Origin of the sequence: Pantoea sp. EKM20T (assembly GCF_011800485.1) — a bacterium.
Lineage (GTDB): Bacteria > Pseudomonadota > Gammaproteobacteria > Enterobacterales > Enterobacteriaceae > Pantoea > Pantoea agglomerans.
The window spans coordinates 115,344-172,849 of record NZ_JAALFW010000009.1 but is presented as its reverse complement, the minus strand read 5'-3'; the positions used below and the strand labels follow the sequence as shown (position 1 = coordinate 172,849).

54 protein-coding genes (2 of these 54 cut by a window edge) are annotated in these 57,506 nt (G+C 56.4%); 21 read left to right on the top strand and 33 right to left on the bottom strand.

Going from position 1 to position 57,506, the window contains the following annotated elements; translation table 11 throughout:
• Positions 1-58, bottom strand: the 5' portion of a protein-coding gene (locus HFD94_RS16505) for a hypothetical protein (RefSeq protein ID WP_010259981.1). Its footprint begins 134 nt before the window's first position; only the first 58 of its 192 coding nucleotides appear in the window; it begins with the start codon at positions 56-58; its stop codon lies off the left edge, out of view.
• A 284-nt stretch (positions 59-342) separates the two neighbouring features.
• Between HFD94_RS16505 and HFD94_RS16500 the strand changes: the two genes are divergently transcribed.
• Genes HFD94_RS16500 through HFD94_RS16490 form a run of 3 tightly spaced genes read left to right on the top strand, consistent with a single transcriptional unit; the run spans position 343 to position 2,051 of the window.
• The gene (locus HFD94_RS16500) at positions 343-711 is read left to right on the top strand and encodes an ArsC family reductase (RefSeq protein ID WP_010671352.1); all 369 of its coding nucleotides are present in this window, start codon (positions 343-345) and stop codon (positions 709-711) included.
• A gap of 1 nt (position 712) precedes the next feature.
• Positions 713-1,840 carry a succinyl-diaminopimelate desuccinylase gene (gene dapE, locus HFD94_RS16495; RefSeq protein ID WP_010671351.1) on the top strand — a complete coding sequence of 376 codons (1,128 nt, stop codon included), beginning with the start codon at positions 713-715 and terminating at the stop codon, positions 1,838-1,840.
• Positions 1,841-1,862: 22 nt separating this feature from the next.
• Positions 1,863-2,051: a YpfN family protein gene (locus HFD94_RS16490; protein ID WP_003848800.1), complete on the top strand. Its 189-nt coding sequence runs from the start codon at positions 1,863-1,865 to the stop codon at positions 2,049-2,051.
• A 93-nt stretch (positions 2,052-2,144) separates the two neighbouring features.
• Here the strand turns inward: HFD94_RS16490 and ypfH are convergent, their stop codons facing one another.
• The 6 genes from ypfH to dapA form a co-directional block, all read right to left on the bottom strand.
• A complete protein-coding gene (gene ypfH / locus HFD94_RS16485; RefSeq protein ID WP_022624149.1) occupies positions 2,145-2,825 on the bottom strand; it encodes an esterase in 681 nt (226 codons plus the stop codon).
• A gap of 73 nt (positions 2,826-2,898) precedes the next feature.
• Complete coding sequence (locus HFD94_RS16480) at positions 2,899-4,899, bottom strand: tRNA(Met) cytidine acetyltransferase TmcA (protein ID WP_167433300.1); 2,001 nt, start codon at positions 4,897-4,899, stop codon at positions 2,899-2,901.
• The gene (locus HFD94_RS16475) at positions 4,899-5,765 is read right to left on the bottom strand and encodes a neutral zinc metallopeptidase (RefSeq protein ID WP_033778684.1); all 867 of its coding nucleotides are present in this window, start codon (positions 5,763-5,765) and stop codon (positions 4,899-4,901) included. The genes HFD94_RS16480 and HFD94_RS16475 overlap by 1 nt, the downstream gene beginning before the upstream one ends.
• A 130-nt stretch (positions 5,766-5,895) precedes the next feature.
• A complete protein-coding gene (gene purC, locus HFD94_RS16470; RefSeq protein WP_010260002.1) occupies positions 5,896-6,609 on the bottom strand; it encodes a phosphoribosylaminoimidazolesuccinocarboxamide synthase in 714 nt (237 codons plus the stop codon).
• Positions 6,610-6,754: 145 nt separating this feature from the next.
• Positions 6,755-7,786 carry an outer membrane protein assembly factor BamC gene (gene bamC, locus HFD94_RS16465; protein WP_010260005.1) on the bottom strand — a complete coding sequence of 344 codons (1,032 nt, stop codon included), beginning with the start codon at positions 7,784-7,786 and terminating at the stop codon, positions 6,755-6,757.
• A 14-nt stretch (positions 7,787-7,800) separates the two neighbouring features.
• Positions 7,801-8,679 (bottom strand): 4-hydroxy-tetrahydrodipicolinate synthase, encoded by an 879-nt coding sequence (gene dapA / locus HFD94_RS16460; protein ID WP_010260008.1) that lies wholly within the window; start codon positions 8,677-8,679, stop codon positions 7,801-7,803.
• Between the two features lie 143 nt (positions 8,680-8,822).
• Here dapA and HFD94_RS16455 point away from each other — a divergent pair, with 143 nt between their 5' ends.
• Both HFD94_RS16455 and bcp read left to right on the top strand, forming a co-directional pair.
• A complete protein-coding gene (locus tag HFD94_RS16455; protein WP_010260011.1) occupies positions 8,823-9,404 on the top strand; it encodes a glycine cleavage system transcriptional repressor in 582 nt (193 codons plus the stop codon).
• A gap of 157 nt (positions 9,405-9,561) precedes the next feature.
• On the top strand, positions 9,562-10,029 hold the full coding sequence (gene bcp / locus HFD94_RS16450) for a thioredoxin-dependent thiol peroxidase (RefSeq protein ID WP_010260016.1): 468 nt from the start codon (positions 9,562-9,564) through the stop codon (positions 10,027-10,029).
• Between the two features lie 99 nt (positions 10,030-10,128).
• On the opposite strand, the gene HFD94_RS16445 is transcribed toward bcp, so the two are convergent.
• The 9 genes from HFD94_RS16445 to HFD94_RS16405 all read right to left on the bottom strand — a co-directional run bounded on the left by HFD94_RS16445 (position 10,129) and on the right by HFD94_RS16405 (position 18,765).
• The gene (locus HFD94_RS16445) at positions 10,129-11,694 is read right to left on the bottom strand and encodes a sensor domain-containing diguanylate cyclase (RefSeq protein WP_010260020.1); all 1,566 of its coding nucleotides are present in this window, start codon (positions 11,692-11,694) and stop codon (positions 10,129-10,131) included.
• Between the two features lie 161 nt (positions 11,695-11,855).
• Positions 11,856-12,686 (bottom strand): phosphodiesterase, encoded by an 831-nt coding sequence (locus tag HFD94_RS16440; RefSeq protein WP_060680718.1) that lies wholly within the window; start codon positions 12,684-12,686, stop codon positions 11,856-11,858.
• Positions 12,687-12,696: 10 nt separating this feature from the next.
• Complete coding sequence (locus HFD94_RS16435; RefSeq protein WP_010260026.1) at positions 12,697-13,680, bottom strand: ABC transporter ATP-binding protein; 984 nt, start codon at positions 13,678-13,680, stop codon at positions 12,697-12,699.
• Complete coding sequence (locus HFD94_RS16430) at positions 13,677-14,492, bottom strand: ABC transporter permease (RefSeq protein ID WP_022624145.1); 816 nt, start codon at positions 14,490-14,492, stop codon at positions 13,677-13,679. The genes HFD94_RS16435 and HFD94_RS16430 overlap by 4 nt, the downstream gene beginning before the upstream one ends.
• Positions 14,489-15,364, bottom strand: coding sequence for an ABC transporter permease (locus HFD94_RS16425; protein WP_122889736.1), 876 nt, complete (start codon positions 15,362-15,364; stop codon positions 14,489-14,491). Before HFD94_RS16425 ends, HFD94_RS16430 begins: the two co-directional genes overlap by 4 nt.
• Entirely contained in the window at positions 15,364-16,386 is a 1,023-nt protein-coding gene (locus HFD94_RS16420) for an ABC transporter substrate-binding protein (RefSeq protein ID WP_045139762.1), read from the bottom strand. The genes HFD94_RS16425 and HFD94_RS16420 overlap by 1 nt, the downstream gene beginning before the upstream one ends.
• Positions 16,370-17,395 (bottom strand): LacI family DNA-binding transcriptional regulator, encoded by a 1,026-nt coding sequence (locus HFD94_RS16415; RefSeq protein ID WP_167433299.1) that lies wholly within the window; start codon positions 17,393-17,395, stop codon positions 16,370-16,372. The genes HFD94_RS16420 and HFD94_RS16415 overlap by 17 nt, the downstream gene beginning before the upstream one ends.
• A gap of 124 nt (positions 17,396-17,519) precedes the next feature.
• On the bottom strand, positions 17,520-18,128 hold the full coding sequence (locus tag HFD94_RS16410; RefSeq protein WP_010671341.1) for a DsrE family protein: 609 nt from the start codon (positions 18,126-18,128) through the stop codon (positions 17,520-17,522).
• A gap of 31 nt (positions 18,129-18,159) precedes the next feature.
• A complete protein-coding gene (locus HFD94_RS16405; RefSeq protein WP_010671340.1) occupies positions 18,160-18,765 on the bottom strand; it encodes a DsrE family protein in 606 nt (201 codons plus the stop codon).
• Positions 18,766-19,519: 754 nt separating this feature from the next.
• On the opposite strand from HFD94_RS16405, the gene HFD94_RS16400 reads away from it, so the two are divergent.
• Both HFD94_RS16400 and arsC read left to right on the top strand, forming a co-directional pair.
• Positions 19,520-20,983 carry a M48 family metallopeptidase gene (locus HFD94_RS16400; RefSeq protein WP_010260049.1) on the top strand — a complete coding sequence of 488 codons (1,464 nt, stop codon included), beginning with the start codon at positions 19,520-19,522 and terminating at the stop codon, positions 20,981-20,983.
• Positions 20,984-21,015: 32 nt separating this feature from the next.
• A complete protein-coding gene (gene arsC, locus HFD94_RS16395) occupies positions 21,016-21,357 on the top strand; it encodes an arsenate reductase (glutaredoxin) (RefSeq protein ID WP_086906249.1) in 342 nt (113 codons plus the stop codon).
• On the opposite strand, the gene hda is transcribed toward arsC, so the two are convergent.
• From hda to upp, 3 genes are all read right to left on the bottom strand, one after another.
• Entirely contained in the window at positions 21,354-22,055 is a 702-nt protein-coding gene (gene hda, locus HFD94_RS16390) for a DnaA inactivator Hda (RefSeq protein ID WP_195719715.1), read from the bottom strand. The genes arsC and hda overlap by 4 nt on opposite strands.
• A 107-nt stretch (positions 22,056-22,162) precedes the next feature.
• A complete protein-coding gene (gene uraA, locus HFD94_RS16385; protein WP_010260058.1) occupies positions 22,163-23,446 on the bottom strand; it encodes a uracil permease in 1,284 nt (427 codons plus the stop codon).
• A 147-nt stretch (positions 23,447-23,593) separates the two neighbouring features.
• A complete protein-coding gene (gene upp / locus HFD94_RS16380; protein WP_009088774.1) occupies positions 23,594-24,220 on the bottom strand; it encodes a uracil phosphoribosyltransferase in 627 nt (208 codons plus the stop codon).
• Between the two features lie 230 nt (positions 24,221-24,450).
• On the opposite strand from upp, the gene purM reads away from it, so the two are divergent.
• Together purM and purN are read left to right on the top strand one after the other, a co-directional pair.
• A complete protein-coding gene (purM, locus tag HFD94_RS16375; protein WP_010671337.1) occupies positions 24,451-25,491 on the top strand; it encodes a phosphoribosylformylglycinamidine cyclo-ligase in 1,041 nt (346 codons plus the stop codon).
• On the top strand, positions 25,488-26,126 hold the full coding sequence (gene purN, locus HFD94_RS16370; RefSeq protein WP_033788088.1) for a phosphoribosylglycinamide formyltransferase: 639 nt from the start codon (positions 25,488-25,490) through the stop codon (positions 26,124-26,126). Before purM ends, purN begins: the two co-directional genes overlap by 4 nt.
• A gap of 109 nt (positions 26,127-26,235) precedes the next feature.
• On the opposite strand, the gene pstB is transcribed toward purN, so the two are convergent.
• Genes pstB through HFD94_RS16355 form a run of 3 tightly spaced genes read right to left on the bottom strand, consistent with a single transcriptional unit; the run spans position 26,236 to position 30,734 of the window.
• Positions 26,236-27,003 (bottom strand): phosphate ABC transporter ATP-binding protein PstB, encoded by a 768-nt coding sequence (pstB, locus tag HFD94_RS16365; protein ID WP_010260068.1) that lies wholly within the window; start codon positions 27,001-27,003, stop codon positions 26,236-26,238.
• Between the two features lie 12 nt (positions 27,004-27,015).
• Complete coding sequence (gene pstA / locus HFD94_RS16360) at positions 27,016-28,650, bottom strand: phosphate ABC transporter permease PstA (RefSeq protein ID WP_167423504.1); 1,635 nt, start codon at positions 28,648-28,650, stop codon at positions 27,016-27,018.
• Complete coding sequence (locus HFD94_RS16355; RefSeq protein ID WP_167433298.1) at positions 28,647-30,734, bottom strand: ABC transporter permease subunit; 2,088 nt, start codon at positions 30,732-30,734, stop codon at positions 28,647-28,649. The genes pstA and HFD94_RS16355 overlap by 4 nt, the downstream gene beginning before the upstream one ends.
• A 150-nt stretch (positions 30,735-30,884) precedes the next feature.
• Here HFD94_RS16355 and ppk1 point away from each other — a divergent pair, with 150 nt between their 5' ends.
• The 5 genes from ppk1 (at position 30,885) to mgtE (ending at position 36,994) form a co-directional block, all read left to right on the top strand.
• Entirely contained in the window at positions 30,885-32,945 is a 2,061-nt protein-coding gene (gene ppk1, locus HFD94_RS16350) for a polyphosphate kinase 1 (protein WP_010260075.1), read from the top strand.
• Between the two features lie 5 nt (positions 32,946-32,950).
• A complete protein-coding gene (ppx, locus tag HFD94_RS16345) occupies positions 32,951-34,477 on the top strand; it encodes an exopolyphosphatase (protein WP_010260078.1) in 1,527 nt (508 codons plus the stop codon).
• Positions 34,478-34,518: 41 nt separating this feature from the next.
• Complete coding sequence (gene tehB / locus HFD94_RS16340) at positions 34,519-35,133, top strand: tellurite resistance methyltransferase TehB (RefSeq protein ID WP_010671332.1); 615 nt, start codon at positions 34,519-34,521, stop codon at positions 35,131-35,133.
• Positions 35,134-35,234: 101 nt separating this feature from the next.
• Complete coding sequence (locus HFD94_RS16335) at positions 35,235-35,420, top strand: YfgG family protein (protein WP_010671331.1); 186 nt, start codon at positions 35,235-35,237, stop codon at positions 35,418-35,420.
• Between the two features lie 140 nt (positions 35,421-35,560).
• Positions 35,561-36,994 (top strand): magnesium transporter, encoded by a 1,434-nt coding sequence (mgtE, locus tag HFD94_RS16330; protein WP_010671330.1) that lies wholly within the window; start codon positions 35,561-35,563, stop codon positions 36,992-36,994.
• Between the two features lie 3 nt (positions 36,995-36,997).
• Here mgtE and HFD94_RS16325 read toward each other — a convergent pair whose 3' ends face one another.
• Positions 36,998-37,495: an AlpA family transcriptional regulator gene (locus tag HFD94_RS16325; RefSeq protein WP_010671329.1), complete on the bottom strand. Its 498-nt coding sequence runs from the start codon at positions 37,493-37,495 to the stop codon at positions 36,998-37,000.
• Positions 37,496-37,515: 20 nt separating this feature from the next.
• The gene (locus HFD94_RS16320; RefSeq protein ID WP_010671328.1) at positions 37,516-37,761 is read right to left on the bottom strand and encodes a hypothetical protein; all 246 of its coding nucleotides are present in this window, start codon (positions 37,759-37,761) and stop codon (positions 37,516-37,518) included.
• A 193-nt stretch (positions 37,762-37,954) separates the two neighbouring features.
• Between HFD94_RS16320 and HFD94_RS16315 the strand changes: the two genes are divergently transcribed.
• Complete coding sequence (locus tag HFD94_RS16315) at positions 37,955-38,134, top strand: hypothetical protein (RefSeq protein ID WP_022624131.1); 180 nt, start codon at positions 37,955-37,957, stop codon at positions 38,132-38,134.
• Positions 38,135-38,164: 30 nt separating this feature from the next.
• Here HFD94_RS16315 and HFD94_RS16310 read toward each other — a convergent pair whose 3' ends face one another.
• Both HFD94_RS16310 and HFD94_RS16305 read right to left on the bottom strand, forming a co-directional pair.
• Positions 38,165-38,938: a DUF3750 domain-containing protein gene (locus HFD94_RS16310; protein ID WP_010260100.1), complete on the bottom strand. Its 774-nt coding sequence runs from the start codon at positions 38,936-38,938 to the stop codon at positions 38,165-38,167.
• Between the two features lie 617 nt (positions 38,939-39,555).
• Positions 39,556-40,464 (bottom strand): LysR family transcriptional regulator, encoded by a 909-nt coding sequence (locus HFD94_RS16305; protein WP_122889740.1) that lies wholly within the window; start codon positions 40,462-40,464, stop codon positions 39,556-39,558.
• 128 nt (positions 40,465-40,592) lie between these two features.
• On the opposite strand from HFD94_RS16305, the gene HFD94_RS16300 reads away from it, so the two are divergent.
• The 3 genes from HFD94_RS16300 to HFD94_RS16290 are packed head-to-tail and all read left to right on the top strand — an operon-like array spanning position 40,593 to position 44,272.
• Positions 40,593-41,903: an MFS transporter gene (locus HFD94_RS16300; RefSeq protein WP_010260106.1), complete on the top strand. Its 1,311-nt coding sequence runs from the start codon at positions 40,593-40,595 to the stop codon at positions 41,901-41,903.
• Between the two features lie 18 nt (positions 41,904-41,921).
• The gene (locus tag HFD94_RS16295) at positions 41,922-43,010 is read left to right on the top strand and encodes a tartrate dehydrogenase (protein WP_010260109.1); all 1,089 of its coding nucleotides are present in this window, start codon (positions 41,922-41,924) and stop codon (positions 43,008-43,010) included.
• A gap of 2 nt (positions 43,011-43,012) precedes the next feature.
• Positions 43,013-44,272: a glycerate kinase gene (locus tag HFD94_RS16290; RefSeq protein ID WP_061901202.1), complete on the top strand. Its 1,260-nt coding sequence runs from the start codon at positions 43,013-43,015 to the stop codon at positions 44,270-44,272.
• Between the two features lie 345 nt (positions 44,273-44,617).
• On the opposite strand, the gene guaA is transcribed toward HFD94_RS16290, so the two are convergent.
• Entirely contained in the window at positions 44,618-46,198 is a 1,581-nt protein-coding gene (guaA, locus tag HFD94_RS16285; RefSeq protein WP_010671325.1) for a glutamine-hydrolyzing GMP synthase, read from the bottom strand.
• A gap of 68 nt (positions 46,199-46,266) precedes the next feature.
• Positions 46,267-47,733, bottom strand: a complete 1,467-nt coding sequence (gene guaB / locus HFD94_RS16280) for an IMP dehydrogenase (RefSeq protein WP_010671324.1) — start codon at positions 47,731-47,733, stop codon at positions 46,267-46,269.
• A 168-nt stretch (positions 47,734-47,901) separates the two neighbouring features.
• Here guaB and xseA point away from each other — a divergent pair, with 168 nt between their 5' ends.
• The 3 genes from xseA to HFD94_RS16265 all read left to right on the top strand — a co-directional run bounded on the left by xseA (position 47,902) and on the right by HFD94_RS16265 (position 51,064).
• Positions 47,902-49,275, top strand: coding sequence for an exodeoxyribonuclease VII large subunit (gene xseA / locus HFD94_RS16275; protein ID WP_122889741.1), 1,374 nt, complete (start codon positions 47,902-47,904; stop codon positions 49,273-49,275).
• 446 nt (positions 49,276-49,721) lie between these two features.
• Entirely contained in the window at positions 49,722-50,735 is a 1,014-nt protein-coding gene (locus HFD94_RS16270; protein WP_122889742.1) for a M4 family metallopeptidase, read from the top strand.
• A complete protein-coding gene (locus HFD94_RS16265) occupies positions 50,732-51,064 on the top strand; it encodes a protealysin inhibitor emfourin (protein ID WP_060680735.1) in 333 nt (110 codons plus the stop codon). Before HFD94_RS16270 ends, HFD94_RS16265 begins: the two co-directional genes overlap by 4 nt.
• Before the next feature lie 45 nt (positions 51,065-51,109).
• Here the strand turns inward: HFD94_RS16265 and HFD94_RS16260 are convergent, their stop codons facing one another.
• The 5 genes from HFD94_RS16260 to HFD94_RS16240 form a co-directional block, all read right to left on the bottom strand.
• On the bottom strand, positions 51,110-53,551 hold the full coding sequence (locus HFD94_RS16260; protein ID WP_167433297.1) for a glucose/quinate/shikimate family membrane-bound PQQ-dependent dehydrogenase: 2,442 nt from the start codon (positions 53,549-53,551) through the stop codon (positions 51,110-51,112).
• A gap of 312 nt (positions 53,552-53,863) precedes the next feature.
• Entirely contained in the window at positions 53,864-54,085 is a 222-nt protein-coding gene (locus tag HFD94_RS16255; protein WP_022624126.1) for a zinc ribbon domain-containing protein, read from the bottom strand.
• Positions 54,086-54,147: 62 nt separating this feature from the next.
• Entirely contained in the window at positions 54,148-55,638 is a 1,491-nt protein-coding gene (gene der / locus HFD94_RS16250) for a ribosome biogenesis GTPase Der (protein WP_010257536.1), read from the bottom strand.
• A gap of 174 nt (positions 55,639-55,812) precedes the next feature.
• Positions 55,813-56,994, bottom strand: coding sequence for an outer membrane protein assembly factor BamB (gene bamB / locus HFD94_RS16245; RefSeq protein WP_010257539.1), 1,182 nt, complete (start codon positions 56,992-56,994; stop codon positions 55,813-55,815).
• Between the two features lie 19 nt (positions 56,995-57,013).
• Positions 57,014-57,506: the 3' portion of a YfgM family protein gene (locus HFD94_RS16240; RefSeq protein WP_010257542.1), read on the bottom strand. 125 nt of this gene lie beyond the right edge of the window; 493 of the gene's 618 nt are visible here — the last part of the coding sequence; the start codon falls outside the window, past its right edge; it ends in the stop codon at positions 57,014-57,016.

Below are 57,506 nucleotides of genomic sequence, written 5' to 3'. Positions count from 1 at the left end.
TATCTATCGGCATACGCCATAAAAACATGAATGTTGCTGGTTTTGCAAGCTGACGCACACTTCAGCAACTCCTTAACCCCGTTGAAAATAATTTATTTTAAACCCAGCGGTAGACTATTTTATCAACATGGCGAAATTCCTAAGCTCTTATTGATAAGCAGGGTAATGGTTAGCTGCGAAATTGATAGCGTTTACCCGATGCCGGACGATGACCTCGCTGCCGTGCTCTGTGGCCCGATTCCCGCGCCTGTGCAGATGCCGCAACGGATCACACTATGGTAAACTCGCACTTTGGCTGCTTTTTTCAGCTTTCACTTCTCACAGGACAATAAGGATCGGGCAATGAGCACGCAGTGGGTGATGTTCGGGATTAAAAATTGCGACACCATAAAAAAAGCCCGGCGCTTTTTAACAGACGCAGGCGTTGACTATCACTTCCACGACTACCGTGCGGATGGCCTGAACGATGCCCTGCTGCAGGAGTTTATCGATGCACTGGGTTATCAGGCTCTGCTTAACACCCGGGGCACCACCTGGCGTAAATTGCCTGAGAGTGATCGCGACGCGGTTACCGATGCCAGCAGCGCCAAAGCGCTGATGCTGGCGCATCCCGCCATGATTAAGCGTCCGCTGTTGCGCGCCCCGGATGGCTCCCTGCTCGCCGGTTTCAGCGAAGCCACCTATCAGAATGCTATCCAGGAGAAGTCATAATATGTTTTGCCCGGTCATTGAGCTGACGCAGCAGCTTATTCGTCGCCCCTCTCTCAGCCCCGATGATGCCGGATGTCAGGCTCTGCTGATCGCCCGTCTTGAAGCCATTGGCTTTAAGATTGAAACGATGAACATCGACGACACCCTGAATTTCTGGGCCACCCGTGGCGAAGGTGAAACGCTGGCGTTTGCCGGTCACACCGATGTGGTGCCGCCTGGCGATGCCAGCCGCTGGATTAATCCGCCATTTGAACCCACCATCCGCGACGGCATGCTGTTTGGCCGCGGCGCGGCCGACATGAAAGGATCGCTGGCGGCAATGGTGGTGGCTGCCGAACGTTTTGTTGCAGTGCGTCCCAATCACCGAGGGCGACTCGCCTTTATGATTACCTCTGATGAAGAGGCCAGCGGGGCCAACGGCACGGTTAAAGTGGTTGAGCGGCTGATGGCGCGCCGCGAACGGCTCGACTATTGCCTGGTCGGCGAGCCCTCCAGCACGGAAGTGGTGGGTGATGTAGTGAAAAATGGCCGTCGCGGCTCAATCACCGCTAACCTGATGGTGCATGGCGTGCAGGGCCACGTCGCCTATCCGCATCTGGCGGATAACCCGGTTCACCGGGCGATGCCAGCGCTGAACGAGCTGGTCGCGACCGAGTGGGATCAGGGGAATGAGTTCTTTCCGGCGACCAGCATGCAGATTGCCAACGTCCAGGCGGGTACCGGCAGTAACAATGTGATCCCCGGCGAGCTGTTTGTGCAGTTTAACTTCCGCTTCAGCACCGAACTCACCGATGAGATGATTCGTCAGCGGGTCGCAGAGCTGCTGGATCGTCACCAGTTGCGTTACACCATTGAGTGGAAACTCTCTGGCCAGCCCTTCCTGACCACGCGCGGTAAGCTGGTTGATGCCGTCGTGAAAGCTGTAGCGCACTATAATGAAATTAAGCCGCAGCTGCTGACCACGGGCGGAACCTCCGATGGCCGCTTTATTGCCCGGATGGGTGCACAGGTGGTGGAACTGGGGCCAGTGAATGCCACCATTCATAAAATCAATGAGTGTGTGAAAGCCTCCGACCTGCAGATGCTGAGCCGGATGTACCAACGCATCATGGAACAACTGATCGCCTGACGGCGGTTTTAAGGAGCAGCAAATGGAATTTATTAAAGATTACTGGTGGATCCTGGTGATCCTGCTGATGGTTGGCGTGCTGATGAACGTTTATAAAGATCTGAAACGCATCGATCATAAAAAATTTATGGATAACAAACCTGACCTGCCGCCGCATCGTGATTTCAACGATAAATGGGATGACGACGACAACTGGCCGAAGAAGAAGTAAACGAAAAAGCCCCTGCTATGCAGGGGCTTTTTTATGGTTCTTCACAAAGTCAGCTCTCATCAGCGTTAAGATCGAGCTTGCGCAGGGGCTTTTTTACATCATCACGATAACATCATCGTCACCCGGTTTTGCGCCGCTTAACGCCTCATCAAAGTAGCGTTTTGGCACCGTATAACGCAGATGATTCAGCGCCAGCTCCATGCTGCGGTGATCGATGGCGTGTTCCAGATCGTCAACGATATCCAGGGTAACATCGCCACCGCAGGCGGTCAGCCGATGCTCCGCCTGCTGCGCATGGTGCAGCGGGACCTGCTCATCATAATCACCGTGGATCAGGTGAATGGTGGTGCGGGTACTGGCCTTCTCCGGCAGGGTAATAAACCGGCCATTAAACACCACCGCGCGGCCCGCCAGATCCGGATGCGCCTTAATCCCTTCCAGCACCATACTGCCGCCCTGCGAAAAGCCAATTAAGGCTGTCGCTTCCGGCCGCACGCTGCTCTTTTTTTGCCAGTGACGCACAGACCCAACAAACTGCGGCATGGCCGCATCAACCCGCTGCTGGACGGTCTGATCGTGCAGGTCGGTTTCGCCGAACCACTGACGACTCGCACCAGGCGAGCCGACGGACACCACCAGCGCGTCGGGAAACGTTCGGGCAAACCAGTTGCCAATCTCGCCCATTGAATCCGGGTTATCGCCAACGCCATGGTAGAGCAGAAACAGCTGTGCTGTGGTGGCAGGCTGTTGAACGATTACATATTTCAGTGTCATGTTGACCTCCTGTGTTCACTCTACGCCGCCTGGCATAAAATCATATGAGGATAATTTGAACCAGCTGGTCGAATTATTTCAACGGCAGGTGCAGCAAGGCTGCATCAACGCCCAGTGTCTGGAGGGCCGCTGCCGCCTGCTGACGCAGCGCTGCGACTAGCGCTTTGCGCCCGCTCACTCCCGCCTGCTGGGCCAGTTCGCCCAGGGCTGTGGGTGTGGCCACCGCCGCGGCCAGCAGCGGTACAGAGGCTGAACTGGCCTGCACCAGACGCTGCAACACCGGCAGGCTCGCTTCCAGTGGCCGCTGCGCCCAGGCAAAACCCGCCGCCAGACGAATATCCTGCGCGGTCAATCCGTCGTCAGTAACCTGATCAAACTGCAGTTCCAGTGCGATATGCTGGCGCAACAGCGGCCAGTCTCGCGCCAGCTGTTCTGCCGCGCGGTGCTGCAATGCCTCACCCGCAGCAGAACAGGGCAACATGGCCATCGCCGCGTAGCAGCCGCTGCTGGCTTCGCGCTGACTGCCAATCCGCACCAGGCTAAAGCCACAGGCGCGCCAGAACGCCCAGAGAGATTCAGTGTAGCCGAAGCTGACGGAGAGGTAGTCATATCCGGCTGCCGCACTGGCCGCTGCCGCAACCAGCTGCTGTCCGGTTCCCAGACGACGCCGCTCCGCCGCCACGGCAATACGGCTGATGCGCAGCGAGCGCAATGTCGCCGCCTCAGCCAGACCAGCGTGGGCTGCCAGCGACTGCGCCACCAGATTCCCGCGGGGTCGCCGGGTGCCCGCCCAGACCGCCTGTGCCAGTGCAGGTTCAAGACCGCCCTCTTCCACCAGCCAGAGCGCGCCCTGTAACGCCGGCGCGTCGCCGGCCCGCCACAGCTGCATGCCCGGAGCATCCAGCAGGCGGCGCAGATCAAGTGGCGAGGTACGATAGTGTGCACTGGTCAGCAGACGATACGCGGCCTCCAGCGCGCTGAAATCGTGGCGCTCAACATGATGAGGCGTTACAGGAGAATCGGGTGCGGTCGCGGCGGCATCGTCAAACAGCAGCGCCTGGTTCAGCCACTGCTCCAGCGGATCGAAACGCGACCAGCGCAGCGGCTCATCGAGCGTAAAATAGTGTGCATCAGGAAGCCCGGCGCAGAATTTAAGGATAAACCCGCGCCCGCTTCCTTCGTAGCCCTGTACGGTGGTGGTGAGCAATACGCGGGGATATCGACTGACCAGCGCCTGCAGCAGCGGTGCCGGGATCGCCGCCGCTTCATCCACAATCAGCCATTCCGCCTGCGGCGGCGTCTCCAGCGCCAGCAGCGCATCGGGTGCCATAAAGTGAAAAGCGTCAGCGGCGAAGGTGCTCAGCACCTCCGTTGAGGCTTTGGCCGGAGCCGTCACCAGACAATGTCCGTTCAATCGCGCCAGCATACCCGCCAGCGCCGATTTACCGCGTCCGCGGGGCGCGGTCAGCACGGCAACCCCCGATGGCAGCCTCATCAGCTGATCGAGTATCGCCTGCTGCTGCTGCGGTGCCTGACAGTGCCACTGCGGCCAGTCCGGCTGCGCCGGAAACCGGCATGGCTGATGCTGCCGCTCCAGCAGCACCTGGTCATCCGCTAATATCAGCTGTTGCAGGTGGTGAACAAAATAAGGGGTGGCGATGGGTTCAGCGACATCGGCCCAGCGCAGGCTGTCGCTGTCAGGCTGCTGCGCCCACTGTTCCCAGGGCGGCACCAGCAGTAACAGCCAGCTACCGGCGGTGAGCGTGCCAGCCAGCGCAGCGAAAGCGTCGGCATGAAAGCCCTGACGAGCGTCAAACAGAGCATGACGAAATTCACGGCCAAGCAGCGTGCGCACCGCAGCAGGCTGTTTGTGCAGGACCGGCGTTTTATACTGACCCGGCCCTTTATCCGAAGCAGAGAACAGCGGTTCCGGGCTCAACGCCAGCCAGTCGCCGGTCAGCGTTTCACGCCACGCCGCAGCCCGTAGTAAACACCAGGCCGGGTCGCCGCTGATCACCGCCAGACGACGCACACCGGCCTGCTGCATAAGCTGCGTAAGAGGCTGCAGACTCATTAGTTGCTGGCGAAGGTGTTGCACTGTCCTGGATTGCCACCATCAAACCCGCGCTTGAACCAGGTGTAGCGCTGCTCAGACGTGCCGTGGGTGAAGCTGTCCGGCACTACGCGGCCCTGACCTTTCTGCTGCAGGCGGTCATCGCCAATTGCCTCGGCGGCATTCAGCGCTTCCTGCAGATCGCCCGCTTCAAGGATATTTTCCTGCTGCATATAGTGTCCCCAGACACCGGCAAAACAGTCCGCCTGCAGTTCCATTTTGACGGAGAGCTGATTAACCTGCGTCTGGCTGGCACCCTGCTGCATTTCACGCACTTTCGGTTCAATGCCCAGTAGTTTCTGGACATGGTGGCCAACTTCATGCGCGACGACGTAGCCCTGGGCGAAGTCACCGTCCGCGCCGAGTTTGGTTTTCATCTCGTCATAAAAAGAGAGGTCGATGTAGACGGTCTGATCGGCAGGACAGTAGAACGGCCCCATGACTGACTGTCCGGTACCACAGCCGGTGCGGGTTGCGCCGCGATACATCACCAGCTTCGGCGGCACATACTGTTTGTTCATCTGCTGGAACAGTTTGCCCCAGGTATCTTCCGTGGTGGCCAGAATCACCTTCGTGAATTTCGCAGCCTCATCATCATTGGCGCTGACGCTGCGCTGTTGCTGCTGGCTGGTCGGTGCAACTTCGCCGCCTGTCAGCAGTGCGGTCAGGTCGTAACCGTAATAACCCGCGATGGCCACGACAATCAGCAGCACAATACCGCCTTTACCGCGCGGCAGACGAATCTGGCGGCCTCCGCCGCCTAAACCGGACGATTGATCGCGACGGTCTTCTACATTGTCGCTTTCGCGACGCCCTTGCCAGCGCATGCTGTGTTCCCTCAGTCATTTTTTCAGATGGCATGATTTTAGTTGTGTGAAGCAGCAATCACCAGCTTTACCCTGAAATGAAAAAAGGAGAGCCGGGGCTCTCCTTTTTCTTTCTGCGCGGCAGGCAAACTCAGTCAAGCTTCACGCCCAGCCGCTGTGCAACCGCCTCATAGGCTTCCACCACGCCGCCCAGACTCTGGCGGAAACGGTCTTTATCCATTTTATCCAGCGTCTCTTTGTCCCACAGGCGCGCACCGTCTGGCGAAAACTCATCGCCCAGCGTCACTTCGCCGTTAAACAGACCAAACTCCAGTTTGAAGTCGACCAGAATCAGGCCCGCATCGTCGAACAGTTTGCTCAGCACCTCGTTGGCTTTAAAGGTCAGCTCCTGCATCCGCGCCAGGTTCTGTTTGCTGACCCAGCCAAAGGTTTCGCAGTAGGATTCATTGACCATCGGGTCATGCTTTGCATCATCTTTCAGGAAAAGATCAAACAGCGGCGGATTGAGCACAATGCCCTCTTCCACGCCCAGACGTTTTACCAGCGAGCCTGCGGCGCGGTTACGTACCACGCACTCTACCGGCACCATCTCCAGCTTCTTCACCAGCGCTTCAGTATCTGACAGCAGCGCTTCCATCTGGGTCGGGATACCCGCTTCCTGCAACTTAGTCATGATAAAATGGTTAAACTTGTTGTTAACCATTCCCTTGCGATCAAATTGCTCGATTCGGGCGCCATCACCTGCTGACGTATCGTTGCGGAATTCGAGTATCAGCAGATCCGGGTTATCGGTGCTGTATACGGTTTTCGCTTTACCGCGATACAACTCAGCTCGCTTTTGCATCTTGTTCACTCCAGACTTGAAATAACGGGTGTTCAGCGGCCAGTGCCGCTGCGGCGATTGCCTTGACGCAATCGTTTACTTCGCCGCGCGCTATTATGCCAAAAACAAAATAAAAAGGCCGGAGAATCTCCGGCCTTGGGCAACTTTATTTGTTCAGCGCCGCCTGGAACACGGCCACCAGCGCATCGTTCTGCGACTGGGTCAGCACATGCCCTTTCGGGTCGATGAATTGCAGACTGGTGCGGTTGTCGAGATCGCCGACCTGCACTTTGTAATCACCGTTTGGTAATTCCGGATCTTTCGCACCGACTGAATCCCAGTCGCTGCTGCTCAGTGACTTGTAGGTCACCTTCATGCTGCCGGTTGAGCGGGTCGTGTCGGTCACTTCCATCCCGACGCGTTTCATTGCATCAGGCAGACGCTGCCATGCCACGTTGTATGGCGTACGCAGGATCAGCAGTGGCAGGCCGGTATCATCTGCACCGCTCTGCACATCAATGGCCCCATTCACCCGACCAGAGGCCGCGTTTTCACTCGCCGTATCAATCTTGTCCATACCGGTGCTGATGTCATTCAGCATCTGCGCGGTGTAACGCTGGATCTGCACAGGTGAGGTAATGGTTTTACCATCCTGCTGCAGCTCCAGCAGACGAACGGTTAACTGCTGCTGATAGCTCTGCGACTGCACGCTGATCTGGTAGCGACCACGATACTGCTGATCTTCATCAGCACGGTTCCACTGCACCCAGTCCGTCGTCAGCTGCTGGCCTGCGTCATTACGTGAGGCAATCGGGAATTTGTATGACTGCACCACGTTGACGACCTGCGACCAGACTGAGCCGCGGCTGTTATCAATCATCAGCGCGCCGGTATTGTTGCTGAACTGTGCGCGGGTGCCGTTCATCAGCGCCAGCGGCTGGGCTGGCGGACGGATGTCGAGCTGCTTGCCGGTGGGTGCCTGACTGGTCGTGCGCGGCACGTCGAAATCACCACGCTGCACCGGCAGGATCATTCCGGCAGGCGCTTTCAGTTCATTTAACTGACTGGCTTCAAGATAAGATTCGTCACCGCTGACCTGGCGCTTATAACGCTGATCGCTTGAACAGGCCGACAACAGCATCAGGGTAGAAAGCCCCACCACTGTGGCTACTGTTGACCGCTTTACTGAGTAATTCATTCAAACTCCCTAAATTATCGCAAACCCGCTTTCACCAGCGCCTGCTCCACTTTCGGCTGGCCGGCTGCAGTCAGTGGCGTCATTGGCAGACGCAGCGTGTCGTTAGCGATTAATCCTAGCTGTTTCGCAGCCCATTTCACCGGGATAGGATTGGGTTCACAGAAAAGCGTCTGGTGCAGATGCATCAGACGCTGATTCAGGCGGCGTGCCTCGACGAAATTGCCCTGCTGTGCGAGTTGACACAGTTCGACCATTTCGCGCGCAGCCACGTTGGCCGTCACCGAAATAACGCCTTTGCCGCCCAGTTGCATAAAGTCCAGCGCAGTCGCGTCATCGCCACTCACCAGAATGAAATCTTCATTAACCAGCTCTTGGATCTGACTAACCCGCGATAAGTTCCCGGTTGCCTCTTTGATTCCGATAATATTTTTGATTTCGGCCAGGCGGGCAACGGTTTCCGGCAGCATGTCACAACCGGTACGCGAAGGAACGTTATACAGCATCTGTGGCAGGCTGGTGCTATTCGCAATCGCTTTAAAGTGCTGGAACAGCCCTTCCTGCGTCGGACGGTTGTAATATGGGGTCACGGTCAGGCAACCCACAACGCCGGAATTTTCAAAACGCTTAGTCAGAGAGATGCCTTCAGCGGTGGCGTTTGCCCCGGTTCCGGCAATCACCGGAATACGGCCATCGGCCAGCTCCAGGGTCAGCATCACCACATCACCATGTTCTTCATGGCTCAGGGTAGCAGATTCGCCTGTGGTGCCGACGGAAACGATCGCCGCGGTGCCGCTGGCGACGTGATAATCAATCAGTTTTTTCAGACTCGACCGGCAGACATTACCGCTGTCATCCATTGGCGTAACGAGTGCAACAATACTTCCCGTAAACATTGGCGATCCCCTCGACAAACAAGTGCTTCATGGTACGTTTTACACTTAGGGAAAAGCAAGCCAGCCACGCCATTCCCGCGCTTGTCAGCAGTTTTTTTTATGTTTACCTTATGGTTATTAGCGAAAGCAGAGGAAAAGCCATTTTGCCGCAATCTCAGCCCCATCATCTGGTGATCACCGCGCTCGGTGTTGACCGTCCGGGTATCGTCAACACCATTACCCGACACGTCAGCAGCTGCGGTTGCAATATTGAAGATAGCCGTCTTGCCATGCTTGGGGATGAGTTCACCTTTATCATGCTGCTGTCGGGCAGCTGGAACGCGATCACACTGATTGAATCGACCCTGCCACTGAAAGGGGCAGAGCTGGAACTGCTGATCGTCATGAAGCGCACCAATGCCCGGCTCCGTCCGCCTATGCCCGACACCGCGTTCATTCAGGTTGAGGTGGCTGATTCGCCGCATATTATTGAACGCTTTACCGATCTTATCGATAAGCATCAGATGAATGTGGCCGAACTGGTGTCGCGCATTACACCAGCGCAACACAATTTGCCCCCTACGCTCTATATTCAAATGACCGCTCACAGTCCGACGCGAACCAGTGGCACCCCGTTTGAGCAGGCGTTTAATACCCTGTGTCAGGAGCTGAATGCTCAGGGAACGCTGCGCCTTTACAGTGTGTCAGATGCCGACAGCAGCGAATCTGTCAGCGCGGTACGCTAAGCTTTGGTCAATTAACCGGAGTTATTTCTCCACATTACTGCCACTGAAAGGTGACCGGCTATGTGGTGAAATACCCCCTGATGGTAATTTTCCCTCTGGCCGTTTCTGACCGGATGGTGTATTACCCACAGCCTGAATAAGAAAATGGAGAGATGTAATGAATCCACTGAAAGCCGGAGATACTGCACCCGCATTTAGCCTGCCCGATCAGGACGGCGAACACGTGAATCTGACCGACTTCCAGGGACAGCGCGTTCTGGTGTACTTTTACCCGAAAGCGATGACACCAGGCTGCACCGTGCAGGCGTGCGGTCTGCGTGACAACATGGATGAGTTGAAAAAAGCGGGCGTGGAAGTGCTGGGCATCAGCACCGACAAACCGGAAAAACTGTCAAAGTTTGTCGAAAAAGAGCTGCTGAACTTTACCCTGCTCTCCGATGAAAACCATGAAGTCTGCCAGGCGTTTGGCGTCTGGGGTGAAAAAACGTTTATGGGGAAAACCTATGACGGCATTCATCGCATCAGCTTCCTGATAGATGCTGAGGGCAGGATCGAAAAAGTGTTTGATAACTTCAAGACCTCGAATCACCACGACATGGTGCTGGATTACGTCAAGTCAGCCTGATGTTGAGGGGCGCGGTAGCCTTAACGCCGCGCCCTGCTTAACTTCCCCTTCCCCACCCATTTTTATCCTGCCGTTGCGAAACACTGTGAGTTAACGCGATTACGCGGCGGCCACGATAACGCAGTTGCGCCCGGCATTTTTCGCCTCATAGAGTGCCGCATCCGCCTGTTTTAAACTGCCTTCCAGCCCGACATCCTGCGAACCATTCCAGGCCGCGACGCCGATAGACAAGGTAATGCGTCCCACGTCGGTGAGCCAGGCTTCTGCAATACCCAGTCGCACGCGCTCGGCGATAATCTGCGCCTCATCCAGCGCCGTTCCCGGCAGCAGCATCAGAAACTCCTCTCCGCCGTTGCGGCACACCACATCAGACTGACGGGCGCTGGCACGCAGCGTGCTCGCCACCTGCTGAATCACCCGGTCGCCCACATCGTGGCCCCAGCTATCGTTGACGTTTTTAAAGTGATCGATATCCAGCGCCAGCACCGAGAAAGGCTGGCGTAGCGTGCGGTAGTACTCCAGTACCGCATTAAGACCACGGCGATTCAGCAACTGAGTCAGGGGGTCGGTCTGGGCTTCCGAACTCAGACGACCGATTTTGTCCTGCACCAGTCCGATGCCGGTGAGTAGCGCGCGCTTGACCTGCGCCGCCTCAAAATACCAGGCACTGATGCCGCCAATCTCTTTTGATACGCCCTGCGCATCCATACGGCTGGCTTTGCGGGCCAGCTGGAACAGTGGTCGGGCAATCAGCCGTGCCAGTCCTAACGCAACCAGCAGGGTCAGCAGTGCGAACGGCACCGAGTTCTTCAGGACTTTCATTAACAGGCCTGAAAGCGGGTTCAGCGTGACGTTAATCGGCTTCAGCGCCACCACCGTCCAGCCGGTAGTCGGCACGACGGCATAGCCCGCCAGCTGCGTCGACTCACCTGCACCCGCAAGCATCAGCGAGCCATTGGTCTGCTCGTCACGCGGACTGACGATGGCGGGCAGAACTTTACCAATCAGCTGACGATTCTGGTGATACAAGACCTCATTATTACTGTCGAGCACATAGACCGTGGTGCCATCACGGTAGAATTGTTCACCCAGTAGCGCATTCAGAATGCTTTTTTTCTTCAGATAGATCGTGCCGCCGATGTAGCCCAGATAGTCGCCATCGGGACTCCAGATTGGCCAGGAGACAAACACCAGCAGATTATTGGCTGCAGAAAGGGTCGGTTTACTGATGATCGGCTGCCGCAACGTCAGCGCTTCGCGGGAGGCGTCGCTGGTGACACGCATCCCTTTCAGCGTCAGGGATTCGGGCGAGATCGCTTTGATCGCGCCCTGCTCATCCACCACAGCAACCGAGTTGAAACTGGTAGTCTGCTCACGCAGACGATTGACTTCGCTATTCAGCAGTCCTTCATTATTAAAGTCACGGCTTAGCTGATTGGCGCTGTAGTGCAACTGTGACTGCGCCAGCTGAAAAAAGATTTCACTGGTTGAGGCCAGCTTGGCGGCATAGGCCCGGTTAGCCTCAAGCGTGGTGTCAATCAGCACCTGCCGCTGCACCCGCCAGGTGGCGTAGAGCGTATTCGCGAGCGTGATAACAATGCTGACAATCACCAGCAGGGCGATCAGATTGCGCAAGTCGGCCTTGGGCCGAAAGAGCTTTAACATGGCGTCGCCGCCCCGGAGAAGAGTGTCATGTCGTGAATGCCTGATTATTTTTTTAATGTGTGCCAGAAGCCCTGATAGCCGGGCTTAAGTCTACACTGTGTCGGCATTTTTGAGCAGCATTAAGACAAATATCACCCCGCTTAATACAGATTTAGCTGGCACTAATCGATTAACCCCTGACTATCGTAAAATGGCCAGGGTCCCGAAAAGTGGCCAATCGCGCACTGATGCGTGACCATTCCCTGCATTGGCTGCCAGCAATGGAGCAAAAAGCCGGGCGGCTCCAGAATAAAGTGAGCCGGCCCCTCCGGGTGCAGATCCAGAGCCACCTGATGCGACACGCCGGGTGCGACACAGGCCAGGGTTCCGGCAAAGCGGGTCTGCAGGCTGCGATGCAGATGACCACAAAGCACCCGCTCAACCTGCGGATGGCGGGCAATGATCGCCTCAAGTGCCTCAGGATGGCGTAACCGTTGCCGATCCATATGCGCAATGCCACAGGCAAAAGGGGGATGATGCAGCATCACCAGCGTGGGCTGATCCGCGGCCTCGCGCAGTGCCTGATCCAGCCATTGCAACTGCTGCTCATCCACCTCCCCCCACGGCTGTTGCGGTACGCTGGAGTCCAGGGCCAGCAGCCTGACGCCGCCCACACTAAGCTGCCAGTTCAGGGTTGGTCCCGCCTGCAGGTAGGTGTGATCCGGGAAGGCAGCACGCAGTGCCTCGCGATCGTCGTGATTGCCCGCCATCAGATAAAAGGGCAACTGGAGGCGCTGCAGGGCTTCCCGCAGCGTCTGATACTCTTCCGGCCTGCCAAAATCGACCAGGTCGCCGGTAATCACCACCACATCGGGGCGCGGCTGCAGCGCGTTAAGGGTATCGATAACCTGCAGTAAAGCGGCATGGGTATCGACCTGTTTATAAGAGAGACGACCAAAAGCCTTGATATGCAGATCGCTGATTTGCGCGATGACTGTGGGTTGAACAGACACAACAGACTCCTTAGCAACTAAATTCCAGCGCGGCCTGGCGGGTCAGCGACCAGCTGATGCGCTGTCCCGCCTGCCAGATTTCGCGGGCATGACGCTCGACCTGAATGGGGTTATCCAGCCCGATATCGATCAGTAAGCGCTGCGAGGCGCCAAGAAACGTACTGCCCACCACCACACCGCGCTGGGCATAGCGGGTGTCGTCGGCCAGCAGCACATCTTCCGGGCGGCAAAAACGCAGGGGATGACCGTCGGGATCGTGCGCAATGCAGTTTATGGCGCCCACAAAATCCGCTACAAAGCGGGAGGCCGGGCGCTGATAAATTCCCTGCGGAGTATCGAGCTGCACCAGACGGCCCTGCTCCATCACCGCGATGCGATCGCCCAGCGCCATCGCCTCCTGCTGATCGTGGGTGACGTAAACCGCAGTGATCGCCAGCCGCTTGAGCAGCGCGCCGATCTCCAGCCGCAGCCGATCGCGCAGCCTGGCGTCAAGCGCCGCCAGCGGCTCATCGAACAACAGAACTTTAGGCCGGGCAGCCAGCGCACGTGCCAGCGCCACCCGCTGCTTCTGCCCGCCGGACAATTTATCAATCGCCCGGTGGGACAGATGTGTCAGGTCAACCAGTGCCAGCATTTCCGCGACCCGCGCATCACGCTCGGCACGTGGCACGCCCTGCACCTTCAGACCATAGGCGACGTTCTGCGCCACGTTGAGCGTCGGGAACAGCGCGTAGTTCTGAAACACCATGCCAACGTTGCGTTTCTCAATTGGCAGCGCGGTGACGTTACGCTTGTCAAACCAGATCTCTCCCGGGGGATCGCTGCTATCCAGACCGCTGATAATACGCAGCAGCGTGGTTTTGCCACAGCCTGACGGCCCCAGCAATACCAGTGTTTCACCGGCGTGAACCTGCAGGTCGAGCGGATGCAGCGCGACCTGCTGATTAAAGCGACGCGAGCAGTGGCGCAGCGTCACGTTGACGGCCTCATTCATACGGTTTCCTCTCTCTGCTGCCGCGAAGATTGCCGTTCCAGCCAGTGATTACAGGCGTTGAGCAACAGCAGCAGCGGTAAAATCATCATAATAAAGATCAGGGTATAGGCGGACCCGACTTCCAGCCGCATCGAGGTGTAGCTGTCGGCCAGACCGACCGGCAGGGTTTTGGTCAGTGGCGTGTGCAGCATCCAGGTAATGTTGAACTCCCCCACCGACAGGGTGATCACCATAAATGCGCCCGCCAGAATGCCGTTGCGGCAGTTCGGGACGACCACGGTAAAGAAGCGGCGCCAGAAGCCCGCCCCCAGGCTGGCGGCGGCTTCTTCAAGGCGCGGCAGATCAATTGCCTGCATCACCGACAGCACCGGTCGGATCATAAAGGGCAAGGTAAAGAGCACATGGCCGATAAGGATGAAGAGCCAGCTGTCGCGCAACGCGCTGAACTGACCATAAAGCAGAATGATGCCCAGAGCGGTGGCGAGGCCCGGCAATGCGACTGGCAGCATCAGGCACTCCTCAATGCGGCTGGCCCAGCGTGACGGTGATTTCAGTAAGCCCCAGGCGGCCGGCACGCCAGCGATAACCGTCACCGCCAGACAACTCAGAGCGATCAGCAGCGACAGCCAGAAGGTGTCGGCATACATCTGCCACACCTGTTCCACCCACTTCAACGTCAGGCCGCTGCGCAGGCCAGTGAAATAGTTCTGCGTGACGCCCGCCAGCATCGAGAGCACAACCGGCACAATCATAAACAGCGCGGTGAGGCTGGTGATCACCACCTGCAGCCAGAACAGCCCCCGGCGTTTCATGTCTTCTCCTTACGGCGGGCAGCCAGTCCGTTCGCCAGCATCAGCGCCAGCCAGGCCACCGCCCCCATCACCACCGAAAGCGCCGCTGCGGTGGCAAAGTTGGCGTAATTAGTGAACTCGCCATAAATGGTCAGCGGCAGCACCGCGAGCTCTGTGCCAAGGGTAAATGCGGTGCCAAAGGCGCCCATGCTGGTGGCGAAACAGAGCGCGCCGCAGGAGAGCAGCGCCGGTTTCAGCCCAGGAATGATGACGTCAATGATGATGCGCCACTGGCTGGCACCCAGCGATCGGGCGGCCTCTTCCAGCGAACGGTCCAGCTTTTCACTGGCCGCCACCAGCGTCACGATGGCGCGCGGCAGCGAAAAATAGAGATAGCCAATAAATAAGCCGCTGAGCGAATAGGCCAGGATCCAGCGCTCATGAAACAGGCTGAGACTGAGTTGCGCCAGAACACCCTGACGCCCCGCCAGCATGACCATCAGAAATCCCACCACCACGCCCGGAAAGGCCAGCGGAAAGGTCAGCAGCGCCAGCAGCGTGCCTCGCCCGGTAAAGCGCTGCCGTGCCAGAAAGCAGCCCACCACCGCAGCAATCAGCAGCGTCACCAGTGTGACCGCTGCCGAGAGCAGCACGGTATTCAGCAGGCTTTGCAGATATTGCGGCTGGCTGATTACCGTCCAGTAGCCGCTGTGGTGAGTTGTACGATCTTCCGTCATACCGATCTGCAACAGACGAGCAAACGGCAACAGCCAGAAGGCAGCAAAGAACAGCAGCACAGGCAGCAGCATCCACGGCCAGTTTGCCCCCAGCGGCCGAAGGCGGTGGCGAACTGAGTCGCCAGCAGCAAACGGATTGATCTCTGAGAGTGACATCAGCGGATCTCGTTCAGATAACGGGCGGAGAAGCTCTTCTGCGCGTCGGCCATCTGCTGATAATCCACCGTGTGAGCGCGCGCATAGTCGCTGTCAGGCAGAAAATATTTCTTCGCTTCGGGTGACATCGCCCCCGCCCGGACCGGACGCAGCCAGGCATTAGCCCAGATCGCCTGACCGGCATCTGACAGCACGAAATCGATCACTTTCTTACCGTTGGCCGGATGCGGCGCATTTTTCACCAGGCTGATGACGTAAGGCACCGTGACCGTCCCCTCGCTGGGGATCACAAATTCCACATTGGCGTGATCTTTGTAGCGGGCGCGATAGGCGTTGAAGTCGTAGTCGATCAGAATCGGGATTTCGCCTGAAATCAGCCGGGCATAGGCGGTCTGCTTAGGCACAATCGGCTGGTTGCGTTGCAGTGCTTTGAACCAGTTGATGGCCGGGGTGAAGTCATGCAGGCTGCCGCCTTTCGCCTGGTTCACCGCGACGGCTGCAACGTAGCCCACAAAGGCGCTGGCCGGATCAAGATAACCCACCATGCCTTTATATTCCGGCTTCAGCAGATCATCCCAGGAACGCGGCACCGGCGCGCCACCCAGCGCATCAACATTGACCATAAAACCCATGGTACCGGAGTGCAGCGCTACCCACTTGCCAGCAGGATCTTTCATGCCTGCCGGGATCTGATCCCAGTTTGCCGGTTTGTAAGCGCTGACCACGTCTGCACTGACTGCCTGAATGCCGAAGCTGACGCCGTAATAGACCACGTCGGCGACCGGATTGCTTTTCTCGGCGACCAGCTGCGCCAGCGCCTGACCCGAATTTTTATTGTCCTGCGGCACATGAATGCCCGTCGTTTTTTCGATCGCCTGGAGCTGTGTCGCCCAGTCGGCCCACTCTGGCGGGCAGTTGTAGCAGATAGCATTTTCAGCCGCCTGCGCCCACGATGAGGCAAGCGTGCATCCGGCCAGCAGCGCAGCGCTGGCGATAGGTTTGAAGTTAACGGTGAGTGACATGATGTTCCCCTGAAAAAGAGCCATGAAATGCCGGGGCGACACTCTCCCCGAAACGTAAATGATGTGCCAGCAGATGGGTTTTACCGCCGACGGGATTCAGAAGCAGGTCAATAGCGCGCGCGCCCATTAGCGCAATCGGCTGCACCACGCTGGCCAGTGAAGGTGAAAGCTGTTCGCCCAGCTCAATGCCATCGAAGCCGATCACGGAGAGCTGATTCGGAACGCTGACGCCGGCACGCGCAGCGGCACCCAGCAGGCTGATAGCCAGCAGATCGTTACTGCAAATCACCGCCGTCAGCGGCAAAGGTGCATTAATCAGCGGCAGCAACGGATGGAAATCGGACTGGATATGGCTGGGCATCTCAATCATCGCCTGCGGCGTCAGACCGGCCTGCTGCATGGCATCGCAGTAGCCGAGATAGCGCAGACGGGCGCGGTCAGATTGCTGCATAGGCCCCGCAGCCATCACGATGTGGCGGTGGCCCAGTGACACCAGATGGGCGGTCGCTTCGGCAATGGCTTTGCGGTTATCTACGCACAGCGCGGGCCATTCGTGCTGTTGCGGAACGTTGTGGGTCAGCACGAAGGGCATCTTCGCCGCCGCCAGTGTCGGCAGCAGCGCACTGCTGTCGGCATCTGCCACCGTCAGTACCAGACCGGCGACACGCTGGTGCAGCATATGTTCGACAATGGCCGCTTCCCGCTCAGCCTGATAATCACTGGTTGCTACCAGCAGCCCATATCCCGCCAGACGAGCCTGCTGCTCCATCGCCTGTAACTGCATGGCAAAAACCGGATTGAGCAGTGAAGGCAACAGGACGCCAAGCGTGGTGGAGTGCTGGGTGCGGAGCTGACGGGCAATATGATTCGGGCGGAAACCGATCTGTTCCGAGGCGGCAAGCACCTTTTGCAGCGTGCCCGGTTTTAGCAGATGAGGGTCAGAAAAGGCGCGCGCAGCGGTTGCGCGGGAGACCCCTGCCAGTCTGGCTACGCTGATTAAATCGGTCATGACTGCCTCGTGTATTGTCGATGAGATCGATCTCATTGCGACAACACTAGCGGCGTTCTATGACAGGGGCATCACAGGAATTTGACTGGCAGGTGACAGCGGCAGTGACGCCGCTGTGGGGGAATTAAAGCATCAGGAAGGCGTAACCGCTGTTTTCCAGGGTCGCAACGGTGGTGCCGCTGGAGATGGTGTGAGTGACCATCGGGTCGATCCAGTTGCGCTCAAGCTGATGAAACGCCACTGACTGATCGCAGATAGTGACCTGAACGCCCGCTTTTTTCAGCTCGCTGATCAGCTTCAGGTTCGGGTTATCGACGCCGTAGGCTTTGCTGAACTGGTCATTATTCAGCGCTGATGAAACCGCGTCGCCGTTAATTGACACCACAAATTTCAGCTGGTCGAGTGGCACACCCGCCGCATAATAGAGGTTGGTGACGCGCGCTACGCGCTCCAGACCGAGATTCGGCTTACGAATATCCCCTTCACTGCGGTTGATCTGGAATACTATTTTATTACTCAGGCCCGCTGTCGTGCCGGGTTTAAATGCAGGCGTATCGACATAATGTATTTTGCCGTAGCCTTCAATCGCTGGCGTACTCCAGAAATCAGCAGGTTCGGATTTATTATCCGCCATTTTTCCGCTGACCTTATCGAATAATTCCGGCAACTGTAAAACATTGCCTCCGATAAATCCCGCTACGGCTGCCATCACCACTAAAGCTGCTGGACGCATTAACTCTTCTCCCGATCGTTTAAAACATCAATTACATTGCCAGCCACGCGTATCCCTGGTTTTGCAGGGTTGATACGGTGGTCGGACTGGAAAGCGCATGGACCACAGATTTATCAATCCAGTTATTGGGATAGTGATGGAATGCCACGGACTGATCGCAGACCGAGACTTTCACTCCCGCCTGATTCAGCTCATTAATCAGCTTCAGGTTTGGATTTTCGATGCCATAAAACTTTTTAAAATGGGCGTTATCCAGCATGGCGGGCGTCGCATCGCCGGTGACCGAAACGACAAACTTCAGCTGATCGGCCGGAATGCCGGAGGCGATATATAAATTCACCACGCGCGCCACACGCTCCAGTCCCAGATTGGGCGCGGTCATCGCGCCATCGCTTCGGGTAATCTGGAAAACAATTTTATTGCTCAGGCCCGCCACCGGTTTAAACGCGGCGTCGGGCTCATAATGAATTTTGCCGTAACCTTCAATCGCCGGTGTACTCCAGAATCCCGGGGCTTCCTGTGGCTCGGTTGCAAAATGGCGTGTCACTTTGTCATAAATCTCGCCACTCTGTGTGACAGCCGCGCCAACGACTCCGCCAATAATGGCGATTAACGCGTATGAAACAACTGAACGCATAACACTTCTCTCCGGCAAATAATGTCTGGCAGATTCAGGACTGAATCAGGTCGGCTATCTATATCACAGCGCAGGCATAATTCTCGCCTGCGTAAATTCAGGTCAGCGCGCGGCTGATAACCGCTGAAATTATTCACCTTCCGTATTAATCGAAAAGTTTCATTATGAGGAAAAAAAGGTCTTAATCAGAATGGACCTGACTCTTTGTGCTCTTTTCACTTCCTGTGACATTAACAGCAATAAATAACAGCCAGGCGTAGCTGGAATAAGCAGGATAAAGGCGGGAGCTACGATTTAATTTATCAATGGCGAAGAGGAGATTCACGGCTCAGAGAGGGCTATTTTTTCAGAGTAGACCTGGAAAAACTCATGCCATAGTCAGTTTTTTTGAGTGAATTTACATAACTTTAAAAAAATCCGCTCACAGGCTAAATCTGCGCGGCAGCAGATTCTGCTTTATTCTGCCGAAGCGCATTGGGAATAAATGAATAAGGCGTTACTTAACCGCTCACAAACCCGGCGATACTCCGCCGGTTTTTATTCGTTTAACCGCGGTTTAAGTTGGCAGGATGTTCAGTTTTTTTCGTCAAAATGGGTGATCTTGCACAAATTACGTCGGTCGTTTGCCAGAAAACGACATTTCATTCTTTTGATGCTCTGGTTAAGATAGTCACGAACCGTCGTTATCTGCGAAAAATGGAACATTCCCGCTGCGCACCTGTCCATTTTCAGGGCCTCTCTACAGGATTAAGGCATGTTGAACCGGTTAAAGAAAACGCTGATCGCCGCGCTCCTTCCGACGCTCATTTTCACTACTCTGTCACCTGCTTATGCCGATGTCAGTGATTCACTTCCCGATATTGGCACTACGGCCGGTTCGACGCTGTCGATTAATCAGGAACTGCAGATGGGCGACTTTTATGTGCGCCAGCTGCGTGCCAGTGCGCCGCTGATCAACGATCCGCTGCTTAATCAGTATATTAATCAGCTGGGTCAGCGACTGGTGTCGCACGCCGACTCAGTGAAAACCCCGTTCCACTTCTTTCTGATTCAGAACGATGAGCTCAACGCCTTTGCCTTTTTTGGTGGCAACGTGGTGCTGCACTCAGCGCTGTTTCGCTATACCGAAAATGAAAGCCAGCTGGCGTCAGTAATGGCGCATGAGATCTCACACGTTACCCAGCGCCATCTGGCGCGCGCAATGGAAGATCAGAAGCGCAATGCGCCACTGACATGGGTCGGTGCGCTGGGCTCTATTCTGCTGGCGATGGCCAATCCGCAGGCAGGCATGGCAGCACTGACCGGCACCCTGGCGGGAACTCAGCAGGGAATTATCAGTTTTACCCAGGGTAATGAGCAGGAAGCTGACCGCATCGGAATTCAGGTACTGCAGCGCGCCGGGTTTGATCCTCAGGCGATGCCGAACTTTTTACAGAAGCTGGCCGATCAGAGCCGTTTCTCCTCGAAGCCTCCTGAAATTCTGCTGACGCATCCCCTGCCCGACAGCCGTCTGGCGGATGCCCGCAACCGCGCTAACCAGATGCGGCCGGTGGTGGTGCAATCTACAGAAGATTTCTATCTGGCAAAGGTGCGTTCACTGGGCATGTACTCCACCGGGCGTAATCAGCTCACCGACGAACTGCTGAGCCAGTATGCCAGCGGCAATTCTCGTGAGCAGCTGGCGTCACAATATGGCAAAGCCATACAGTTTTTGCAGGCGAAAAGCTTTGCCGATGCGAAGCGGATTATGACGCCGCTGCTGGCGAAACAGCCGAATAACGTCTGGTTCCTGGATCTTATGTCGGACATCGATATCGGCCTGAATCAGCCACAACAGGCGATCGCCCTGCTCAGCGCCGCCACCAGTGCAAAAAACAGCCCGGTGGTGCAGCTCAACCTGGCCAATGCCTACGTTGAAGCGAAACAGTATGCCAACGCCAGCCGCATTCTGAATCGCTACACCTGGGCTAATAAAGATGATCCCAACGGCTGGGATTTGCTGGCCCAGGCGTCTGCACAGCAGGGACTGAATGATGAAGAGTTATCGGCGCGGGCAGAGAGTCTGGCGCTGAATGGCCAGCTCGATCAGGCGATCACCGCGCTTGGCAGCGCCAGCGCACAGGTGCCGCTCGGCAGCCTGAAACAGGCGCGCTACGATGCCCGTATCGATCAGTTGCGCCAGTTACAACAGCGCTTTAAGCAATATCAGAAAGGCTGAGCATTCACGCTGCGAATAGAGGAGAGTCTGAGATGGTGACGATTTACCACAACCCGCGCTGCAGCAAGAGCCGCGAGACGCTGGCGCTGCTGAACGCCCGCGGGATCGAGCCGGAAGTGGTGCTCTATCTGCAAACGCCGCCCGATCGCGAGACGCTGCAAATCCTGTTACAGAAACTGGGAATGCAGAGTGCACAGCAGTTGATGCGGACTAAAGAGGCGATCTATAGCGAACTGGCACTCAGCGACAAAAGCGAAAGTGCGCTGCTGGATGCGCTGGTGGAACATCCGGTGCTGATTGAAAGGCCGATAGTGATCAATGGCGACAAGGCGCGGATCGGGCGTCCGCCCGAAGCGGTGCTCGACCTGTTTTAAAGGCCGAGTGTCTCTTTCACAAACGGAATGGTGAGTTTACGCTGGGCGCTGATCGAGGCGCGATCAAGCCGATCCAGCGTATCAAACAGGGTGCGCATTTCACGATCCAGTCGCTTCAGCAGGAAGCGTCCCACATCTTCCGGCAGCTCAAATCCGCGTAACCCGGCGCGCAGTTGCAGCGCCTGTAATTTATCTTCGTCGGAGAGAGGCTGCAGGCGATAGATCTGCCCCCAGTCCAGCCGCGAGGCGAGATCGGGCAGTTGCAGATTAAGCTGGCGTGGTGGACGATCGCCGGTAATAAACAGGCGCGTATTGCCGGTTTCCAGAATACGGTTATAGAGATCGAAGATCGCCATTTCCCATTCAGGCTCGCCTGCAATGCACTCGATGTTATCGATGCAGACCAGTGACAGCTGCTCCATCCCTTCCAGTACTTCCGGTACAAACCAGGTGCGTTTATCCAGCGGAACGTAACCGACCGCTTCGCTGCGCGCTGACATCTCGGCGCACGCGGCGTGCAGCAAATGGCTCCGCCCTCCGCCTTCGCGTGACCAGAAGTAGAGATAGCTGCCATGTTGTTGGTTGAGAGCGCCTTTCAGCGCGGCAATCAGCGACGGGTTTTCCCCCGGCCAGAAGCTGGAGAAGGTTTCATCGTCAGGTAAATAGAGTGGCAATGACAATTGTGCCGGCGTGTTCAGAAGCACCTCAGCAAGAGAACAAGCAAAAAATCGGGGGAAGTCTAACACAGTTTTCAGAAAGAGATGAATGGGGCGTCCCTGCCCCGATCCTGTCAGGCTTGCTGCGATCACGGCTCGCGCGATTCTTCAGCCTCCAGTACCACTTCTTCCGGACGCAGCAGTGAGATCACACGGAAGATCAGCGCTAATCCAACCCCTACGATTGTCGCCAGCGCCATGCCTTTCAGCTCCGCAGCACCGATATGCACCTTCGCACCGCTGACGCCGATGATCAGGATCACCGAGGTCAGGATCAGATTTTGCGCTTTGTTGTAATCGACTTTGGACTCGATCAACACCCGAATACCGGATGCGCCGATCACGCCATACAGCAGCAGCGACACGCCGCCCATTACCGGTACCGGGATCGCCTGGATCACCGCCGCCAGTTTGCCGACACAGGAGAGCAGGATCGCCAGAATCGCCGCGCCGCCAATCACCCAGGTACTGTAGACGCGGGTAATTGCCATCACACCGATGTTTTCGCCGTAGGTGGTGTTAGGCGTTGAACCAAAGAAGCCGGAGATGACCGTTGATAAGCCGTTGGCGAACATCGAACGATGCAGGCCAGGGTCGCGAATCAGATCTTTCTTTACGATGTTGGCGGTGACCACCAGATGACCGATATGCTCGGCAATCACCACCAGCGCCGCAGGCAGGATCGTCAGCATCGCCACCCACTCAAAGCGCGGGGTATAGAAAGTTGGCAGCGCAAACCAGGGTGCTTTGATCACGCCGCTCCAGTCAACAATGCCCATAAATGCAGAGAGCAGATAACCCGCTACCACCCCGACCAGAATCGGGATGATCGCCAGGAAGCCACGAAACAGCACGGAACCGAATACCGTCACTGCCAGCGTGACCAGCGAAATCAGCACGGTTGTACTGTCGGGCGCACTGCCTTCCGCGGGCAGCAAACCCGCCATATTAGCGGCTACCCCTGCCAGCTCCAGACCGATGACGGCGACAATCGCGCCCATCGCCGCCGGGGGAAACATCACATCGAGCCAGCCGGTGCCCGCGCGTTTGACAATCAGCGCCACCAGACAGAACAGCACGCCGCACAGGATAAATCCGCCCAGCGCGACCTCATAACCCAGCGGCAGCAATAGCAGTACCGGCGAGATAAAGGCAAAACTGGAACCGAGGTAAGCGGGAATTTTGCCTTTACAGATAAAGAGGTAGATCAGCGTGCCTACGCCGTTAAATAACAGCACCGTCGCCGGGTTGATGTGGAACAGAATCGGTACCAGTACCGTGGCACCAAACATGGCGAACAGGTGTTGCAGGCTGAGTGGAATGGTTTGCAGTAACGGCGGTCGTTCACTGACGCCAATGGCGCGACGAGTCATCATTTATCCCCTTGTGTTATTTATCCCCCAGGGCGCGCGCCTCTGGCACAGCAGCAGGCACGCCGGTGAGCCTCGCAGACACACCAAACCCGTTCGGGGATCTTTTTTTTGCCAAAAAAAAGCCGACTCTCTGGTCGGCTGTGCGATTTATTTGGTTCCGAAAATCTTGTCCCCGGCATCGCCGAGCCCGGGAATGATGTAACCCTTCTCATTCAGTCCCTGATCCACTGACGCGGTGTAAAGCTCAACGTCAGGATGCGCTTTCTCCAGCGCGGCAATCCCTTCTGGTGCGGCAACCAGTACCAGCACTTTAATGCTGGTGCAGCCCGCTTTCTTCAGCAGGTCGATGGTGGCGATCATGGAACCGCCGGTCGCCAGCATAGGATCGACGACCAGCGCCAGGCGCTCTTCGATGTTAGAGACCAGCTTCTGGAAATAGGGAACCGGCTCCAGTGTCTCTTCATCACGGTAAACACCCACCACGCTGATACGGGCGCTGGGAACGTGCTCCAGCACCCCTTCCATCATGCCCAGGCCGGCACGCAGAATCGGCACCACCGTGATTTTTTTGCCTTTGATCTGATCGATCTCTACCGGGCCATTCCAGCCCTCAATGGTTACGCGCTCTGTTTCCAGATCGGCGGTCGCTTCGTAGGTCAGCAGGCTGCCCACTTCAGACGCCAGCTCGCGAAAACGCTTTGTACTGATATCATGCTCACGCATCAAGCCCAGTTTATGTTTGACCAGCGGGTGTCTGACTTCCACGATCTTCATTGGTGTTCTCCCGGAATGAGTTGAGCTAAAAAAAAATCGCGGGATTATACCGCCTTTTACGCTCCGCGCCACCTGCTCTTGCGCAAAGCCGCGGGTTTTACCGGGACAAATAGAGGATTAATGAAAATCGCCCGATGCGCAATCCCGGACTCGCAAACGTTTGCCTGCACTGATAGAATTGCCGCGCTTTATTTTAAACCACCAACCGCAACTCGCGTGGGGACCTCGCAGTGACCGACAAAACCTCTCTCAGTTACAAAGACGCCGGTGTTGATATTGATGCTGGTAACGCTCTGGTTGACCGTATTAAAGGCGTAGTGAAAAAGACGCGTCGCCCGGAAGTGATGGGTGGACTGGGCGGTTTTGGTGCGCTTTGCGCGCTGCCGCAAAAATACCGTGAACCGGTGCTGGTCTCCGGCACCGATGGCGTTGGCACCAAGCTGCGTCTGGCGATGGATCTCAAACGTCACGATGCCATTGGTGTTGACCTGGTGGCGATGTGCGTCAACGACCTGGTGGTACAGGGCGCCGAGCCCCTCTTCTTCCTCGACTACTACGCTACCGGCAAACTGGATGTGGATACCGCCTCTGCGGTGATCACCGGCATCGCCGAAGGTTGTCTGCAGTCGGGTTGTGCGCTGGTGGGCGGTGAAACCGCTGAGATGCCAGGCATGTATCACGGCGAAGATTACGATGTGGCCGGTTTCTGTGTTGGCGTGGTGGAAAAGTCAGAGATCATTGATGGCAGCAAGGTGCAGGATGGCGACGTACTTATCGCTCTCGGCTCCAGTGGCCCGCACTCCAACGGCTATTCGCTGGTGCGTAAGATTCTGGAAGTCAGCAACACCGATCCGCTGGCTGAACAGCTGGAAGGCAAACCGCTGGCCGATCATCTGCTGGAACCGACCCGCATCTACGTGAAAAATATCCTGAGCCTGATTGAGCAGGTCGATGTGCACGCTATCGCACACCTGACCGGCGGCGGCTTCTGGGAGAATATTCCGCGCGTGCTGCCCGACAACACTCAGGCCGTCATCGACGAGAAGAGCTGGCAATGGCCGGCCGTCTTCAGCTGGTTACAGCAGGCAGGCAACGTCAGCCGTTTCGAGATGTACCGTACCTTTAACTGCGGCGTCGGCATGATCATCGCCCTGAGTCCGGCAGACGCGGACAACGCGATTGCGCTGATGCAGGCTGCGGGCGAGAAAGCCTGGAAGCTTGGCGTGATTAAAGCGTCTGATGCCGAAGAGCGTGTGGTCATCAACGGATGAAAAAGCTGGTTGTACTGATTTCCGGCAACGGAAGTAACCTTCAGTCCATCCTTGACGCCTGTGCAAGCGGGCGGATTCACGGCAGCGTGGCTGCCGTATTCAGCAACCGCGCCGCCGCTTATGGCCTGACGCGGGCGCAGGAGGCAGGTATTCCTGCCCACTCGCTTGCCGCCAGCGACTTCACTGACCGCGAAGCCTTCGATCGCCAGCTCATCGCTGAAATCGAAGCCTACAGTCCAGACCTGATTGTGCTGGCAGGATATATGCGCATTCTCAGCAGCGCGTTCGTGGCCCATTTTCACGATCGCCTGCTGAATATCCACCCTTCCCTGTTGCCGAAATATCCGGGTCTGCATACGCATCGTCAGGCTCTGGAAAATGGCGATAGCGAACATGGCACCTCCGTACATTTCGTCACTGACGAGCTGGATGGGGGTCCGGTGATCCTGCAGGCAAAAGTCCCGGTTTTTCCCGGCGACAGCGAAGCGGAGATTACGGAGCGGGTGCAGCATCAGGAGCATGCCATCTATCCGATGGTAATCGGCTGGTTTGTTGAGGGTCGTCTGGCGATGCGTGACGGCAAGGCCTGGCTGGATGGCGAACCGCTGCCGCCGCAGGGTTATGCTAACGACTGACCCGACAGGGGAAGCCGGGGCTTCCCCTGAAGTGCTGGCGGTCCGGCTAAAGGCTCAGGGAGCTTTTGAGCCGTCTGACATAACAACCTGCTCTGCTCCCGTTACTGACTTAACCGTAGCGCCCCGTAATGTAATCTTCGGTCCGACGCTGTTTTGGCGCGGTAAAGATACGGTCAGTCTCATCAAACTCCACTAACGCGCCCTGATGCATAAACGCGGTGTAATCTGACACGCGAGAAGCCTGCTGCATGTTGTGCGTCACCAGCACCAGCGTGAAATGCTGCTTGAGCGTGGTCATCAACTCTTCAATCACCAGCGTGGAGATGGGATCCAGCGCGGAGGTCGGCTCATCCAGCAGCAGAACTTCCGGTTCAATCGCAATGGCGCGGGCAATCACCAGCCGCTGCTGCTGTCCGGTCGAGAGCGTCAGCGCATTCTGTGACAGCTGATCTTTAACCTCACTCCACAGCGCCGCCGCGCGCAGCGCACGTTCACAGGCTTCGTTCAGCACCCGCCGATCGCGTACACCCTGTAAACGCAGCCCGTAGACCACATTTTCATAGATCGATTTTGGAAAAGGATTGGGGCGCTGAAACACCATGCCGACCCGACGACGCAGCGCCGAGAGATCCTGCTCAGGTCGCAGGATCGGCTGCGATCCCAGCAACACCTCACCCTCGACCCGGCAATGATCAATCACATCATTCATGCGATTAAAGCAACGCAGCAGCGTCGATTTGCCACAGCCGGAGGGACCAATCAGCGCGGTAATCTTGTTTTTTGGCACCTGCAGCGAAATAGCCTGCAGCGCCTGGCGCTCGCCATACCACAGCGACAGCTGGTTAACGGTCAGCGCGATATCCGTGTCGGACGTCATAGTCATAGCCTGTTATTGAGTCATAAGGCGATAGCGTTCACGCAGACGGTGACGCAGGCCCATCGCCAGCAGATTAAGCGACAGAATAATCAGCACCAGCAGCAGCGCGGTGGCGAACACCAGCGGCCGGTCAGCTTCAATATTCGGACTCTGAAACGCCAGATCGTAAATCTGGAAGCCCAGATGCATAAATTTGCGATCCAGATGCAGATAAGGAAACACCGCGTCGACGGGCAGTTCCGGCACCATTTTTACCACGCCAACCAGCATCAGCGGCGCGGTTTCACCAGCGGCACGCGCCACCGCCAGAATCAGGCCGGTCAGCATGGCAGGCACCGCCATCGGCAGCACCACGTTCCACAGGGTTTCCGCCTGAGTCGCGCCCAGCGCCAGCGAACCCTGCCGCAGGCTGTTGGGAATGCGGGATAGTCCCTCTTCGGTCGCCACAATCACCACCGGCAGCGTTAGTAACGCCAGAGTCAGCGACGCCCACAGCAAACCAGGTGTCCCGAAGGTGGGATTGGGCAGCGCGCTGGCGAAGAAGAGCTGGTCTATCGTGCCGCCCACCAGCCAGACAAAGAAGCCCAGACCAAATACGCCATAGACGATTGAAGGAACGCCTGCCAGATTGACCACCGCGATGCGCACCAGTCTGGTCAGCGCATTGCGTCCGGCATATTCATGCAGCCAGATGGCGGCGATGACACCCAGCGGCATCACGACCACCGACATCAGCAGCACCATCAGCACGGTGCCAAAGATCGCCGGGAACGCCCCGGATTCACTCTCGCCTTCAGCGGGTGAATCGCTGACGAAACGCCACAGCTGATGCAGAAAATGCAGCGTTTTGCCGGTTAGCGTCATCGCGTTCGGCTTCCAGCTGTCAACGATTTCGGTCAGCGGGATCGCATGTTCGGTGCCATGCACATCCCGCAGGATTAACAGATCGCGCTGACTCTGCTGTTGCAGCGAAGCCAGTGTCTCGCTCAGCTGATTAAACCGGCGCTGCAAAGCGGCCTGATTGGCCTGATATTCTGACTCGGCCTGCAGATCAAAGCGCCCGGCAGCACGGTTTTTGGCCGCCTGCTCATCAAGCTGCTCACGCTGGCTGTTGAGGCGCGCCATATCGACCCGGCGAATCTGATTAGCCTGCCGCACCAGCATCTGCACCTGTCCGAGCCGCTGATGCAGCAGTGCATCGGGATCCTGCGCAGTCAGCTCTTCATTATCCTCACGCAGGCCGACAAACCAGCCGTATGCCTGACCGTGGCTGCGGCGCTGCAGCACCATGATGTCCGCGGGCTGGCTGACCTGCGCCGCCGTGCGACTGTAAACCACCCGGAAATCGGGTGCGTCCCAGTCACGGTTACCGGTTTTAATCAGATAGCGATTAACCTGTCCGCCGCTGTTGCCCTGCTCATCTGCCGGGGCCGGAAAGCGCCGCTGATGTTCCAGGGTTTCACCCAGCAGCCGCGTCTCGCCCCCTTCAGGCTGGCTAAACGTGTAGAGATCGACGCGCTGCGGCCAGAAAGCGCGCACCCCCTGCCAGGCCAGTAACCCAATCAGCAGCGTAAAGGCCAGCAGGCAGACGGCTACGGCACCGGCGGTTAGCCAGCGCCAGCGATCGTTCTGTCGCATCGCTTTCATGCCTGCTCCTCGTGCTGGCTGTAGCGCTGGCGCAGTCGCTGACGGATCAGCTCGGCAACCGTGTTGATCACCAGCGTAAACAGCAGCAGCATCAGGGCGCTGAGAAACAGCACGCGATAATGAGCACTCCCCGCCGCCGCTTCCGGCATCTCAATGGCGATATTGGCGGACAGTGCGCGCAGGCCGCTGAACAGGCCACCTTCACTTTGCGGCGTGTTGCCGGTCGCCATCAGCAAAATCATGGTTTCTCCTACGGCACGCCCCAGACCAATCATCAGGGCGGCAAAAATACCGGCGGAAGCACCCGGCAGCACGACGCGGGTCAGGGTTTGCCACGGCGTCGCGCCCAGTGCCAGCGAGCCCTGCCCTAACGCTGCGGGCACGCTGAACAGCGCATCCTCAGAGAGGGTAAAGATCAGCGGTACCAGCGCAAAGCCCATCGCCAGCGCGGCCACCAGCAGATTGCGCTGTTCGTAATGCGGCAGCCAGTCGCCCGCATCCGGTATCAACAGCGTGGGCAGCCACAGCGTCAGCAGCGTGACCAGCAGCAACAGCGGCAGCAGAATCAGCACTTCACGACCCGGCTGACGCCAGCGCGGCGGTAAACGCGCGATGAATACGCCGCACAGCAGCAGCGTGCCCGCCAGCGTCAGCGGCAGCAGCAGCACACCTACCAGCGCCTGACCAATATGCGGCGCGAGCCAGATCCCGGCAATCAGCCCCACGACCACGCTTGGCAGCGCACCCATCATCTCAATGGCCGGTTTGACCCAGCGTCGCAGGCCTGGCGCCATAAACCAGGCGGTGTACATCGCCGCCGCCAGCGCCAGCGGTGTGGCAAACAGCAGCGCTAAACTCGCCGCTTTCAGCGTACCCATCACCATCGGCATCAGGCTGAACTTGGCCTGATAACTGTCACCCGCCGCGGTCGATTGCCAGATCCAGTCCGGTCCGGGGTAATTTTCATACCAGATTTTTTGCCAGAAATTGCGCCAGGTGACGTCCGGCCACGGATTATCAAGCCGCAGAGTCTGCCAGCTTCCCGCCCGTTCAATCAGCAGGCTGTCGCCACGTGGCGAAAACTGCGCCTGCACAATGCCAGGTTCCAGCTGACGCTGCAGTATCGGGCCATTCTGCTTGCTGGCAAACAGCCGCAGCATCCCCTGTTTACTGAGCGTCGCAAACACGCGGCGTTGTGATTCCGTCACCAGAATGGTCCCACCGTCGCTGTTGGCAAAAGTACGAATGCGCTGCAGGCGCGGCCCCTGTTCGCTGGCGATAGCAAACCACTGCGTGACGCCGCTGCCATCCTGGATCAGCAGGCTTGTGCCGCCCACCAGCAGATGCAGACTTTTTGGCCGCTGCGGCAGGGCGTGCGTTTCGCGCAATAGTGCACGGTCATCGTCAAGTTGCCAGACCCGCAGCAGATTGCCTTCAGTGGTGTAGAGCAGATCGCCGGACGGCGAGAGCGCCAGCAGATCCAGCTGGCGTTGCGGCAGCGGGATAACCGAGGCCTGGCGATCGGTGCCGAGCGTCAGCACCCGGAGTCCGGCCTCAGTGAGTGCGGCTATACGCCACTGACCCGCATGGCGCGTCGCCAGCGCCATCTTCGTCACTGCGCCATCAGGCAGATGAAAAGGTTTATCGCCCAGCGGAAAATGCCACTGCTGGTCGGCGGTTGGCTGCATCAGTGTCAGCGCACCCTGCATATTCAGCAGTAGCGTCTGCTCATCGGCACTCCGCACTATCTCCCCGGGTGGCGGGGTCAGCGCCAGTGCCGGTTCCGCAGGCTGACCATCCAGCGGAATAAAACGCGCCGCACCGCGCTCGCTGATGCGCCAGCCGACCTTCCCCTGATTGCCAATCGCTAAGGCTGGCGCACGATCCCAGAGTTGCTGGCTGGCCGCAATCTGCAGGCCCGGCGCATTAAACAGCGGTAATACCACGCCAATCAGCCAGCAGAAGAGCAGCAGCATCAATAGCAGGATCGCCACGCCACAGCAGGTGACCAGTCGCCGTGTCAGACGGTCAACGGCACGACGCTTACGATCGCTGAATTGGACAGGAATGTGGTTTGCGCTCATGCGGTTCCGCTAGCAGGCCAAAATAAGCCGCTATGTTGCCCGTAGCCGATTGATAAGACAACTCCTGGCGTTGGACAACGCTGCCATACTCTCGCCATAATGTTGGTGGATACTGGATCTTCAGTCCTGCAACCGCTAAATGGAGTGAGAATGGGTCAGGTAAAGCTTTATATTGAAAAAGAATTAAGCTGGTTATCCTTTAATGAACGGGTTTTGCAGGAAGCAGCAGACAAAAGCAATCCACTGATTGAGCGGATGCGCTTTCTGGGTATCTACTCCAATAATCTCGACGAATTCTATAAAGTGCGTTTCGCCGACCTCAAACGCCGCATTCTGATTGGTGAAGAGCAGGGTTCCGCCAGTACACCACGCCATCTGTTTAAGAAAATTCAGCAGCGGGTAATGAAGTCCGATCAGGAGTTTGATGCGTTATATAACGATCTGCTGCTGGAGATGGCACGTAACCAGATCTTCCTGATCAACGAACGTCAGCTCTCCTCCAATCAGCAGGCGTGGCTGCGCCACTACTTCAAGCACGAGCTGCGTCAGCATATCTCGCCGATTCTGATCACCCATGAAACGGATCTGACCGAATTCCTTAAAGATGACTACACCTATCTGGCGGTAGAGATCATTCGCGGTGACAATATTCAGTATGCGCTGCTGGAAATTCCGTCCGACAAAGTCCCGCGTTTCATCAATTTACCGGCTGAGCCACCGCGCCGCCGTAAGCCAATGATCCTGCTGGATAACATTCTGCGCTACTGCCTGGATGACATTTTTAAAGGTTTCTACGACTACGACGCGCTCAACGCCTATTCAATGAAAATGACGCGTGACGCCGAGTACGACCTGGTCACGGAGATGGAGTCGAGCCTGCTGGAGCTGATGTCCTCCAGCCTGAAGCAGCGACTGACGGCGGAACCGGTGCGTTTCGTCTACCAGCGCGATATGCCAGACACGATGGTGTCGCTGCTGTGCCACAAGCTTTCCATCTCAAACCTGGACTCCATCCTGCCAGGCGGCCGCTACCACAACTTCAAAGACTTTATCGGCTTCCCTAACGTCGGCAAAAATAACCTGGTGAACCGCCCGCTGCCGCAGATTCGCCACATCGGCTTTGATGGCTTCCGCAACGGCTTTGATGCGATTCGCAATCGCGACGTGCTGCTCTACTACCCGTACCACACCTTTGAGCATGTGCTGGAGCTGCTGCGTCAGGCGTCGTTCGACCCCAGCGTGCTTGCGATAAAAATCAACATCTACCGCGTTGCTAAGCATTCCCGCATCATGGATGCGATGATCCATGCCGCCTACAACGGTAAAAAAGTCACGGTGGTGGTGGAGCTGCAGGCGCGCTTTGATGAAGAAGCCAATATTTACTGGGCGAAACGCCTGACTGAAGCGGGCGTGCATGTCATTTTCTCCGCACCAGGCCTGAAGATCCACGCCAAGCTGTTCCTGATTTCACGCCGCGAAGGCGAAGAGATTGTGCGCTACGCGCATATCGGTACCGGCAACTTTAACGAGAAAACCGCGCGTCTCTATACGGACTACTCGTTGCTGACCGCGGATGCGCGCATCACCAATGAAGTACGTCGGGTGTTCAACTTTATTGAGAATCCCTACCGGCCCGTGACGTTCGATCATCTGATGGTCTCGCCGCAGAACTCGCGCCGGATGCTGTATGAGCTAATCGACACCGAAATTGCTAATGCGCAGCAGAATAAGCCCTGCGGCATTACTCTGAAAATCAACAATCTGGTGGACAAAGGTCTGGTTGATCGGCTTTATACAGCCTCCAGCGTAGGGGTGAAGGTTAATCTTCTGGTGCGCGGAATGTGCTCATTAATCCCTGACTTGCCCGGGATCAGTGAAAATATTCGTGTCATCAGTATTGTTGACCGTTATCTGGAACACGATCGCGTCTATATTTTTGAGAATGGCGGCGATAAGAAGGTGTTCCTCTCCTCCGCTGACTGGATGACACGTAACATTGATTACCGTATCGAAGTGGCAGTGGCGATTCTCGATCCCCACATCCGGCAGCGCATACTCGACATTATTGCTATTCAGTTGAGTGATACGGTGAAAGCCCGCATCGTCGATAAAGAGTTGAGTAACCATTACGTCCAGCGCGGCAATCGTCGTAAAGTGCGATCGCAGCTGGCCATTTATGATTACATCAAGAAACTGGAACAACCTGAATAAATCCTATGCCAATTTCTCATAAAAGTACGCCAAAACCCCAGGAGTTTGCGGCGATTGACCTGGGCTCGAACAGTTTCCATATGGTGATTGCGCGGGTTGTCGATGGTGCGATGCAGGTACTGGGCCGCCTTAAGCAGCGCGTACATCTGGCTGACGGACTGGATGCCCGGCACAACCTCAGCGAGGAAGCGATGGAGCGAGGGTTAGCCTGCCTGGCCCTGTTCGCCGAGCGCCTGCAGGGGTTCAGTCCGAGCAACGTGACGATTGTCGGTACCCACACGCTGCGCGAGGCGGTCAACGCCGAAACCTTCCTGCAACGTGCGGCCGAGGTGATCCCCTATCCGATCGAGGTGATTTCGGGCCATGAAGAGGCTCGCCTGATCTTTATGGGCGTTGAACACACCCAGCCGGAGAAAGGCCGCAAGCTGGTGATCGATATCGGCGGCGGCTCCACCGAACTGGTCATTGGTGAGGATTTTGAACCGCAACTGGTTGAGAGCCGACGTATGGGTTGCGTCAGTTTCGCCCAGCTCTATTTCCCGAAAGGTGAAATCAGCCGTGAAAACTTCCGTCGCGCCCGTTTAGCGGCCGCACAGAAGCTGGAAACGCTGGCGTGGCAATATCGTCTGCATGGCTGGCAATATGCGCTGGGCGCGTCCGGCACCATCAAAGCCGCCTGCGAAGTGCTGCTGGCGATGGATGAAAAAGAGAAGCTGATTACGCCTGAGCGCCTCGAAAAGCTTTATGACGAGGTGATGAAACACAAATCCTTTGCTGCACTCAGCCTGCCGGGTCTGTCGGAAGAGCGTAAAGGCGTGTTTGTACCCGGGCTGGCGATTCTGTGCGGCGTATTTGATGCGCTGGCCATTCGCGAATTGCGCCTCTCCGACGGTGCGCTGCGTGAAGGTGTGCTCTATGAGATGGAGGGCCGTTTCCGCCATCAGGATATTCGTAGCCGTACTGCACAGAGTCTGGCGAACCATTACGCTATCGACAGCGATCAGGCACGACGCGTGCTCGACACCACCGAGCAGCTTTATCTGCAGTGGCGCGAGCAGAATCAGAAACTGGCGAATCCACAACTGGCCGCACTGCTGAAATGGGCGGCGATGCTGCACGAAGTGGGCCTGACCATCAATCACAGCGGCCTGCAACGCCATTCAGCCTATATTCTGCAAAACACCAACCTGCCGGGCTTCAATCAGGATCAGCAGATGCTGCTGGCGGCGCTGGTCAGATTCCATCGTAAAGCGATAAAGCTTGATGAGCTGCCGCGCGTGACGCTGTTCAAGAAAAAGCAGTTTGTACCGCTGATCTTCCTGCTTCGCCTGGGTACCCTGTTGAATAATCAGCGACAGGCCACCACGCGTCCGGAGGCGTTAACCCTGAAATGCGATGACGGCCACTGGACGCTGACCTTCCCGGCGGGCTACTTCACGCAGAACAACCTGGTTCAGCTCGATCTTGAACGGGAGCAGGTTTACTGGAATGACGTCACGGGATGGAAACTGATCCTCGAAGAAGAAGTCTGACAACACGGGCGCCTGGCGCCCGTTTAACTGAAATGATGAATATGACACAACCAACCGCACCCCTTTCAGGCGAAAACTATTTTGCCGAAACCTATGGTTTAACGCCGCCCCACTCCGAAGTGGTTGCGGCGCTGCCCCAGCTCAACGTCGGCAAGGCGCTTGACCTTGGCTGTGGCGTGGGACGCAATACGCTGTTTCTGAATCAGCACGGTTTTGACGTCACGGCGTGGGATCATAATCCGCAAAGCCTGGCGCGCCTGCAGGAGATTATTGCGCAGGAAAATCTCAGCGGCATTCATACCGAGCAGCGCGACCTGAACAACACGCGCTTTAATGGCGGCTTCAACTTTGTGCTATCGACTGTGGTGATGATGTTCCTGCAGCCGCAGACTATTCCGCAGCTGATTGCCGACATGCAGGCCTGTACGGTCAGAGACGGTTTTAACCTGATCGTGGCGGCGATGAACACGGACGATATGCCCTGCCCGGCTGATTTCTCCTTTGCGTTTAAATCAGGCGAGCTCAGCCACTACTACCGCAACTGGCACATCGTGAAGTACAACGAGCACCCCGGTCAGTTGCATCGCACAGATGAAAATGGCAACCGCATCACCTGTCGTTTTGCGACGCTGCTGGCGCAAAAAGCGAGTTACTGATTTTTATCTGCTGTTTTTTTCAACAGCGATTGATTTCATCAGGCGACTGTGACTAAATATTGCAGTCGCCCCAGATGGGGTCATTACAGGAACCACCCCGCGTGAACAGCGCTATTTCTCCCCGAAGACGTCAAAAAACCGGCACCATGACCCGCATTGTGCTGCTGATTAGTTTTATCATTCTTTTTAGTCGCCTGATTTTTATCCTGCCTGCTGCCTTCGAGCATCATCAGCAACAGAAAGCTATTCCTGAACCGGTTGCCATAACATCAGGCGATACGCGATAGCGAATAACCAATAACGACATTTCGCCTGAAACGCACCTGACACTTAAACGTTATCCAGATAACTGGACTCTTTTTTGCATCCCTTTTTCAGGCGAAACGCTACACTTCGTGCTGGTGCTTTCAGACTTAAGGGATCCAATGTGTCTGCCTCTCACTCTCAACGTTTAAGTGAAATACGTCATCGCATTCTGACGCTGCTGCTCAGCGAGCACGATCTGGTTGATGCCCTGCTGGAGAAATCGGGCGATCTCAATCCTGAACAGCAACGTGAAAATGCGGCCCAGCGTGACGCGCTGGAACAGGACATTCTGCAACTGCATGCCGCTGACCTCGCGGATATTCTCGAAGCCCTGCCCGAAGAAGAACGTCAGGCGCTGTGGCGGCTGGTGCCGAACGAGCGGCGCGGCCATGTGCTGGTTGAAGCGTCTGAAACGGTCTGGGCCAGCCTCACCGAAGAGATGAGCGACCGCGATATCCTGCGCGCTATCCAGCCGCTGGATATCGACGATCAGGTCTGGCTGGCGCGTTATCTGCCACGTGACCTGACCGGACGCCTGCTGGCAACTGTGGAGCCCGCCCTGCGCGCCCGCATGCTCGATATGGTGCAGCTTGACCGTGACCGCGTGGGCCGGGTGATGGATTTCAATATCCTGACGGTGCGTGAAGATGTCACGCTTGCAACAGTGCAACGCTTTCTGCGCAAGCGCAAAAGCATGCCGGGCGGTACCGATAAACTCTTTATCACCAATAAAGATAATCAGCTGCTGGGCGAACTGCTGCTGACGGACATCCTGCTTAACAAACCCAAAACCCTGGTGAGCGACGTGATGAACGCGCGCCCTACCACCTTCCAGCTCAATGATAAGGCCGAAGACGCAGCCAGCGCCTTTGAACGTTATAACCTCATTTCTGCCGCCGTCACCGACGCCAAAGGCAAGCTGATTGGCCGCGTGACCATTGAAGACATCATCGACCTGGTGAATGCCGAAAACGAAAGCAACATTCGTAAAATGGGGGGGATCAGTCAGGAAGAGGATGTGTTTGCGCCGGTGCGTAAATCGGTACGTAAACGCTGGGCCTGGCTGGCGATTAACCTCTGTACCGCCTTTGTCGCCTCACGGGTTATCGGGCTGTTTGAAGGGACGATTTCGCAAATCGTGGCGCTGGCCACGCTGATGCCGATCGTCGCGGGTATCGGCGGCAATACCGGTAATCAGACCATCACCATGATTGTGCGGGCGCTGGCCTTACATCAGGTTGAACCGGGCAACTTTTCGTTTTTGATCGTCCGCGAGCTTGGCGTGGCGCTGATCAACGGCCTGTTCTGGGGCGGCATCATGGGCGGTATCACCTGGCTGATGTATGACAATATGGCGCTGGGCGGCGTTATGATGCTGGCCATGGCGCTGAATCTGCTGCTGGCCGCGCTGATGGGCGTGCTGGTGCCGCTGGTCATGACTAAAATGAATCGCGATCCCGCCGTCGGCTCCAGCGTATTGATCACCGCCCTTACTGACACCGGCGGCTTCTTTATTTTCCTGGGACTGGCGACGATCTTCCTGCTGCCGCACTAATCTTCAGGCTTGCAGGCCGTAACGTTGCAGCGACCCGTTAAGATTGCGCTGCCGCGTTACCTGTGCCAGCTCTCGGGTCGCCGCAGGCAGCGTATAGTTACCACGCTGAATCAGCCACTCCAGCACATCCGCTAAGTGCCAGATGGCGGTTTTACCGTCATGCACCGGCAGCGGAAACGGCGGGCGGTGGCTGAGCATCAGCTTACGCATATTCTGACGCGTCATGCCGATGATCTCCGCCACATCCGTCAATCCCACAAAATCGGGTGCGGCTTCCACCAGCGTGGCTCCCGGTATCGCACGCAGCACATCCTCTTCTGCCTGCTTCAATACATCCGTTGCGGAGTCAGACTCGCGGGTGAACTCCAGTGCAATTCTGCCCGGCATGCCCAGGCCGATTAGCGCATCATCACAGCCTGCCGCTGCCAGCGTTTCCAGCAGTTCATCCACCGGCGCGTGCCCTTCCGGCAGGCTGAACCGTAATGTGAAACAATATTCCATATGCTTCTCCTTGTGCTGCATCAGGACTTCAGATAGTGACAGTTGTCGACCACGCGCCGCAGCGCGCGGGCATGCTGATGTGCGTTTTTTGGTGTGCTCCAGATACAGGTCAGACAAAACTCCCCACATCGGCACATCAACAGATTTTTCGGACAGTACATTTTGCCCCAGGCGTGATGGCCTCCCGTGACGACCAGCCAGCCATGGGATTCGGCGTAGCGTAACGCCGTTTCGATCTCTTTGTTGGGATGCCGCTTCCTTGCCATATTTTTCCCTATCCTGACGCTGAATTGATAAGTTGTCAACTGACAACCCTATGAAATTATCTTAGTGCGGCTCAGCATGCGCAGACTTTTTCTCGCAGTAAAACAGTCAGGGTATAAACTGGAAAACGTCACACAAAAAACGATCAGCGCCAGAAGTCATCTGGCAGCAGAAACGATTAACAACGGAGGCAATATGTTTAAAGCAGAGGATTTTGTTCAGTCTAAAACCGGCGGCCCGAAAATGCAGGTGCTGCGCGTCGAAGGTGACACCTTATGGTGTGCACGCGTTGATGATGCGGCGAAAAAAGAGATCGAAGTGAAAGCAGAGAGCGTCAATCTCTATCACGAAGAGGGTGACTTTGGCGTGTGCTGAAGTGAAACGGCCCCTGACGGGGCCAGACTGTCAGGGCTTATCCTGCTGAAGGTTGTCATTTCCCAGGCCGCCAATAAACGGCAGACGCAGCCGGAACGGTGTGAAATCGACTCCCATGTTCAGGCCCAGCAGATTCACTTCAAATCCCTCTTCTGCACCCAGCGTCACTCCCGCCACACCCAGAATCGACACCTGCACACCGCGCCCGGATGGCGGCAGCCCGACCGGACGCCACAGTGGCCGGTAATCTTTACCCAGCGCGTTAGCGGGCAGATCAAGCCTTAAAGCGGGTACTTCGCGGCCAATATGCGCCAGGAAGGTGTTGCTGTTCGGTCCTGGCCAGGCGCGGTAGGTTGTCGGCCACGGATAGGATTTAATGGCGGCTTCAATCTGCGGGATCATCGCTTCTGCTTCCGGTCCGCGATGTTCCACCAGCAGCCGCGGTTTTGCGCCATACCAGTAGCCATCAGGCAGGTTGGTGTTGCGCCGGACTTTATCGCCGCTGCCCCAGCTAATCACTTCGTAGCGAGTGAATCGAGTTTCACCTGCGCGCTTGAAGATGATCCACGGATGCACCGCCACCGCCCCTTTCCAGCCATAGGTCGGCGCAGCATAGACCTGTACAATAGCCAGGCTATATAAAGCGCGCGGGTCGGGTGCTATCCCGGACGAATCACGTCGGGCGGTCGCCCAGCCGCCCGGCTCTGCGGTTTCGCTGTGACGCGTCGCCTGCGCAATGCTGGCTCCCAGCGATAGCAGCAGTACGGCAACAAAAAACAGGCTGAACACTTTAAGTGAGAGCATGACAACATTCCTGGTGACGTAAGAATCGCGAATCGCCTGTTCAGCAGGCGGTTTCAGTAAACGGCGGCTTTGGGATACGGACGATCGATGAAAGCGGCGGGTAAAAGCGGGACACAACTGACGTCAGTTGCGGGCTTTTACTGCATGGAGGATAGCGTAATTTCCGGCAAAGTGAACAGGAAAACACCAGCGACGGACCTGGATGTGCTGAAAGGTTAAAACAGCACGGCGAATGCGATAACCACATCGTAATCCGTTACCTGGCAGGGTCTCATCAATAGATGAGCGAGTTTTCCTGAATAAGTGATAACCGCATGCCTTCGCATTAAAACCCTGGTGTCAGTAACCCATAAAGCGTCCTTACTGTTTCAGGGTATTTAACGCTTTTAATAAACTCATTATTTTTTATCCGGCCCTGATTGCCTGCTGCAGGCATAACCCGAGGGGAATCACACTGCCCTGAGTGAACGCCAATTTGTCGAAACTATAAAGTCGTTGCTCTGATAAAACCTAAGCATCAGCGAACATGAGGTATACCGTGGCGTTTTCACTGTTAGCGCTATACCTGCAGATATAAACAGGATGTGCGTATTCTTAGTCAGAAGTAAGCCCTGCCACTACAACTCTTTTGTTAATATCTCAAGATTGTCCGCAAGGATATTAAGCACCGCATTAACGTAGATATCCCTGTTTCCCTGGTGCCACATCACGCACAGTGGCAGCCCGGCTATATTGTCGACCGGAGCCAGTGGCAGATAGGTTACGCCATCCGCGTTCATGTTGCGGTAAGAGGATGGCACGAGCGCCACACCCAGCCCAGCAGCAACAAAGCTCAGTATTGTCTGTTTTTCCTCAGCATACTGAGCGATAACCGGATATTTACCGGCCGCTCTGAACAGGTTCATCGTCAGGTCATGACTGTGGGGACGGGAACGTCTTTCCGGCACAATCACCGGCTCATTGCAAAAATCCTCAATGCTTACCCGATCGTAATGCACCAACCGGTGATGAGCAGGGACTGCCAGTACACAGGTTTCATGGGCGATAAAGCGAGTGGTCAGAATGACATCTGTTAGTTCTGGCGGTCGCACAAACACCAGGTCCAGCCAGCCCGAGGTGAGTCGTGGGATCAGGCTGTGCGATTTATCTTCACTGATGTGGATATCGGCATCAGGAAACGCACTGACAAACAGGTTAAGCAGTTTCGGCAGTAATCCTCTCGCCGCGCTGTCAATGGCACCGATCCGCAACGTTTTTTTCTGCGACGCGATGTTTTTATGGAACCGCAACCGTAACGCATCAAAATCCGCAACAACGGACTTAGCCTCACTCAAAAACTCCGCGCCTTCCCGGGTCAGAGAAACGTTCCGGGTAGAACGATTCAGCAGGCGTATACCCAGATCCTCTTCCAGCAAGCGGATAAAACGGCTGAGTGACGCAGGCATCATTTCAAGCTTCCGGGCAGCCCTGCCGAAGTGAAGTTCATCACCTACCACTACGAAGCATCTCAGCTGATTTATATCCATTTTTCGCCCGCACTCAGATTATACAAGTTATTTATATAAACCCTTGCCGATGATAACGCCAGTCAAAACAGCATACTGGGTTCACAACAAAATGATAACAACCCTACCTGACTGTGGAGCATCCTGATATGCACAATGACCTCGAAAAAAAGGTAATGCGCAAAGTAACGCTGCGGATTATTCCTTTTATCATGCTGCTGTATTTTATCGCGTTTCTCGACCGGGTTAATATTGGCTTTGCCGCCCTGACCATGAATCAGGACCTGGGTTTTTCGCCGATGGTCTTCGGTATGGGGGCCGGGATTTTCTTTCTTGGCTACTTTCTGTTTGAAGTCCCCTCTAACCTTATTCTGCATAAAGTCGGTGCCCGTATCTGGATCGCCCGCGTCATGATTACCTGGGGACTGGTCTCCGGCTGTATGGCATTTGTTCAGGGCACCACCAGTTTTTATATTCTCCGCTTTCTGCTCGGCGTAGCCGAGGCCGGTTTCTTTCCTGGTATCATCCTTTATCTCAGCTACTGGTTCCCGGCTGTAAAACGTGCGCAGGTTACCGCCATTTTTATGGCCGCAGCACCACTCTCTACTGCGCTTGGCTCCCCTATCTCCGCTGCGCTGCTGGAGATGCATGGGCTGATGGGCTTTGCCGGCTGGCAGTGGATGTTTGTGCTGGAGGCGATCCCCGCTTTACTGCTGGGCATCGTCGTTCTGTTCTGGCTCACCGACCGTCCTGCCAAAGCAAAATGGCTGACCGAAGAAGAGCGGACCTGGCTTCAAAACTCTCTGCAGGCTGAAGAGCAGGCGCGCGCAACCGGGCAAAGCCACACCAGCGCATGGCGCGGTCTGGCGGATAAGCGGGTTCTGGCACTGGCGCTGGTCTATTTTGGCACCTCAGCCGGTCTTTATACCCTGGGTATCTGGGCACCGCAGATTATTCACAGCTTTGGTGCCTCATCGTTAGAAATCGGCTTCCTGAATGCTTTCCCTGCGGTGGCCGGTGTTCTCGGCATGATCCTCTGGGCCCGCCACTCGGACCGTACCCGTGAACGCAGCTGGCATGTTATTGCTGCCTGTCTGCTGGCCGCGGCCGGGCTGATTTATGCCGGAAGCGTCACAACCCTTTTCTCAGTGATTATCGCCCTGACACTCGTCACCGTTGGGATCAGCGCTTCCAAGCCCCCGCTGTGGAGCATGCCTACCCTTTTCCTGAGCGGGCCAGCGGCGGCAGCGGGCATTGCAGCCATTAATTCGATTGGCAACCTCGGTGGATTTGTCGGACCGATGATGATTGGCATCATCCGCCAGCAAACCGGTAGCTATACCGGGGGACTCTATTTCGTGGCCGGACTGCTGCTGATTTCAGCCCTGACGGTACTGATTCTGTCCGGAAAAGCGAAAAAGCCTCAGACCACAGAACTTCATCAACCTCACACTCATTAATTAATACGGAGAAACATCATGCGTAACTACTCTATTGCCGCAATTCCTGCTGACGGTATCGGCCCTGAAGTCATCTCTGCCGGCATTGAAGTCCTGAAAGCGCTGTCACATCGCGATCCGCAGCTGAAATTTGATATTCAGACTTTCGACTGGGGTTCCGACTACTACAAACGCTACGGCGTGATGATGCCGGAAGACGGCTTACAGACGCTGAAAAAATTCGATGCTATCTATTTCGGCGCGGTCGGCGCTCCGGATGTGCCTGACCATATTACCCTCTGGGGGCTGCGCCTGCCGATTTGTCAGGGCTTCGATCAGTATGCGAATGTGCGGCCGACAAAAATTTTGCCTGGCGTTACCTCGCCGCTGCGTAATCGGGGTCCAGGTGACCTCGACTGGGTCATCGTGCGTGAAAACTCCGAAGGAGAATACTCAGGCAATGGCGGCCGCGCCCATAAAGGTCTGCCGGAAGAGGTCGGAACCGAAGTGGCGATCTTTACCCGCGTCGGCGTCACCCGGATCATGCGCTATGCCTTTAAACTTGCTCAGTCGCGCCCACGTAAATTGCTGACGGTGGTCACTAAATCCAATGCGCAGCGTCATGGCATGGTGATGTGGGATGAAATTGCGGCTGAAGTGGCGCTGGAGTTCCCGGATGTGCAGTGGGACAAAATGCTGGTGGATGCCATGACGCACCGCATGACGCTGCACCCGCAGAGCCTGGACACGGTCGTCGCCACCAATCTGCATGCCGATATCTTATCCGACCTGGCCGGGGCGCTGGCTGGCAGCCTTGGCGTAGCGCCAACAGCGAACATCGATCCTGAGCGGCGCTTTCCATCGATGTTCGAGCCGATTCACGGCTCAGCCTTTGATATCACCGGTAAGGGCATCGCTAACCCGATCGCCACCTTCTGGACGGCGGTACAGATGCTTGAGCATCTGGGCGAGCATGAAGCCGCTGCACTGATCATGGGAAGCATCGAACATGTCTGCACCTGCGGCATCCTGACGCCCGATGTGGGCGGCACGGCCACAACGGCCGATGTCACGCGTGCTGTGGTGCAGTTCATCGAATCCCGTTCAACCGTTGCTGAGAGTGCATAACAATGAGAAACGATCAGGCCGCAACGATACTGGAGGATATCTTTAAGCAGGCGGTTGACAGTGCCCGTCCCGGGCCTGTCGTTCCGGCGGCGCTGCCGCAGAAGCCTGCTGGCCGCTGTATCGTGGTCGGGGCAGGCAAGGCTTCGGCCGCCATGGCGGCGGCTGTGGATGCCGCCTGGCCAGACGTGGATGTCAGTGGCGTGGTGGTGACTCGCTATGGTCATGCAGTGCCCGCCGGGCGTATCCGTATTCTGGAGGCTTCCCATCCGGTTTCAGATGCGATGAGTGAAACGGCGGCTATGCTGATTCTGGAAACGCTGCGCGGACTGACACCCGACGATCTGGTACTGGCGCTGATATCAGGCGGCGGCTCCGCCGTGATGGCATTACCCGCGCCGGGTATCACGCTGGCCGATAAACAGTCTGTTACCCGTGCACTGCTGCACAGCGGTGCCAGCATCAGGGAAATGAATCTGGTCAGGCGTCACCTCTCGGCGATAAAAGGCGGCAGGCTGGCTGCACTGGCGCAGCCTGCACGGGTGGTTTCATTGATTATCAGCGATGTCCCGGGTGACAATCCGGCAGATGTGGCATCAGGTCCGACTGTGGCTGACAACAGCACGCCAGAAGATGCACTGAAGGTGCTCGAGCGCTACGCTATTCCGGTATCCGCCGAGGTTCGCCATGTGTTGAGCCAGCCGCTGGCGTTGTCAGGCATGCTGCCCATTGGTGAGGTCAGGATGATTGCCACACCAGCAATGGCATTACAGGCCGCAGCCAGGGCTGCGCGTAATCATGGTATTACCCCATTGATACTCGGTGATGCCCTGGAAGGTGAGAGCCGGGAAGTGGCAACCGTCATGGCAGGCATTGCGAAATCGGTGAAGCAGCATGGTCAGCCGCTGAAGGGCCCTGCTGTTTTGCTGTCGGGAGGGGAAACAACGGTTACCGTAAGTAATGAAGGTGCGGGTAAAGGCGGCCGTAACACTGAGTTTTTGCTGGGATTAGCCTGCGCACTCCGTGGAGAAAGGGGAATCTGGGCCATAGCGGGTGACAGCGACGGCATTGATGGCACCGAAGATGCAGCGGGCGCGATGATTTATCCGGATTCGCTGACGCGCGGAAAAAATCGCGGGCTTGATGCACTCACCTGTCTGAACGCGCATGACAGCTACAGCTATTTTCACGCAATCAATGATTTGCTGATAACGGGACCAACATTAACGAATGTGAACGATATCAGGATAATACTGGTAGCATAGCCGCCACTTTTCGCATGGCTGGCAGGATTAAGCAAACGTCTGCATGACATGATTATCAGGAGAGTTCTGCAGTGAGCTGAAAGCCATATCAGCATGACCTGTAGACGTTTTGACCAGTCTTTAGAAAAATGACTTCGCTTTTTTTACCGTACGCTGCCTGTAAGAGGCGGCGTAACATCGACTGTCGATTCTGGCATCAGATTCAAATCCTGCAACCTGTCAGGCTTTTGCAACAGACTGCCTGACGAGGCAAAATTCTCCAGTGCACTAATGAAAAAGCCCGCAGTGATGCGGGCTTAGAGGTGCTTTATTGCTTATACGTGCAGGCTGTTGCCAGACGTTAAATCATTCCCACTCAATCGTCGCTGGTGGCTTACCGCTGATGTCATACACCACGCGGGAGATGCCGTCGACTTCATTGATGATGCGGTTAGAGACACGACCCAGGAAATCATACGGCAGGTGTGCCCAGTGTGCGGTCATAAAGTCGATGGTTTCCACCGCACGCAGCGAGACAACCCAGTCATATTTACGGCCATCGCCCATCACGCCGACTGAACGTACCGGCAGGAAGACGGTGAACGCCTGGCTGACTTTGTTATAGAGATCCGCTTTATGCAGCTCTTCAATGAAGATGGCATCGGCACGGCGCAGCAGGTCGCAATACTCTTTCTTCACTTCGCCCAGCACGCGCACGCCCAGACCTGGACCCGGGAACGGATGGCGGTAGAGCATGTCGTAAGGCAGGCCCAGCTCCAGACCAATCTTACGCACTTCATCTTTGAACAGCTCACGCAGCGGCTCAACCAGACCCATCTTCATCTCTTTCGGCAGGCCGCCGACGTTGTGATGCGATTTGATGACGTGCGCCTTACCGGTTGCAGAGGCCGCAGACTCAATAACATCCGGATAGATGGTGCCCTGTGCCAGCCACTTAACGTCCTGCAGCTTCAGCGCTTCTTCGTCGAAGACTTCCACAAAGACGCGACCGATAATTTTACGTTTCGCTTCCGGCTCATTCTCACCTGCCAGCGCGTCGAGGAAGCGCGCTTCGCCTTCAACGTGAATAATGTTGAGGCCGAAGTGGTCGCCAAACATATCCATAACCTGTTGTGCTTCGTTCAGGCGCAGCAGCCCGTTATCTACGAACACGCAGGTCAGACGGTCGCCAATGGCGCGATGCAGCAGCATTGCCGTCACGGAGGAGTCAACACCACCAGACAGGCCGAGGATCACTTTGTCGTTGCCGACCTGAACACGCAGGCGTTCAACCGCATCTTCAATAATTTTGGCTGGCGTCCACAGGGCTTCACACTCACAGATGTCGATAACGAAGCGCTCAAGCATCCGCAGGCCCTGGCGGGTATGGGTCACTTCCGGGTGGAACTGCACGCCGTAGAAACGCTTCTCTTCGTTAGCCATGATGGCGAACGGACAGGTTTCTGTGCTGGCAACGGTCACGAAGTCAGCCGGGATCGCCGTAACTTTGTCGCCGTGGCTCATCCAGACATCCAGCAGCGGTTTGCCGGCGGCGCTGATCGCATCTTCAATATCGCGAACCAGAGCGCTTGGCGTCGTCACTTCAACCTGCGCATAACCAAACTCGCGCTCAGTTGAGCCAGCAACGGTGCCGCCCAGCTGCATCGCCATCGTCTGCATACCGTAGCAGACACCCAGCACCGGCACGCCAGCGCTGAAGACATATTCAGGCGCACGCGGGCTGTTCAGTTCGGTGGTGCTCTCCGGGCCACCGGAAAGGATGATGCCGCTTGGGTTGAACTGGCGAATCTGCTCTTCGGTGACATCCCATGCCCAGAGTTCACAGTAAACGCCCAGCTCGCGTACGCGACGTGCAACCAGCTGAGTATATTGTGAGCCGAAATCGAGAATCAGAATGCGATGCTTATGGATATTTTCCGTCGTCATTGAGGGTTTTCCAGAACGGTGACTTAATCAATAAAAGCGCCCGGCTGAAGCCGGGCGGGAAATCGGGATTATGAACCCATGCGATAGTTCGGTGACTCTTTGGTGATGGTCACATCATGCACGTGGCTCTCATTGATGCCGGCGCCGCTGATGCGGACAAACTCCGCCTTGGTGCGCAGGTCATCAATGGTCGGGCAACCGGTCAGGCCCATGCACGAGCGCAGGCCGCCCATCTGCTGATGCACGATCTCTTTCAGACGGCCTTTATAGGCCACGCGACCTTCGATACCTTCCGGCACCAGTTTGTCAGCGGCGTTATCGGTCTGGAAGTAGCGGTCAGAAGAGCCTTTAGACATCGCGCCCAGTGAACCCATACCGCGATAGGATTTGAACGAACGGCCCTGATAGAGTTCGATCTCGCCCGGTGACTCTTCGGTCCCCGCCAGCATCGAACCGACCATGACACAGGACGCACCGGCGGCGATCGCTTTCGCGATGTCACCGGAGAAACGGATACCGCCATCGGCAATCACCGGAATACCGGTGCCTTCCAGCGCGGTGACTGCATCAGAGACGGCAGTGATCTGCGGAACGCCCACGCCGGTCACGATACGGGTAGTACAGATAGAGCCCGGGCCGATACCCACTTTAACGGCGCTGACGCCTGCCGCAACCAGCGCCAGTGCGCCGGCACCGGTGGCTACGTTGCCGCCGACGATTTCAAGGTCCGGGTATTTGGCACGGGTTTCACGGATACGTGACAGCACGCCTTCAGAATGGCCGTGTGAAGAGTCAATCAGCAGCACGTCAACGCCCGCTGCAACCAGCGCATCGATACGCTCTTCGTTACCTGCACCTGCGCCAACTGCCGCACCGACACGCAGACGGCCCTGCTCATCTTTACAGGCGTTAGGTTTACGTTCGGCTTTCTGGAAATCTTTAACGGTGATCATGCCCAGCAGATGGAAGCTGTCATCCACCACCAGCGCTTTCTCAACGCGCTTTTCATGCATCCTGTGCAGCACCACATCGCGCGCTTCGCCCTCTTTCACCGTCACCAGACGATCTTTCGGGGTCATGACTGCAGAGACAGGCTGTGAAAGGTCAGTGACAAAGCGCACGTCACGACCGGTGATAATACCCACCAGTTCGTTGTCGCGGTTAACCACCGGATAGCCCGCAAAGCCGTTGCGCTCGGTCAGCGCTTTAACGTCAGCCAGTGGGGTGGTTGGCAGGACGGTCTGTGGTTCAGTCACCACACCGCTTTCATGTTTCTTCACCTTGCGCACTTCGTCCGCCTGGCGTTCGATTGACATATTTTTATGGATGAAGCCAAGGCCACCTTCCTGTGCCAGCGCAATCGCCAGACCCGACTCGGTCACGGTGTCCATGGCAGCGGAGAGCATAGGAATATTTAAACGGATATTTTTGGTCAGCTGAGTGCTGAGATCGGCCGTATTCGGCAGGACGGTGGAGTGTGCAGGGACGAGCAGAACGTCGTCAAAAGTGAGTGCTTCTTTAGCGATTCTTAACATGGCAATACTCCACCTCGGGTGATTGAGAATAGATAAAATATTGCCGCGGCATTATACAGGCCGTAATCGATTGCCTCCAGCATTATTTACGAAAAACTCTTGATCCGCACTGGCAGCCCTGTAGTATCGATGAATTAACCTGCTGATTTGGAATTTGATCTTCGTCACATGTCGCTGCCACCCATCGCCAATATTTTTACCGTCAGCCGTCTCAATACGACAGTGCGTCAGCTGCTGGAGAAAGAGATGGGCCTGGTCTGGATCAGCGCCGAGATCTCCAACTTCACGCAACCGGCATCCGGTCACTGGTACTTCACGCTGAAAGATGATGGCGCTCAGGTTCGCTGTGCTATGTTCCGCAACAGTAACCGACGCGTTACCTTTCGTCCGCAGCATGGTCAGCAGGTGCTGGTTCGCGCCAACATCACTCTCTATGAGCCACGCGGTGACTATCAGCTGATTGCCGAAAGTATGCATCCGGCGGGTGAAGGCTTGCTGCAGCAGCAGTTTGAACTGCTGAAAGCAAAACTGGCCACCGAAGGACTGTTTGATCCGCAGCATAAGCAACCGCTGCCGGAACCGGCGCGTCAGGTCGGGGTAATCACCTCTTCCACCGGCGCGGCGCTGCACGATGTGTTACGCGTGCTGCATCGCCGTGATCCCTCCCTGCCCGTGGTCATCTACCCGACCGTGGTTCAGGGCGTCGATGCGCCAGCGGCTATCGTCCGCGCAATTGAAATCGCCAACCTGCGCAACGAGTGCGACGTCTTAATTGTCGGACGCGGCGGCGGTTCGCTGGAAGATTTGTGGGGCTTTAACGATGAACGCGTGGCGCGCGCCATTTTTGCCAGCCGCATTCCCATCGTCAGCGCGGTGGGTCATGAAACCGATGTCACCATTGCCGACTTCGTTGCCGATTTACGTGCACCCACCCCTTCCGCCGCGGCTGAAATTGTCAGCCGTAACCATCTGGAGTTACTGCGTCAGTTGCAGTCACAGCAACAGCGGCTGGAGATGGCGATGGATTACTACCTGGCACGTCAGCAGCGGCTTTACTCCCGCCTTGAGCATCGTCTGCAACAGCAGCATCCGCAGCTGCGTCTGGCCCGTCAGCAGACCGCCCTGTTCCGCCTGCAGCAGCGACTGGGAGAAGCGATGGAAACCCGCCTGCGTCACGCCACGCGTCAGCAGGATCGCCTGTCGCATCGACTCAATGCCCAGCAGCCTCAGCAGCGGCTGTTCGATGCGCAAAAACAGCTGCAAAGCTGGCACTACCGCCTGCAGCAGAGCATGACAAAACAGCTGAGCACCAGCAAACAGCACTTTGGTCAGTTGGTGGCGCAACTGGAAGGCGTCAGCCCGCTGGCGACGCTGGCGCGTGGTTTTAGCGTGACCACCGACACTGCCGGACAGGTGGTGAAGAAAACCGCACAGCTACAGAGCGGCGACCTGCTCCGTACCCGTCTTGATGATGGCTGGGTTGAAAGCCAGGTGACGCAGTTACTGCCTGAGAAAAAGCGCCGCCGCAAAACCGCCTCCTGACTCTGCTCGTCAGCTCACACTTTTACACTTAACGCTGGCCTTACTAATGAGGTCTAACCAGCCTGATGGGTCTATACTTTCTGGCACATTCCCTGTCGCCAAGGCGTTTCAGATGGCTTGCCAACGTTGTTGCCTCAGAAAAGCGCCGCCGCAAAACCGCCTCCTGACTCTGCCCGTCAGCTCACACTTTTACACTTAACGCTGGCCTCACTAATGAGGTCTAACCAGCCTGACGGGTCTATACTTTCTGGCACATTCCCTGTCGCCAGGGCGTTTCAGATGGCTTGCAAACGTTGTTGTCTCAGAAAAGCGTCGCCGCAAAACCGTCTCCTGACTCTGCCCGTCAGCTCACACTTTTACACTTAACGCTGGCCTCACTAATGAGGTCTAACCAGCCTGACGGGTCTATACTTTCTGGCACATTCCCTGTCGCCAAGGAGTTTCAGATGGCTTATTGCGTTATTCCTCCCTATATCCTTCGCAAAATCATCGCGCACGGTTCCGGCCACCAGCAGGAGCAGGCGCGTCGCACCCTGACACACGTCCAGCACCTGATGGCGGAACACTGGCAAAAGCAGCCGGTGGCAAAAACCGCGGCAGGCGGCCACGTGGATCGTGAAATTTATGATGCGCAAAGTCAGCAGACCCTGCCAGGTAAGCTGATTCGTCAGGAGGGCCAGCCCGGCAATGACGACGTGGCGGCTGAGGAAGCATGGGACTATCTTGGCGTAACCTATGACTTCTTCTGGCAGGCTTATCAGCGTAATTCGCTGGATAATCAGGGGCTGAAATTGCTCGGTACCGTGCACTACGGTGACAAATACCAGAACGCCTTCTGGAACGGTCAGCAAATGGTATTTGGTGATGGTGACGGCGAAATCTTTAATCGCTTCACCATTGCGATTGACGTTGTGGCGCACGAACTGGCGCATGGCGTGACGGAAAATGAAGCCGGCTTGATCTACTTCGAGCAGGCTGGTGCTCTGAATGAGTCGCTGTCAGATGTGTTTGGCTCGCTGGTGAAACAGTTCAGTAAAAAACAGCGTGCCGATGAGGCGGACTGGATTATCGGCGAAGGCCTGCTGGCAAGCGGCATCAATGGGCGTGGTCTGCGCTCAATGTCTGAACCTGGCTCTGCCTATGATGACCCGATGCTGGGCAAAGATCCGCAACCGGCACACATGGATCATTACGTGAAGACACGTGAAGATAATGGCGGGGTTCATATCAACTCCGGCATCCCTAACCGGGCTTTTTATCTGGCAGCAACAACGCTGGGTGGTTATGCGTGGGAACAGACGGGATATGCCTGGTACGATACGGTGTGTGACGACGAACTGCCACAGGATGCTGACTTTAAGACCTTTGCCCGCTTCACCGTTCAGCATGGTAAAAAACGGTTTAACGAATCGGTCGGCAGTGCCATTGAACAGGCATGGAAGGAGGTTGGCGTGCTATGAGTGACCTGCCCGAACTCACTGATGACGCCACCATCATCGTCGCGCGTGAAGGCGGCATGGCCTTTATTCCGGGGCTACGCGCCGAACGACGCTTTATGCTGGGCGAGCTGCCGCCGCCAGAAAGAGAGCGCGTCTGCCATGCGCTGCAGCAGGCGATGCCGCTGGGCGAACCTGAGGAGAAAGCCGCGCAGGTGGGCAGTGGTGACCAGCGCTATTTTCGCATCCAGATTCAGTATGCAACCCACCGCGAGGTTGGGACGATAGTGCTGTTGATTCCGGAACAGGTGGCGCCGCCTGAGTTGCAGGCGCTGTGGCGCGACGGTAAATAAGCAAAAAAAAGGGCCGACTATGTCGGCCCTTTTCCTTAAGCGTTGTTACTTGCTGTCTGGCAGCGCGTAAGCAATCACATAATCACCACGGTCCGGTGACTGACGTGCGCCACCTGCCGAGATCAGGATGTACTGCTTACCATCTTTCGGTGAGACGTAGCTCATCGGGCCACCCTGACTGCCTACCGGCAGACGTGCTTTCCACACCTCTTTCCCGGTTGAAGAGTCAAAGGCGCGCAGATAGTAATCCTGCGTACCCGCGATGAACACCAGGCCGCCCTGCGTGGCCAGCGTACCGCCCAGCGTTGGCATGCCAACCGGCATTTTCACGCGCATCTTGATACCGAATGGTCCGGTATCCTGCACCGTGCCGACCGGCACCTGCCAGACGATTTTCTGCGTTTTCATGTCAATCGCCGACAGCGTACCAAATGGCGGTTTCTGACATGGGATACCCAGCGGTGACATAAAGCGATTTTTATTCACAGCATATGGCGTGCCTTTCAGCGGAACGGCACCCATACCGGTGTTGATCGCTTCGCCGCCGTTGCTGCCACGCGCAATATTGCTGGTATCAGCCGGGATCATCTGAACCCACAGACCCAGACGCATATCATTGACGAACAACAGGTGGTTGTTCGGATCGACCGACATGCTGCCCCAGTTCATACCGCCCAGCGAACCCGGGAAGCTCAGAGACTTGTCGGTGTCCGGCACGGTGAACAGGCCGTCATAGCGCATGGATTTGAAGCCAATGCGGCAGGCCAGCTGATCAAACGGCGTGGCACCCCACATGTCAGACTCTTTCAGCGTCTGGTTGCCAATCTGCGGCATCCCGGTCGAGTGTGGCTGCGTTTTAGTGTACTGCTCGTTCGGGATATGGCCCTGCGGCATCGGCAGTTCTTCGACTTTAGTCAGCGGCTTGCCGGTCATACGGTCAAGAACGAAGATCATGCCGGTTTTGCCGCCAATCACTACCGCTGGTGTGGTAGTGCCATCTTTTTGCGGGAAGTCGATCAGGCTTGGCTGCATCGGCAGGTCAAAGTCCCACAGATCGTTATGCACGGTCTGATAAACCCACTTCTCTTTACCGGTCGTGGCATCCAGCGCCAGAACCGATGCGCCATATTTGTGATCCAGTTCAGTACGGTTCGCACCCCAGAGGTCAACCGACGAACTGCCCATTGGAATGAACACGGTGTTCATTGCCGGGTCGTAAGACATCGGTGCCCATGAGTTCGGCGTACTGCGGGTATAATCTTTACCCGGCATCAATATCGTATTCGGGTCAACATTGCCTGGGTCAAACGCCCAGCGCATCTGGCCGGTGATAACGTCAAAGCCACGCAACACGCCACCCGGCATATCCGTCTGCACGTTATCCGCTACGCGACCGCCGACCACCACAGTGGTGCCAGCCAGGGTTGGCGCTGAGGTCAGCTGATATTGCGGATCCGGTGCCTTGCCCATGCCCGCTTTGAGATCAACGATGCCGTGATCGCCAAAGTTTTCACAGAACTCACCGTTGTCAGCATTGATCGCAATCAGACGCGCGTCGATAGTGTTCATCAGAATACGACGCTGACAGCTGTCACCGGCTGGCAACACTGCGGCAGTCACAGGTGAAGACCCCGGCTTATCTGGCTGCTGCAGCGGTTTCGTGGCGTCAAAGTAAGCCAGACCACGGCAGCGTGGCCAGACTTCCGCTTTGGCATTGATTTCACGTTTCCAGATCTGCTTACCGCTGTTGGCTTCAACGGCGATGACGTTGTTGTGCGGTGTGCAGAGATAAAGGGTATTGCCAATCTGCAACGGTGTCTGCTGATCTTCTGCGCCGTTGCCGGTCGGGCTGACAGGGGTATCACCGGTACGGAAAGTCCAGGCCACCTGCAGATCTTTCACGTTGTCGCGGGTGATTTGATCCAGCGCCACAAAGCGGCTGCCCTGCGGGGTATTACCGTAGTTATCCCAGTCTTTCTGCTGTTTCGCTTTATCTACCGGGATCAGCGGCAGCTCTTCGCCCGTGCCTGCAACGGTAGGATGTGGCTGGAACATCTGCACCAGCGTAACAACCATGCCTGCCGCCAGCAGCGCAGAGAACGCATAAGAGGGTTTTACCAGTGAGTGCTTACCTTCATGCTTACGCAGTGAAGGCCAGATCAGGAAGGCAAGCAGCATCAGTCCGGCAGGCACCATCAGGCGTGATACCAGCGGCCAGAACTCCAGGCCCGCGTCGAACAGCGACCAGATCAGGGTGCCGACAAAGACCAGCAGGAAAAGAACCACTGCCGAGGATTTGCGACGGAAGAACTGAATTGCGGAGAGTACAGTGACGATACCCGCAATTAAAAAGTACCCGCTGCCACCAAGTGCAACCAGTTTGCCGCCGCCAATTGCAAAAAACAGACCGGTGGCAAGTAGCACCAGTCCGAGCAGCACGGATGCTATTCCCAGCCCCTTTCCGGAGCGGGAGGATGTTTCAGCCATAATACTTACTCTCCTGAATAAACAGAGCACCCGGACAGATGCCATCCGGACGCCGGCGCGTTAAGACAGTCCGCGCCAGGCATCGCTCGGTTTCAAATCGAATATAAACAGACCCGCGTCCGTGAGATCGATGGGCCGGAAGAACACGGATGTGGCTTGCCCCTCCCACGACGCGGCAGGATTGTACCACCTGGTACATTACAGAGTGAACATCCACAACTCATTTGTTACGGCGCAATAGCATTTTTGCTACAAAATGAGCCAGTCGTCGCTCTGAATTCTCAGACGTTTTAAGCGTAGCCGAAAGCGGCTTCAGTGACCTGGCGGCTGGAAAAGGACGCGCTTGCGGGAGATAAGGCCATGTCCATTCCGGCAAAAATAGTCCACCGCGCCGCAGGCTTTGAGCACCTCAAGCGGCTGATGACACTCCGGACAGCAGGGTTGTGCGGGGTAATGCGTACCGCAGGTATTACAGATAAATTCACCGTCACTGAGCGACAGCGGTTGCTGACATTTTTCGCAAATAATAGTCACTATTTTCTCCCTGCTCCGGTTTATTCAGGGTAAAAAAAAGAGGGCCAGATGGCCCTCTATTCTTAACGCTTGTTCTTTTTCATATGCGCCAGCAGACGCTTACGTTTACGCTGCTGCGTTGGTGTCAGCAGGTTACGTTTGCCTTCATAAGGGTTATCACCCTCTTTGAACTGAATACGAATTGGCGTTCCCATCACGTTGAGTGATTTACGGAAATAGTTCATCAGGTAGCGTTTGTAAGAATCTGGCAGATCCTTAACCTGATTACCGTGGATTACCACGATAGGCGGGTTATAGCCCCCCGCGTGCGCGTATTTGAGCTTAACGCGACGACTGCGCACCAGCGGTGGCTGGTGATCGTCTGCCGCCATATTCATGATGCGGGTCAGAAGCGAGGTGTTTACACGCTTCGTCGAACAGTCATAGGCTTCAGTGATCGACTCAAACAGATTGCCGACGCCGCTGCCGTGCAGCGCAGAGATAAAGTGGATGCGGGCGAAATCGATAAAGCCCAGACGGTAGTCCAGTGTCTCTTTCACTTCATCACGCACTTCCTGCGACAGGCCATCCCATTTGTTGACCACAATCACCAGCGAACGACCACTGTTGAGAATGAAGCCAAGCAGCGACAGATCCTGATCGGAAATACCGGCATGGGCATCAATCACCAGCATCACCACGTTGGCATCTTCAATCGCCTGCAGCGTCTTGATCACCGAGAATTTCTCTACGGTGTCAGAGATTTTTGCACGCTTACGCACGCCCGCCGTATCGATCAGAACGTATTCACGTCCATCACGCTCCATCGGAATATAGATGCTGTCGCGGGTGGTGCCCGGCATATCGTAGACCACCACGCGGTCTTCACCGAGAATACGGTTGGTAAGCGTTGACTTACCTACGTTAGGACGGCCAACAATCGCCAGTTTGATCGGCAGGCCCGTCGGGTCGAAGTTTTCTTCTTCCTCGGCGGCTTCCTGCTCAGCAATCTCGTCAGCTTCAAGCGCAGCCCAGTATGCCTGGTTCTCTTCTTCTTCCGTGAGCTCGACCGTCTCAACTTTGTCCATCCATGGCAGCAGTGCCTCTTCTATCAGGCTGCTCACACCACGACCATGCGATGCCGCAATGGCGTGGATCTCGCCCAGGCCCAGTGAATAGAAGTCCACAACCGCCTGATCAGGATCCATACCGTCAGTTTTGTTGGCCACCAGGAAAGTCGCTTTCTGGCGGGAACGGAGATGCTTAGCGATTTGCTGATCGGCGGCCATCATGCCCGCACGCGCATCGACCATAAACAGCACGACATCCGCTTCTTCAATCGCCAGCAGTGACTGCTCGGCCATCCGCGTTTCAACACCCTCTTCGGTGCCGTCGATACCACCGGTATCAATAACAATAAATTCGCGCCCTTCCACTTCGGCGCGACCATATTTGCGATCGCGAGTCAGTCCAGGAAAATCCGCTACCAGCGCATCACGTGTGCGGGTTAAGCGGTTAAATAGCGTAGATTTTCCCACATTGGGACGCCCAACCAGCGCGACCACAGGTACCATAACAAAATGCCTCAATAAATAATTAATCGCCCGAATGGCGTGATTATAACGGCTCTGGCCGTCAAGTTCAGGCTTAAGGCGCAAAGAATACCATGCCTGACTAAAAACGAAACGGCCCCTGATTAAATCAGGAGCCGTCGGAACGGAGGATTTCACCTGCCAGACGTGTACCCGTTAACGGGTAATCGCATAAACCTCACCATCTTTCGACTGGATCAGCAGCTTATCGCTGGCGACCACCGGCTCGGTCTGGAAGCCTGAGCTATCCAGTTCCTGCTGCGCAACAAAACGACCATCCGTGGTGTTCAGCCAGTGCAGATAACCTTCGCTGTCGCCGACAACCAGATAGCCGTTGTAGAGCACCGGCGAAGTCAGGTTGCGATGCAGCAGATCGCTTTGACGCCAGATGGCGACGCCGCCGTCAGCGTTAAGCGCAATCACACGATCGTCCTGATCGACCAGATAGATGCGGCCGGCATCAACAATCAGATCTTTCACACCGCCAATTTCGCGTTTCCACAAAATCTGGCCGGAACGCAGATCCAGTGCTGTCAGATTGCCGTTATACGCCAGCGCGTAAACCACGCCATTGACGATAACCGGTGTGGTATCGACATCGTTAAGACGATCGATCTCAGTGGCACCGCTGACCTGAGAAATACGCTGCTGCCAGACCAGTTGTCCCTGGTTCAGCACCACGGCACTGACACGACCATTGTCGCCACCGACAATCGCGCCACCAAAAGCGACAGCCGGAGCAGATTCACCGCGCAGAGACAACGCTGGCATATCCAGGTTGACGCTCCACTTTACGGCACCGCTGCTCTGATCCAGGCCCTGCAACATGCCGTTGCTGGTATGAACCAGCACCAGACCATCGCTGACTACCGGACGTGACAGTGCTTCACCGGCGACTTTCGTCTGCCACGCCAGGCTACCATCACTGCTGTTGAGGGCATAAACCTGGCCGCGCTCGCTGCCAACATAGACCCGATCGCCATCAGCCGTCAGGCCACCTGATAACATGGCTGAGCGATTTTTAGAGAAGAAGCCGGTTTTCTCAGAGAGATCGACTTTCCATTTTTCTTTACCGTCTGCGGCATCGAGCGCTTTGACGATACCAAAGCGGTCGGCAGCATAAACCGTATTATCCTGCCAGGCAGGATGCAGATTTGAGTAGAAATCACCGACACCATCGCCTACCGAGGTGCTCCACACTTTCTGTGGCGTGAACTGATTTTCCACCTTCGGCAACGGGGCCATTTTTACTACATCTTCTTCGCCGCTAAACAGCGAACAACCGCTGAGCAAAGTGACTGAAATCAGTCCCGGCAGCAGGTATTTACGTAATTCCATGCGCTCTCTCTTGACTGGCTTAGCTTAAGTTATTCATCTTCATCTGCATCATTTGCTTCAATGCCGGAGAGGCGTCAGATTCAACCCCTTTACTCCAGGCATCGCGCGCGCCCTGCTTGTCGCCTTTGGTCAGCAGCGCTTCGCCGCGAATATCGGCCACAATGGCTGTCCAGCCATCACCCTTCACACCGTCAAGGGTTTTAAGCGCCGCATCCGCTTGATTCTGTTGCAGTTGAATGCGTGCCAGGCGCAGGTTAATCACCGCCTGCAGATTGGCATCTTTGGTATCTTTCAGTCCGTTTTGCAGCAGCGTCGCGGCTTTATCAAGCTGACCGGCGTCAACATACTGCTTCGCCAGATCCATCGCAGCCAGCGCACCGTAGGTGTTGCTGTTTTCACTGGCAAAACGGTTTACCGCTTCCAGCGTCTCCGGTTTGCCCGCCTGCATGGCGCTGGTGAGCTGCTGATACTGCGCTGATACTGTCTTCGCCGTATCGTCCTGATGACTGCTC

What these genes read in the sequence shown, in the direction of transcription:
- ppk1 (WP_010260075.1), top strand. Translation starts at nt 30,885, where the DNA reads ATGGGTCAGGTAAAGCTTTATATTGAAAAAGAATTAAGCTGGTTATCC.
- HFD94_RS16300 (WP_010260106.1), top strand. Translation starts at nt 40,593, where the DNA reads ATGCACAATGACCTCGAAAAAAAGGTAATGCGCAAAGTAACGCTGCGG.
- HFD94_RS16270 (WP_122889742.1), top strand. Translation starts at nt 49,722, where the DNA reads ATGGCTTATTGCGTTATTCCTCCCTATATCCTTCGCAAAATCATCGCG.
- HFD94_RS16315 (WP_022624131.1), top strand. Translation starts at nt 37,955, where the DNA reads ATGTTTAAAGCAGAGGATTTTGTTCAGTCTAAAACCGGCGGCCCGAAA.
- HFD94_RS16265 (WP_060680735.1), top strand. Translation starts at nt 50,732, where the DNA reads ATGAGTGACCTGCCCGAACTCACTGATGACGCCACCATCATCGTCGCG.
- HFD94_RS16480 (WP_167433300.1), bottom strand. Translation starts at nt 4,899, where the DNA reads ATGAGTCTGCAGCCTCTTACGCAGCTTATGCAGCAGGCCGGTGTGCGT.
- HFD94_RS16415 (WP_167433299.1), bottom strand. Translation starts at nt 17,395, where the DNA reads ATGACCGATTTAATCAGCGTAGCCAGACTGGCAGGGGTCTCCCGCGCA.
- HFD94_RS16305 (WP_122889740.1), bottom strand. Translation starts at nt 40,464, where the DNA reads ATGGATATAAATCAGCTGAGATGCTTCGTAGTGGTAGGTGATGAACTT.
- HFD94_RS16355 (WP_167433298.1), bottom strand. Translation starts at nt 30,734, where the DNA reads ATGAGCGCAAACCACATTCCTGTCCAATTCAGCGATCGTAAGCGTCGT.
- purN (WP_033788088.1), top strand. Translation starts at nt 25,488, where the DNA reads ATGAAAAAGCTGGTTGTACTGATTTCCGGCAACGGAAGTAACCTTCAG.
- HFD94_RS16430 (WP_022624145.1), bottom strand. Translation starts at nt 14,492, where the DNA reads ATGAAACGCCGGGGGCTGTTCTGGCTGCAGGTGGTGATCACCAGCCTC.
- upp (WP_009088774.1), bottom strand. Translation starts at nt 24,220, where the DNA reads ATGAAGATCGTGGAAGTCAGACACCCGCTGGTCAAACATAAACTGGGC.
- HFD94_RS16475 (WP_033778684.1), bottom strand. Translation starts at nt 5,765, where the DNA reads ATGCGCTGGCAAGGGCGTCGCGAAAGCGACAATGTAGAAGACCGTCGC.
- pstB (WP_010260068.1), bottom strand. Translation starts at nt 27,003, where the DNA reads ATGACGTCCGACACGGATATCGCGCTGACCGTTAACCAGCTGTCGCTG.
- arsC (WP_086906249.1), top strand. Translation starts at nt 21,016, where the DNA reads ATGGTGACGATTTACCACAACCCGCGCTGCAGCAAGAGCCGCGAGACG.
- ypfH (WP_022624149.1), bottom strand. Translation starts at nt 2,825, where the DNA reads ATGACACTGAAATATGTAATCGTTCAACAGCCTGCCACCACAGCACAG.
- pstA (WP_167423504.1), bottom strand. Translation starts at nt 28,650, where the DNA reads ATGAAAGCGATGCGACAGAACGATCGCTGGCGCTGGCTAACCGCCGGT.
- HFD94_RS16445 (WP_010260020.1), bottom strand. Translation starts at nt 11,694, where the DNA reads ATGTTAAAGCTCTTTCGGCCCAAGGCCGACTTGCGCAATCTGATCGCC.
- HFD94_RS16420 (WP_045139762.1), bottom strand. Translation starts at nt 16,386, where the DNA reads ATGTCACTCACCGTTAACTTCAAACCTATCGCCAGCGCTGCGCTGCTG.
- HFD94_RS16295 (WP_010260109.1), top strand. Translation starts at nt 41,922, where the DNA reads ATGCGTAACTACTCTATTGCCGCAATTCCTGCTGACGGTATCGGCCCT.
- HFD94_RS16500 (WP_010671352.1), top strand. Translation starts at nt 343, where the DNA reads ATGAGCACGCAGTGGGTGATGTTCGGGATTAAAAATTGCGACACCATA.
- uraA (WP_010260058.1), bottom strand. Translation starts at nt 23,446, where the DNA reads ATGACTCGTCGCGCCATTGGCGTCAGTGAACGACCGCCGTTACTGCAA.
- guaA (WP_010671325.1), bottom strand. Translation starts at nt 46,198, where the DNA reads ATGACGACGGAAAATATCCATAAGCATCGCATTCTGATTCTCGATTTC.
- HFD94_RS16325 (WP_010671329.1), bottom strand. Translation starts at nt 37,495, where the DNA reads ATGGAATATTGTTTCACATTACGGTTCAGCCTGCCGGAAGGGCACGCG.
- HFD94_RS16290 (WP_061901202.1), top strand. Translation starts at nt 43,013, where the DNA reads ATGAGAAACGATCAGGCCGCAACGATACTGGAGGATATCTTTAAGCAG.
- HFD94_RS16435 (WP_010260026.1), bottom strand. Translation starts at nt 13,680, where the DNA reads ATGAATGAGGCCGTCAACGTGACGCTGCGCCACTGCTCGCGTCGCTTT.
- bamB (WP_010257539.1), bottom strand. Translation starts at nt 56,994, where the DNA reads ATGGAATTACGTAAATACCTGCTGCCGGGACTGATTTCAGTCACTTTG.
- HFD94_RS16490 (WP_003848800.1), top strand. Translation starts at nt 1,863, where the DNA reads ATGGAATTTATTAAAGATTACTGGTGGATCCTGGTGATCCTGCTGATG.
- HFD94_RS16400 (WP_010260049.1), top strand. Translation starts at nt 19,520, where the DNA reads ATGTTGAACCGGTTAAAGAAAACGCTGATCGCCGCGCTCCTTCCGACG.
- dapA (WP_010260008.1), bottom strand. Translation starts at nt 8,679, where the DNA reads ATGTTTACGGGAAGTATTGTTGCACTCGTTACGCCAATGGATGACAGC.
- dapE (WP_010671351.1), top strand. Translation starts at nt 713, where the DNA reads ATGTTTTGCCCGGTCATTGAGCTGACGCAGCAGCTTATTCGTCGCCCC.
- tehB (WP_010671332.1), top strand. Translation starts at nt 34,519, where the DNA reads ATGACACAACCAACCGCACCCCTTTCAGGCGAAAACTATTTTGCCGAA.
- purC (WP_010260002.1), bottom strand. Translation starts at nt 6,609, where the DNA reads ATGCAAAAGCGAGCTGAGTTGTATCGCGGTAAAGCGAAAACCGTATAC.
- guaB (WP_010671324.1), bottom strand. Translation starts at nt 47,733, where the DNA reads ATGTTAAGAATCGCTAAAGAAGCACTCACTTTTGACGACGTTCTGCTC.
- HFD94_RS16410 (WP_010671341.1), bottom strand. Translation starts at nt 18,128, where the DNA reads ATGCGTCCAGCAGCTTTAGTGGTGATGGCAGCCGTAGCGGGATTTATC.
- HFD94_RS16320 (WP_010671328.1), bottom strand. Translation starts at nt 37,761, where the DNA reads ATGGCAAGGAAGCGGCATCCCAACAAAGAGATCGAAACGGCGTTACGC.
- bcp (WP_010260016.1), top strand. Translation starts at nt 9,562, where the DNA reads ATGAATCCACTGAAAGCCGGAGATACTGCACCCGCATTTAGCCTGCCC.
- ppx (WP_010260078.1), top strand. Translation starts at nt 32,951, where the DNA reads ATGCCAATTTCTCATAAAAGTACGCCAAAACCCCAGGAGTTTGCGGCG.
- HFD94_RS16425 (WP_122889736.1), bottom strand. Translation starts at nt 15,364, where the DNA reads ATGTCACTCTCAGAGATCAATCCGTTTGCTGCTGGCGACTCAGTTCGC.
- xseA (WP_122889741.1), top strand. Translation starts at nt 47,902, where the DNA reads ATGTCGCTGCCACCCATCGCCAATATTTTTACCGTCAGCCGTCTCAAT.
- der (WP_010257536.1), bottom strand. Translation starts at nt 55,638, where the DNA reads ATGGTACCTGTGGTCGCGCTGGTTGGGCGTCCCAATGTGGGAAAATCT.
- HFD94_RS16310 (WP_010260100.1), bottom strand. Translation starts at nt 38,938, where the DNA reads ATGCTCTCACTTAAAGTGTTCAGCCTGTTTTTTGTTGCCGTACTGCTG.
- bamC (WP_010260005.1), bottom strand. Translation starts at nt 7,786, where the DNA reads ATGAATTACTCAGTAAAGCGGTCAACAGTAGCCACAGTGGTGGGGCTT.
- HFD94_RS16260 (WP_167433297.1), bottom strand. Translation starts at nt 53,551, where the DNA reads ATGGCTGAAACATCCTCCCGCTCCGGAAAGGGGCTGGGAATAGCATCC.
- HFD94_RS16405 (WP_010671340.1), bottom strand. Translation starts at nt 18,765, where the DNA reads ATGCGTTCAGTTGTTTCATACGCGTTAATCGCCATTATTGGCGGAGTC.